This window comes from Pseudomonas sp. Pdm06, from assembly GCF_014851795.1.
GTDB lineage: Bacteria > Pseudomonadota > Gammaproteobacteria > Pseudomonadales > Pseudomonadaceae > Aquipseudomonas > Aquipseudomonas fluorescens_AA.
In genome coordinates, this window is record NZ_JACVAH010000019.1 from 1 (window position 1) to 55,301 (window position 55,301).

52 protein-coding genes, 1 tRNA gene, 3 pseudogenes and 1 riboswitch (1 of these 57 running past the window's edge) are annotated in these 55,301 nt (G+C 61.2%); of the genes and pseudogenes, 21 read left to right on the top strand and 35 right to left on the bottom strand.

The features are described 5' to 3' along the window. Positions 1 to 953: 953 nt before the first annotated feature. Positions 954 to 1,301 carry a DUF6124 family protein gene (locus IB266_RS25870; RefSeq protein WP_192263290.1) on the top strand — a complete coding sequence of 116 codons (348 nt, stop codon included), beginning with the start codon at positions 954 to 956 and terminating at the stop codon, positions 1,299 to 1,301. A 79-nt stretch (positions 1,302 to 1,380) separates the two neighbouring features. On the opposite strand, the gene adeC is transcribed toward IB266_RS25870, so the two are convergent. Genes adeC through IB266_RS25885 form a run of 3 tightly spaced genes read right to left on the bottom strand, consistent with a single transcriptional unit; the run spans position 1,381 to position 7,160 of the window. Next, the gene (gene adeC, locus IB266_RS25875; RefSeq protein ID WP_192263292.1) at positions 1,381 to 2,838 is read right to left on the bottom strand and encodes an AdeC/AdeK/OprM family multidrug efflux complex outer membrane factor; all 1,458 of its coding nucleotides are present in this window, start codon (positions 2,836 to 2,838) and stop codon (positions 1,381 to 1,383) included. Next, positions 2,835 to 5,999, bottom strand: coding sequence for an efflux RND transporter permease subunit EmhB (gene emhB, locus IB266_RS25880; protein WP_192263294.1), 3,165 nt, complete (start codon positions 5,997 to 5,999; stop codon positions 2,835 to 2,837). Before emhB ends, adeC begins: the two co-directional genes overlap by 4 nt. Positions 6,000 to 6,002: 3 nt before the next feature. Further along, the gene (locus tag IB266_RS25885) at positions 6,003 to 7,160 is read right to left on the bottom strand and encodes an efflux RND transporter periplasmic adaptor subunit (RefSeq protein WP_192263296.1); all 1,158 of its coding nucleotides are present in this window, start codon (positions 7,158 to 7,160) and stop codon (positions 6,003 to 6,005) included. A 266-nt stretch (positions 7,161 to 7,426) separates the two neighbouring features. Between IB266_RS25885 and IB266_RS25890 the strand changes: the two genes are divergently transcribed. Further along, complete coding sequence (locus tag IB266_RS25890; protein WP_060738814.1) at positions 7,427 to 8,059, top strand: TetR family transcriptional regulator; 633 nt, start codon at positions 7,427 to 7,429, stop codon at positions 8,057 to 8,059. 213 nt (positions 8,060 to 8,272) lie between these two features. Here the strand turns inward: IB266_RS25890 and IB266_RS25895 are convergent, their stop codons facing one another. From IB266_RS25895 to IB266_RS25910, 4 genes are all read right to left on the bottom strand, one after another. After that, positions 8,273 to 8,788, bottom strand: coding sequence for a hypothetical protein (locus tag IB266_RS25895; protein ID WP_192263298.1), 516 nt, complete (start codon positions 8,786 to 8,788; stop codon positions 8,273 to 8,275). 324 nt (positions 8,789 to 9,112) lie between these two features. Then, positions 9,113 to 10,162 (bottom strand): alkene reductase, encoded by a 1,050-nt coding sequence (locus IB266_RS25900; protein ID WP_192263299.1) that lies wholly within the window; start codon positions 10,160 to 10,162, stop codon positions 9,113 to 9,115. 38 nt (positions 10,163 to 10,200) lie between these two features. Beyond that, positions 10,201 to 11,367, bottom strand: a complete 1,167-nt coding sequence (locus tag IB266_RS25905; protein ID WP_192263300.1) for an MFS transporter — start codon at positions 11,365 to 11,367, stop codon at positions 10,201 to 10,203. 17 nt (positions 11,368 to 11,384) lie between these two features. After that, positions 11,385 to 11,687: an ArsR/SmtB family transcription factor gene (locus IB266_RS25910; RefSeq protein ID WP_003198672.1), complete on the bottom strand. Its 303-nt coding sequence runs from the start codon at positions 11,685 to 11,687 to the stop codon at positions 11,385 to 11,387. A gap of 157 nt (positions 11,688 to 11,844) precedes the next feature. On the opposite strand from IB266_RS25910, the gene IB266_RS25915 reads away from it, so the two are divergent. Next, the gene (locus tag IB266_RS25915) at positions 11,845 to 12,429 is read left to right on the top strand and encodes an ACP phosphodiesterase (RefSeq protein WP_192263301.1); all 585 of its coding nucleotides are present in this window, start codon (positions 11,845 to 11,847) and stop codon (positions 12,427 to 12,429) included. A gap of 114 nt (positions 12,430 to 12,543) precedes the next feature. Here the strand turns inward: IB266_RS25915 and IB266_RS25920 are convergent, their stop codons facing one another. Together IB266_RS25920 and olsB are read right to left on the bottom strand one after the other, a co-directional pair. After that, the gene (locus IB266_RS25920) at positions 12,544 to 13,338 is read right to left on the bottom strand and encodes a lysophospholipid acyltransferase family protein (RefSeq protein WP_192263302.1); all 795 of its coding nucleotides are present in this window, start codon (positions 13,336 to 13,338) and stop codon (positions 12,544 to 12,546) included. Next, entirely contained in the window at positions 13,338 to 14,093 is a 756-nt protein-coding gene (olsB, locus tag IB266_RS25925) for an L-ornithine N(alpha)-acyltransferase (RefSeq protein ID WP_092204386.1), read from the bottom strand. Before olsB ends, IB266_RS25920 begins: the two co-directional genes overlap by 1 nt. A gap of 145 nt (positions 14,094 to 14,238) precedes the next feature. Here olsB and IB266_RS25930 point away from each other — a divergent pair, with 145 nt between their 5' ends. The 5 genes from IB266_RS25930 (at position 14,239) to IB266_RS25950 (ending at position 18,680) form a co-directional block, all read left to right on the top strand. Further along, entirely contained in the window at positions 14,239 to 15,123 is an 885-nt protein-coding gene (locus IB266_RS25930; protein ID WP_192263303.1) for an acyl-CoA dehydrogenase, read from the top strand. A gap of 181 nt (positions 15,124 to 15,304) precedes the next feature. Further along, on the top strand, positions 15,305 to 16,399 hold the full coding sequence (locus IB266_RS25935; RefSeq protein ID WP_192263305.1) for a serine hydrolase domain-containing protein: 1,095 nt from the start codon (positions 15,305 to 15,307) through the stop codon (positions 16,397 to 16,399). Continuing rightward, positions 16,396 to 16,707 carry an amidase gene (locus IB266_RS25940; protein ID WP_192263307.1) on the top strand — a complete coding sequence of 104 codons (312 nt, stop codon included), beginning with the start codon at positions 16,396 to 16,398 and terminating at the stop codon, positions 16,705 to 16,707. The genes IB266_RS25935 and IB266_RS25940 overlap by 4 nt, the downstream gene beginning before the upstream one ends. Before the next feature lie 223 nt (positions 16,708 to 16,930). After that, on the top strand, positions 16,931 to 17,521 hold the full coding sequence (locus IB266_RS25945; protein ID WP_192263309.1) for a YceI family protein: 591 nt from the start codon (positions 16,931 to 16,933) through the stop codon (positions 17,519 to 17,521). Between the two features lies 1 nt (position 17,522). Then, complete coding sequence (locus IB266_RS25950; protein ID WP_192263311.1) at positions 17,523 to 18,680, top strand: phospholipase D-like domain-containing protein; 1,158 nt, start codon at positions 17,523 to 17,525, stop codon at positions 18,678 to 18,680. A 131-nt stretch (positions 18,681 to 18,811) separates the two neighbouring features. Here the strand turns inward: IB266_RS25950 and bglX are convergent, their stop codons facing one another. Further along, complete coding sequence (gene bglX, locus IB266_RS25955; protein WP_192263313.1) at positions 18,812 to 21,103, bottom strand: beta-glucosidase BglX; 2,292 nt, start codon at positions 21,101 to 21,103, stop codon at positions 18,812 to 18,814. 251 nt (positions 21,104 to 21,354) lie between these two features. Between bglX and IB266_RS25960 the strand changes: the two genes are divergently transcribed. The 6 genes from IB266_RS25960 (at position 21,355) to IB266_RS25985 (ending at position 26,153) form a co-directional block, all read left to right on the top strand. Then, positions 21,355 to 21,963 (top strand): LemA family protein, encoded by a 609-nt coding sequence (locus IB266_RS25960; protein WP_060738802.1) that lies wholly within the window; start codon positions 21,355 to 21,357, stop codon positions 21,961 to 21,963. Between the two features lie 136 nt (positions 21,964 to 22,099). Further along, a complete protein-coding gene (locus IB266_RS25965) occupies positions 22,100 to 22,855 on the top strand; it encodes a TPM domain-containing protein (RefSeq protein ID WP_192263315.1) in 756 nt (251 codons plus the stop codon). A gap of 28 nt (positions 22,856 to 22,883) precedes the next feature. Next, the gene (locus IB266_RS25970) at positions 22,884 to 23,501 is read left to right on the top strand and encodes a TPM domain-containing protein (RefSeq protein ID WP_192263317.1); all 618 of its coding nucleotides are present in this window, start codon (positions 22,884 to 22,886) and stop codon (positions 23,499 to 23,501) included. A gap of 212 nt (positions 23,502 to 23,713) precedes the next feature. After that, a complete protein-coding gene (locus IB266_RS25975) occupies positions 23,714 to 24,931 on the top strand; it encodes a class I SAM-dependent methyltransferase (protein WP_192263319.1) in 1,218 nt (405 codons plus the stop codon). A gap of 224 nt (positions 24,932 to 25,155) precedes the next feature. Continuing rightward, positions 25,156 to 25,737, top strand: a complete 582-nt coding sequence (locus tag IB266_RS25980) for a DJ-1/PfpI family protein (RefSeq protein ID WP_192263321.1) — start codon at positions 25,156 to 25,158, stop codon at positions 25,735 to 25,737. Positions 25,738 to 25,808: 71 nt separating this feature from the next. Next, entirely contained in the window at positions 25,809 to 26,153 is a 345-nt protein-coding gene (locus IB266_RS25985) for a YegP family protein (RefSeq protein WP_092172614.1), read from the top strand. Between the two features lie 169 nt (positions 26,154 to 26,322). Here IB266_RS25985 and IB266_RS25990 read toward each other — a convergent pair whose 3' ends face one another. Beyond that, positions 26,323 to 27,342, bottom strand: coding sequence for a DUF4917 family protein (locus IB266_RS25990; protein WP_192263323.1), 1,020 nt, complete (start codon positions 27,340 to 27,342; stop codon positions 26,323 to 26,325). Positions 27,343 to 27,482: 140 nt separating this feature from the next. On the opposite strand from IB266_RS25990, the gene yiaY reads away from it, so the two are divergent. Beyond that, positions 27,483 to 28,631, top strand: a complete 1,149-nt coding sequence (gene yiaY / locus IB266_RS25995) for an L-threonine dehydrogenase (protein WP_192263325.1) — start codon at positions 27,483 to 27,485, stop codon at positions 28,629 to 28,631. Here yiaY and IB266_RS26000 read toward each other — a convergent pair. Together IB266_RS26000 and IB266_RS26005 are read right to left on the bottom strand one after the other, a co-directional pair. Beyond that, positions 28,628 to 29,791: an MFS transporter gene (locus IB266_RS26000; protein ID WP_192263327.1), complete on the bottom strand. Its 1,164-nt coding sequence runs from the start codon at positions 29,789 to 29,791 to the stop codon at positions 28,628 to 28,630. The genes yiaY and IB266_RS26000 overlap by 4 nt on opposite strands. A 13-nt stretch (positions 29,792 to 29,804) precedes the next feature. After that, positions 29,805 to 31,040, bottom strand: coding sequence for an aminotransferase class I/II-fold pyridoxal phosphate-dependent enzyme (locus IB266_RS26005; RefSeq protein WP_192263329.1), 1,236 nt, complete (start codon positions 31,038 to 31,040; stop codon positions 29,805 to 29,807). A 257-nt stretch (positions 31,041 to 31,297) separates the two neighbouring features. Between IB266_RS26005 and IB266_RS31290 the strand changes: the two are divergent. The 3 genes and pseudogenes from IB266_RS31290 to IB266_RS26020 form a co-directional block, all read left to right on the top strand. After that, a pseudogene (locus IB266_RS31290) lies at positions 31,298 to 31,381 on the top strand (glutathione transferase); the annotation flags it as partial. Positions 31,382 to 31,612: 231 nt separating this feature from the next. Continuing rightward, the gene (locus IB266_RS26010) at positions 31,613 to 32,962 is read left to right on the top strand and encodes a GGDEF domain-containing protein (RefSeq protein WP_192263331.1); all 1,350 of its coding nucleotides are present in this window, start codon (positions 31,613 to 31,615) and stop codon (positions 32,960 to 32,962) included. 328 nt (positions 32,963 to 33,290) lie between these two features. Next, positions 33,291 to 33,794: a DUF4142 domain-containing protein gene (locus IB266_RS26020; protein ID WP_060738791.1), complete on the top strand. Its 504-nt coding sequence runs from the start codon at positions 33,291 to 33,293 to the stop codon at positions 33,792 to 33,794. A gap of 96 nt (positions 33,795 to 33,890) precedes the next feature. Here IB266_RS26020 and IB266_RS26025 read toward each other — a convergent pair whose 3' ends face one another. Next, complete coding sequence (locus IB266_RS26025) at positions 33,891 to 34,295, bottom strand: low affinity iron permease family protein (RefSeq protein WP_060738790.1); 405 nt, start codon at positions 34,293 to 34,295, stop codon at positions 33,891 to 33,893. Between the two features lie 176 nt (positions 34,296 to 34,471). Between IB266_RS26025 and IB266_RS26030 the strand changes: the two genes are divergently transcribed. Then, positions 34,472 to 34,618, top strand: a complete 147-nt coding sequence (locus IB266_RS26030) for a hypothetical protein (protein WP_192263336.1) — start codon at positions 34,472 to 34,474, stop codon at positions 34,616 to 34,618. 120 nt (positions 34,619 to 34,738) lie between these two features. On the opposite strand, the gene IB266_RS26035 is transcribed toward IB266_RS26030, so the two are convergent. From IB266_RS26035 to IB266_RS26055, 5 genes and pseudogenes are all read right to left on the bottom strand, one after another. Continuing rightward, positions 34,739 to 35,149 (bottom strand): type II toxin-antitoxin system HicB family antitoxin, encoded by a 411-nt coding sequence (locus IB266_RS26035; RefSeq protein ID WP_192263465.1) that lies wholly within the window; start codon positions 35,147 to 35,149, stop codon positions 34,739 to 34,741. Positions 35,150 to 35,189: 40 nt separating this feature from the next. Continuing rightward, a pseudogene (locus IB266_RS30805) lies at positions 35,190 to 35,366 on the bottom strand (type II toxin-antitoxin system HicA family toxin); the annotation flags it as partial. Positions 35,367 to 35,633: 267 nt separating this feature from the next. Continuing rightward, complete coding sequence (locus IB266_RS26045; RefSeq protein ID WP_092204408.1) at positions 35,634 to 35,993, bottom strand: helix-turn-helix domain-containing protein; 360 nt, start codon at positions 35,991 to 35,993, stop codon at positions 35,634 to 35,636. Further along, positions 35,993 to 36,295, bottom strand: a complete 303-nt coding sequence (locus tag IB266_RS26050; RefSeq protein ID WP_092332753.1) for a type II toxin-antitoxin system HigB family toxin — start codon at positions 36,293 to 36,295, stop codon at positions 35,993 to 35,995. Before IB266_RS26050 ends, IB266_RS26045 begins: the two co-directional genes overlap by 1 nt. A 299-nt stretch (positions 36,296 to 36,594) precedes the next feature. Next, entirely contained in the window at positions 36,595 to 37,224 is a 630-nt protein-coding gene (locus tag IB266_RS26055) for a LysE family translocator (RefSeq protein ID WP_192263340.1), read from the bottom strand. Positions 37,225 to 37,368: 144 nt separating this feature from the next. Between IB266_RS26055 and IB266_RS26060 the strand changes: the two genes are divergently transcribed. Continuing rightward, the gene (locus IB266_RS26060) at positions 37,369 to 37,851 is read left to right on the top strand and encodes an Lrp/AsnC family transcriptional regulator (protein WP_192263342.1); all 483 of its coding nucleotides are present in this window, start codon (positions 37,369 to 37,371) and stop codon (positions 37,849 to 37,851) included. Between the two features lie 115 nt (positions 37,852 to 37,966). Here IB266_RS26060 and IB266_RS26065 read toward each other — a convergent pair whose 3' ends face one another. The 15 genes and pseudogenes from IB266_RS26065 to IB266_RS26135 all read right to left on the bottom strand — a co-directional run bounded on the left by IB266_RS26065 (position 37,967) and on the right by IB266_RS26135 (position 53,324). Next, complete coding sequence (locus IB266_RS26065) at positions 37,967 to 38,266, bottom strand: DUF3077 domain-containing protein (RefSeq protein WP_092148664.1); 300 nt, start codon at positions 38,264 to 38,266, stop codon at positions 37,967 to 37,969. A gap of 790 nt (positions 38,267 to 39,056) precedes the next feature. Beyond that, the gene (locus IB266_RS26070) at positions 39,057 to 39,527 is read right to left on the bottom strand and encodes a PIN domain-containing protein (RefSeq protein WP_192263344.1); all 471 of its coding nucleotides are present in this window, start codon (positions 39,525 to 39,527) and stop codon (positions 39,057 to 39,059) included. Beyond that, positions 39,524 to 39,991 carry a helix-turn-helix domain-containing protein gene (locus IB266_RS26075; protein ID WP_192263346.1) on the bottom strand — a complete coding sequence of 156 codons (468 nt, stop codon included), beginning with the start codon at positions 39,989 to 39,991 and terminating at the stop codon, positions 39,524 to 39,526. The genes IB266_RS26070 and IB266_RS26075 overlap by 4 nt, the downstream gene beginning before the upstream one ends. Positions 39,992 to 40,223: 232 nt before the next feature. Continuing rightward, positions 40,224 to 40,297: transfer RNA gene (locus IB266_RS26080), tRNA-Gly, on the bottom strand. A gap of 159 nt (positions 40,298 to 40,456) precedes the next feature. Then, complete coding sequence (locus IB266_RS26085) at positions 40,457 to 41,341, bottom strand: alpha/beta fold hydrolase (RefSeq protein WP_092172582.1); 885 nt, start codon at positions 41,339 to 41,341, stop codon at positions 40,457 to 40,459. Positions 41,342 to 41,652: 311 nt separating this feature from the next. After that, on the bottom strand, positions 41,653 to 42,345 hold the full coding sequence (locus tag IB266_RS26090; protein ID WP_192263347.1) for a pseudouridine synthase: 693 nt from the start codon (positions 42,343 to 42,345) through the stop codon (positions 41,653 to 41,655). 35 nt (positions 42,346 to 42,380) lie between these two features. Continuing rightward, complete coding sequence (locus tag IB266_RS26095) at positions 42,381 to 42,599, bottom strand: cysteine-rich CWC family protein (RefSeq protein ID WP_192263348.1); 219 nt, start codon at positions 42,597 to 42,599, stop codon at positions 42,381 to 42,383. Further along, positions 42,592 to 43,209: pseudogene (locus IB266_RS26100) on the bottom strand (GGDEF domain-containing protein); the annotation flags it as partial. The pseudogene IB266_RS26100 and the gene IB266_RS26095, both read right to left, overlap by 8 nt. Before the next feature lie 310 nt (positions 43,210 to 43,519). Continuing rightward, positions 43,520 to 45,298, bottom strand: coding sequence for an allophanate hydrolase (gene atzF / locus IB266_RS26105; protein ID WP_192263350.1), 1,779 nt, complete (start codon positions 45,296 to 45,298; stop codon positions 43,520 to 43,522). Positions 45,299 to 45,320: 22 nt separating this feature from the next. Beyond that, positions 45,321 to 48,962 carry an urea carboxylase gene (gene uca / locus IB266_RS26110; RefSeq protein ID WP_192263351.1) on the bottom strand — a complete coding sequence of 1,214 codons (3,642 nt, stop codon included), beginning with the start codon at positions 48,960 to 48,962 and terminating at the stop codon, positions 45,321 to 45,323. A gap of 286 nt (positions 48,963 to 49,248) precedes the next feature. After that, positions 49,249 to 49,890: an urea amidolyase associated protein UAAP2 gene (locus IB266_RS26115; protein ID WP_042732480.1), complete on the bottom strand. Its 642-nt coding sequence runs from the start codon at positions 49,888 to 49,890 to the stop codon at positions 49,249 to 49,251. A gap of 11 nt (positions 49,891 to 49,901) precedes the next feature. Further along, a complete protein-coding gene (locus IB266_RS26120; protein ID WP_192263353.1) occupies positions 49,902 to 50,627 on the bottom strand; it encodes an urea amidolyase associated protein UAAP1 in 726 nt (241 codons plus the stop codon). Between the two features lie 13 nt (positions 50,628 to 50,640). Beyond that, complete coding sequence (locus IB266_RS26125) at positions 50,641 to 51,429, bottom strand: ABC transporter ATP-binding protein (RefSeq protein ID WP_192263355.1); 789 nt, start codon at positions 51,427 to 51,429, stop codon at positions 50,641 to 50,643. Next, entirely contained in the window at positions 51,426 to 52,241 is an 816-nt protein-coding gene (locus IB266_RS26130) for an ABC transporter permease (protein ID WP_192263357.1), read from the bottom strand. Before IB266_RS26130 ends, IB266_RS26125 begins: the two co-directional genes overlap by 4 nt. 15 nt (positions 52,242 to 52,256) lie before the next feature. Continuing rightward, on the bottom strand, positions 52,257 to 53,324 hold the full coding sequence (locus IB266_RS26135; protein ID WP_060738776.1) for a putative urea ABC transporter substrate-binding protein: 1,068 nt from the start codon (positions 53,322 to 53,324) through the stop codon (positions 52,257 to 52,259). 60 nt (positions 53,325 to 53,384) lie between these two features. After that, a riboswitch (guanidine-I (ykkC/yxkD leader) is annotated at positions 53,385 to 53,486 on the bottom strand. A gap of 304 nt (positions 53,487 to 53,790) precedes the next feature. Here IB266_RS26135 and IB266_RS26140 point away from each other — a divergent pair. After that, a complete protein-coding gene (locus tag IB266_RS26140) occupies positions 53,791 to 54,180 on the top strand; it encodes a hypothetical protein (protein ID WP_081015315.1) in 390 nt (129 codons plus the stop codon). Between the two features lie 181 nt (positions 54,181 to 54,361). Here IB266_RS26140 and IB266_RS26145 read toward each other — a convergent pair whose 3' ends face one another. After that, a protein-coding gene (locus IB266_RS26145) for an enoyl-CoA hydratase/isomerase family protein (RefSeq protein ID WP_192263359.1) crosses the window boundary here: on the bottom strand, positions 54,362 to 55,301 show its 3' portion. It continues 173 nt past the right edge of the window; 940 of the gene's 1,113 nt are visible here — the last part of the coding sequence; its start codon lies off the right edge, out of view — the gene reads right to left on this strand; it ends in the stop codon at positions 54,362 to 54,364.

Genomic DNA, 55,301 nt, shown 5'->3' on the forward strand with positions numbered 1-55,301 from the left:
CTAGGCTCGGTGTGCCCTCACTCCGGCATTGCTCCGTGGGCCCGCCGCGAAGGGCCATCCATGGCCCAGCGCGGCTATCCCGGCATCCATGCCGGGATGCCCACTCCACAATGCCTGCGTTCGGCCATCGTGGTTAACGGGGCGCCGAGATCAACGTCCACCGCGAGGCGGCCTTATAGCCGGCCTGACTCTTCCGGTCGTACACCCATCAGACCTGTGGGAGCAAAAGCTTGCTCGCGAAGGCGGCCTTACAGCCGACCTGATTCTGGCATCTGGACTCCGATCCAATGTGGGAGCGAGCTTGCTCGCGAAGACGATGGCACAGTCGTTGGAGATGTTGAATGCTCCGGCCTCTTCGCGAGCAAGCTCGCTCCCACAGGGAAAACGCGGTCCCACCAAGAACCAGGTCGGCTACTAGGCCGCCTCGCGGTGGACGTTGATCTCGGCGCCCCGTTAACCACGCTGGCTGAACGAGGGTATTGCGCAGTGGGCAACCCGGCATGGATGCCGGGTTAGCCGCGCTGGGCCATGGATGGCCCTTCGCGGCGGCCCACGGAGCAATGCCTTCGTTCAGGCATGCCGAGCCTAGGCGAGGCACCGAGTGGTGGGGCAGGAGCGCTTTGGTTACTTTCGCGCTTTTCGAAAGTGACTCGCCGTAAGGGCGAAACCATAAGTAGCCGTTACCACGAAAACGGATATGTACCCAGTCAACAAGAGCAAAGCCAGCTGACAGGCCGCCATCGCGAGCAAGCTCGCTCCCACAAGATTTGTGGCCGGTCTGACAGACGCGGCGATTTTTCCGACGAGGTTTTAAGGTTGCTGCTCGGAAGCGGAGTCTCTAGCTTGTTTGGGTCGCTGCCAATCCAGCGACCGGGACTGCAAGCCCGCCGAATTCGTTAGGCGCCAGCGTCCGGACCCACGTCTCGGGCTTCAATTGATGCAGGAGCGCCGTTATGAAAAAACACCATCCTTCTTCGCCATCAGAGAGCACTTTCCCCTACAACGACCCCGATCCAGAAAAGCTCCAAGAGGCCGCAGACCGAGCACTCGATTACCATCTGGGCACCCACCCTGATCCCAAACCCAAAACCTCAACACAAGTCTTCACCGTCATCGATACCATCGACACGGAGTGTCTCCTGGCCAATCTCAGCGAAACCCTGGCCTCGGCCAATGCCATGGTCAGTGACCTGGCGTTCGAGTTGGAGGGCTCGCGGCGACTCGCGCTCGGCGTGGCGCAGATGATCGAGCTGAGCGAGTTGTTGGCTAATCGTGCGCTGGATATCGTCGACCCACGTTAGCCAAGTCGGAGTTGAAGCAGGCACAAACAAAAAAGCCCACCTTTCGGTGGGCTTCGTGTTTCAGCATTCAAAGCGTCAATCAGAACAATTTCATCTTCGGTGCTTCTTCTTTCACCGGTTCGTTCTTGCCGGTCTCGGCATTCCAGCCCCCACCCAGTGCCTTGTACAGGTTGACCTCACTGGTCAATTGCGAGAGGCGGTCAGTGATCAGCGATTGTTGCGCGCTGAACAACTGGCGCTGGGCGTCGAGGAAGGTCAGGTTGCTGTCGACGCCGATGCGGTAGCGACGCTCGGCCAGGCGGTAGTAGTCCTGGTTGGCGGCGACGAAAGCGGTCTGGGCCTGCAACTGTTCATTGTAGGTCCGGCGTGCGGCCAGACCGTCGGAGACTTCCTGGAACGCGGTCTGAATCGACTTCTCGTAATTGGCGACGTTGATGTCTTTCTGGATCTTGGCGTAATCCAGGCTCGCCCGCAGGCTGCCGGCGTTGAAAATCGGCAGGTTGATTTGCGGGGCGAAGGTCCAGGTGCCCGAACCGCCCTTGAACAGGCCGGACAGGTCCGGGCTCAAAGTGCCGGCGTTGGCCGTCAGGCTGATGCTCGGGAAGAACGCGGCCCGCGCGGCGCCGATGTTGGCGTTGGCGGCCAGCAGGTTGCGTTCGGCCTGGAGGATGTCCGGACGACGTTGCAGCAGGTCCGACGGCAGCCCGGCCGGCACTTCGCTGAGCAGGTCATCGCTCAACGGTCGTGAGTTCAGGTTGGCCGGCAGGCCGGTGCCCAGCAGCAGGGTCAGGCTGTTTTCGTCCTGGGCGACCTGGCGAGTGTAGCGGGCCAGTTGCACACGGGCGTTTTCCACCGCGGTACGTGCCTGGCTCAGGTCCAGGGCCGAGGCCACGCCGACTTCGGCGCTGCGCGAGGTCAGCTTGAAGCTTTGCTCGTAGGCTCCGAGGGTTTCCTGGGTCAGCTTGAGCAGTTCCTTATCGGCCTGCCAGGTCAGGTAGGCATTGGCGACGTTGGCCACCAGGCTGATCTGGGTGCTGCGGCGGGCTTCTTCGGTGGCGAAGTAGCTTTGCAATGCTTGCTCGCTCAGGCTGCGAACCCGACCGAACAGGTCCAGTTCATAGGCGCTGATGCCCAGGGTGGCCGAGTAGGAACTGCTGATCGCCGCTTCGCCGGTTTGCGAAGCCCGTGCCGGTACCCGCTGACGGCTGCCGGAACCGGTGGCCGAGACCGCCGGGAACAGGTCAGCCCGCTGGATGCGGTATTGCGCGGCGTAGGCATCGATGTTCAGCGCCGCGACGCGCAGGTCGCGGTTGTTTTCCAGGGCGACCTGGATCAGCTGTTGCAGCGCCGGGTCATGGAAAAATTGCTTCCAGCCTTGCTCGGCGGCGGCCTGGCCGGGCGCCTTGGCTGCCTCGTAGGCCGGCCCTTGTGGGTATTGCGCCGCGACCGGTGCTTCGGGCCGCTGATAGTCGGGGATCAGCGAGCAACCGCTGAGCACGACGGCGGCGATGGTCAGGGAGAGGAGCGACTTGCTCATTGGCCAGCCTCTTTAGAAGTTTCAGGAGTATCGTCCTGGTCCGCATTTTTGCGGCGACCTATCGACGACACGGTCACGAAGAACAAGGGCACCCAGAAAATAGCCAGGATGGTAGCGGTCAACATGCCGCCGATCACACCGGTGCCAATGGCGTGCTGGCTGCCCGAGCCGGCGCCGGTGGAAATCGCCAGCGGGACCACGCCGAGGACGAACGCCAACGAGGTCATGATAATCGGCCGCAGACGCATCCTACAGGCTTCGATGGCGGCTTCCACCAGCGTTCGCCCTTGTTCGTGGAGTTCCTTGGCGAATTCCACGATCAGAATGGCGTTTTTCGCCGCCAGGCCGATGGTTGTCAACAGGCCCACCTGGAAGTACACATCGTTGGACAGGCCGCGCAAGCTGGTGGCCATCAAGGCACCGATGATCCCCAGTGGCACCACGAGCATGACCGCGATCGGAATCGACCAACTTTCATACAGCGCCGCCAGGCACAGGAACACCATCAGCAGCGACAAGGCGTACAACGCCGGCGCCTGGGAACCCGACAGGCGTTCCTCATAGGACAGGCCCGTCCAGGAAATACCGACACCGGCCGGCAGTTTCTTGGCGATGGCTTCGACTTCGGCCATGGCTTCACCAGTGGAGTAGCCCGGTGCCGGGGTACCGAGGATCTCCATCGCTTCCACGCCGTTGTAACGCGCCAGTTTCGGCGAGCCGTAGACCCACTCGCCCTTGGCGAACGCAGAGAACGGCACCATGGTCCCGGCGCTGTTGCGCACGTACCACTTCTGCAGGTCTTCGGGGCTCATGCGCGAGTTCGGTTGGCCCTGGACGTACACCCGCTTCACCCGACCACGGTCGATGAAGTCGTTCACATAGTTACTGCCCAGTGCAATCGACAGGGTGTTGTTGATCTCCGAGAGCGTGATGCCCAGCGCGCTGGCCTTCTCGTCATCGATTTCCAACTGGTACTGCGGCTCATCGTTCAGACCGTTCGGACGTACCTGGGCCAGCACCTTGCTCTGGGACGCCATGCCCAGGAACTGGTTACGGGCTTCCATCAGCTTGTCGTGGCCAATGCCGGCACGGTCCTGCAGGAACACGTCGAAACCGGTGGCGTTACCCAGTTCCATCACCGCTGGCGGGGCGAAGGCGAACACCATGGCGTCGCGGAAGGTGAAGAAGTGTTGCTGGGCACGGCCAGCGATCTTGAACACGGTGTTGTCAGCGTTACGCTCTTCCCACGGCTTGAGCATGATGAATGCCAGGCCCGAGCTTTGGCCACGACCGGCGAAGTTGAAGCCGGTCACGGTGAACACCGAGGCCACACCGTCGCCTTCGCCGCCGTCCTTGCTGGGGCGCAGCAGGAACTCGCGCATGTTGTCCACCACCACCTGGGTGCGCTCGGCACTGGAGCCGGCCGGTGTCTGTACCTGGGCAAACAGCACGCCCTGGTCTTCTTCCGGCAGGAACGCCGTCGGGATGCGGGTGAACAGCCAGACCATGCCGACCACGATGATCACGTAGACCAGCAGGTACGGGGCCTTGTGCTTGAGCATGTTGCCCACGCCACGTTCGTAGCTCCTGACGCCACGGTCGAAGCTGCGGTTGAACCAGCCGAAGAAGCCGCGTTTCGGCGTGCCGTGCTCGCCTTTCGGAATGGCCTTGAGCATGGTGGCGCACAGGGCAGGGGTGAAGATCAGTGCCACCAGTACCGACAGGGCCATGGCCGAGACGATGGTGATGGAGAACTGCTTGTAGATCACACCGGTGGAACCGCCGAAGAACGCCATCGGCAGCAGTACCGCCGAGAGCACCAGGGCGATACCCACCAGGGCCCCCTGGATCTGGCCCATGGATTTCTTGGTGGCTTCCTTGGGCGACAGGCCTTCTTCGCTCATCACCCGTTCGACGTTTTCCACCACGACGATGGCGTCGTCCACCAGCAAGCCGATGGCCAGCACCATGCCGAACATGGTCAGGGTGTTGATGCTGAAACCGAATGCCGCGAGGATCCCGAAGGTGCCCAGCAGTACCACCGGCACGGTCATCGTGGTGATGATGGTGGCGCGGAAATTCTGCAGGAACAGGAACATCACCAGGAACACCAGCACGACCGCTTCGACCAGGGTCTCGATCACGCCCTTGATCGACTCGCTCACCACCGGGGTGGTGTCGTACGGGAATACCACTTCCAGGCCTTGCGGGAAGAATGGCTTGAGGTCGTCGACGGTCTTGCGCAGGGCCTTGGCCGTGTCGAGGGCGTTGGCGCCGGTGGCGAGCCGCACCGCCAGGCCGGAAGCCGGGAGGCCGTTGAACTGGGCGTTGATGCTGTAGTTTTCACCGCCGAGGGCGACATCCGCCACATCGCCGACGCGCACTTGCGAGCCGTCCGGATTGACCTTGAGCAAGATGGCCTTGAACTGCTCGGCGGTCTGCAGGCGGGTCTTGCCGATGATGGTGGCGTTCAGTTGCTGGCCGGGCATGGCAGGCAGGCCGCCGAGCTGGCCGGAGGCGATCTGGACGTTCTGCGCGGAAATGGCCGTGCTCACATCCACCGGGGTCAGGTTGAAGTTGTTCAGCTTGGCCGGGTCGAGCCAGATCCGCATGGCGTACTGGGCACCGAAGACCTGGAAGTCACCGACACCAGCGGTGCGCGAGATCGGGTCCTGCATGTTGGACACGATGTAGTTCGACAGGTCTTCCCTGGTCATGCTGCCGTCACGCGACACCACGCCGATCACCATCAGGAAGTTTCGCACTGACTTGGTGACGCGGATGCCCTGTTGCTGCACTTCTTGCGGCAGCAATGGAGTGGCGAGGTTCAGCTTGTTCTGGACCTGGACCTGGGCGGTATCGGAGTTGGTGCCCTGCTCGAAGGTCGCGGTGATGGTCATGCTGCCGTCGGAGTTACTTTCCGAGGACACGTAACGCAGGTTGTCGATACCGTTGAGCTGCTGCTCGATGACCTGTACCACGGTGTCCTGCACGGTCTGCGCGGACGCACCCGGGTAGGTCACCTGGATCGCAATGGCCGGCGGCGCGATGCTCGGGTACTGGTTGATCGGCAATTTGAGGATCGATAGAGCCCCGACCAGCATGATCACCAGGGCGATCACCCAGGCGAAAATCGGACGGTCGATGAAAAATTTCGACATGGTTTACTCCCCTTTGCCGCCGGCGGCTTTATCAGCTGCCTGTGCGGGGGCCGGGTTCTTGGTGCCAACGTTGGTGGCTTCGGTGGCTTTGACTTCCACTCCTGGCCGTACGAACTGCAACCCTTCGGTGATCAGGCGATCGCCGGCCTTGAGCCCGTCTTCGATCAGCCACTGGCTGCCGACGGTGCGGCTGGCCTTGAGCTGGCGCAGCTCGACCTTGTTGTCCGCACCCACCACCAGCGCGGTTGGCGCGCCCTTGAGGTCACGGGTCACGCCTTGTTGCGGTGCCAGGATCGCCGCGCTGTTCACACCGGCCTGCAATTGGGCGTGGACGAACATGCCCGGCAGCAGGGTGTGGTCAGGGTTGGGGAACACGGCGCGCAAAGTCACGGAGCCGGTGGTCTGGTCAACCGACACTTCAGAGAACTCCAACTTGCCTTCGTGCGGATACTGGCTGCCGTCTTCCAGGGTCAGCTTGACCATGGCCGCGTTCTCGCCGGCCTTTTGCAAACGGCCGCTTTCCAGTTCGCGGCGCAGTTGCAGCAGCTCGACCGAGCTCTGCGTCACGTCGACATAGATCGGGTCCAGTTGCTGAATGGTTGCCAGGGCATCAGTCTGGCCGTTGCTCACCAGCGCACCCTCGGTGACCGAGGAGCGGCCGATGCGACCGGAAATCGGTGCGTAGACCTTGGTGTAGCGCACGTTGATCTGGGCAGTCTGCAGGTTGGCTTCCGATTCCAGGCGATTGGCCACGGCGGTATCGTATTCCTGACGGCTCACCGCCTGTTCATCCACCAGTTGCTTGTAGCGGTCGGCAATCGACTTGGTGGAGCGCAGGTTGGCCTCGGCGCTCTTGAGGGTCGCTTCGTAGACCGCAGGGTCGATCTGGTACAGCTGCTGGCCGGCCTTGACGTCGGCGCCCTCCTTGAACAGGCGCTTGAGAATGATGCCGTTGACCTGTGGCCGTACTTCGGCGACGCGGAACGCGCTGGTGCGACCCGGCAGTTCCGAGGTCAAGGTGAAGGGCTGGGTCTTGAGGGTTACGACGCCGACCTGAGGAGGGGGCGCTGCAGGTGCAGCCTCTTCCTTTTTGCATCCGCTGAGCAGCGATGCCAGGGCGATGGCGGTAACCAGAGCAGTAACAGCTGGCTTGAATTGCATGGAAATCCTCGGGTCCAGGCGCGCAAGGGGCGCACTCGAAGGTGGAAGGTAAAAAAGCAGCAGTAATTCAATTAGTAGGATGCTAAGAAATATACTTACGTACACGGTTGTTTGTAAACAGCCAAATTGCGTAATATCCGGATTTACAAAAGCCTGACAAAGGGCACGAGTAGATCGGGGACGCGCTTCAAGCGACGTCGCCTCATATTTTGCTCTGCTGATTCTTACGCATTGCTGACGCAATCCTGATTGAGGTGTTTACTGCCATGGTCCGTCGTACCAAAGAGGAAGCCCAGGAGACTCGCAGCCAGATAGTCGAAGCGGCCGAAAAGGCGTTCTTCGAGCGAGGTGTGGCCCGTACCACTCTGGCGGATATCGCGACGCTGGCCGGCGTGACGCGCGGTGCTATCTATTGGCATTTCAGCAACAAGGCGGACCTGCTCCAGGCCATGCTCGATACCTTGCATGAGCCGCTCGATGACCTGGCCCGTGCCAGTGAGAATGAAGAGGAGCTTGACCCGCTGGGTTGTACGCGCAAGCTGCTGGTGCAATTGTTTCAACAAGTTGCCCTGGACCCGAAGACCCGACGCATTAATGAGATTCTGTTCCATAAGTGTGAATTCACCGATGAAATGTGCGATCTGCGCCAGCAGCGGCGCCAGGTCAGTCTCGACTGTAATGTGCGTATTGCCTTGTCGTTGCGCAATGCGATGAATCGCGGCCAGCTACCGGCGGATCTGGAACCGGAAAGGGCGGCGATTGCCCTGCATGCCTATGTCGACGGTATTCTTTATCAGTGGCTGCTGGCCCCCGATAGCTTCCCCCTGGCCGGTGAGGCTGAGCGCTGGGTGGATATCGGGCTGGATATGCTGCGCCTGAGCCCTAGCCTGCGCAAATGAAACAAAATGCGTAATTGCTTCGGCTTGTTTCATGACAAGTGTTCGAAATAGCTTTTATAAACTGAATGCTGTCGTGGTTGAAAGGCAATCATGAACAAATTTTGTAGGGGATTTGTTTCGTGACCGGCAGCGACTCCGTCGGCTCCCGATCCCACGGAGTAAGCTTGCAGAAGAATCGCCGGCTCATGTCAACGTCTTGGCGGGGCCGCAGGCTCACCGACCTGGTTCGATAATGAGGCGAACGGTGTAGTTGAAGGGGGGCTCAAGCATCTTCCGGGAAATTTCCGAGCGGCACGTGTATTCGCCATTGCCGGTGTAAGTCGTCCTGCTCTTCCAAGTGGGCTTATAGCTGGGTTCCAAAGCGCCAGGCACGATGGAGACCTGCAAGCGGGTGTGCATTTGACATTCAAAGTTGAAATGGCTCATTTCATAATTAAGGACCAGTTCAACAGGTTTGACTTTTTTTAATGTCGGGCGCCAGCCGGCTCCAGGGTAGGTGTAATCCCTGAAGTGCTCGATATGGAATCTATAACTTGATTTTGGATCGATGTCGTGGACGCTCAAGGAAAAATCCTCGGCCTGGGGTGGGTCGGTCAACAGGTTGTTCATTTTCAATGTGCCGCGGGTGTTATTGGCAATCTCCACGGTCACTTCGGTATTGGCCTGGCTGTGGGCAACCATGGCGGGCCCCAGCAGGAGGGCGAGAATGAAGTTTTTCAGGATGTTCATGGTGAGGCATCTCTCATAAATACACGGCTCGCTGGCGTTCGCCTGCAAACTGATGGTGTTTGGGTTAGTGGGTGTTGCTGGAATGTTAAAGTTCTTAATGTGTGGTTGGGTGAGGTGTAAGTTTCAATCCTTTGTATCAGTGGTTGGTGCGTTCGAGCGTTATTATTAGCGCCGTTGCGTGATTGAATCCACGCCAGATGAAAGTTGCCTTGTTATTTAATGTTGCTGTTCGCGTTGATTGCGCGTGGCTGAAGTTTTACAGGTATAAAAAAAGCCCCGGCTCTTTCGAGTCGGGGCTTTTTTTATAAAGCGGCTGGTACGAGCTTACATCACGGGGTAATCAATGTACCCCACTGGGCCTTTCCCATAGAAAGTTTCAGGATGCGGCTCGTTCAACGGTGCATTGGCCTTCAGGCGTGCCGGCAAATCCGGGTTGGCAATGAACGGAACCCCGAACGCGACCGCATCAGCCTTGCCAGCCGCCAGCCAGGCGTTGGCGCTGTCCTTGGTGAAGCGCTCGTTGGCGATGTATGGGCCGCCAAAGGCTTGTTTGAGTTGCGGACCGATGCTGTCATCGCCTTCTTTCTCGCGGGAGCAGATGAAGGCGATGCCGCGCTTGCCCAGTTCACGGGCCACGTAGCTGAACGTCTCCAGACGGTTTTCGTCGCCCATGTCATGGGAGTCGGCCCGTGGCGCCAGGTGCACGCCCACTCGGCCGGCTCCCCAGACTTCAATGGCCGCATCGGTCACTTCCAGCAGCAGGCGGGCACGGTTTTCCAGGGAGCCGCCGTACTGGTCGGTGCGCTGGTTGGTGCTGCTTTGCAGGAACTGATCGAGCAGGTAGCCGTTGGCGCCATGGATTTCCACACCGTCGAAACCAGCAGCCTTGGCATTCTCGGCACCGACACGGTAGGCGTCGACAATGTCGGCGATTTCAGCGGTTTCCAGTGCGCGCGGCGTCGGGTAGTCGGCCAGGGGGCGGACCAGGCTCACGTGGCCCTTGGGCTGGATCGCGCTGGGCGCCACCGGGGTTTCGCCATTCAGGTACGACGGATGGGAGATCCGGCCCACGTGCCACAGTTGCAGGAAGATCTTGCCGCCGGCGCCGTGGATCGCCTTGGTGATGTTGGCCCAGCCGCGCACCTGGTCGTTGGACCAAATGCCCGGGGTGTCCGGGTAGCCCACGCCCATCGGCGTGACGGAAGTGGCTTCGCTGAGGATCAGGCCAGCGGAGGCGCGTTGCACGTAGTACTCGGCCATCAGCGCGTTGGGCACGCGGCCTGCGTCGGCACGGCAGCGGGTGAGCGGGGCCATGATGATGCGGTTCTTCAGCTCGATGTCGCCGAGTGTGATCGGATCAAAAATAGTCGTCATGAGTTACAGCCTCGTCAGAATCAGAGAGTGATTGAAAGTCAGTGAGTCGCCGGGGCCAGGTCGGCATTGCCGCCCTGGCGGAAAGTGATCAGGGTGACCAGCAGCGCCAGCACGGCCAGCGCGCCGGCGGCCAGGGGCACGGAGGTCAGGCCCAGGCCATGGTCGATGACGCTGCCGCCGACCCAGGCGCCCAGGGCGTTGCCGATGTTGAAGGCACCGATGTTCAGGGTGGACACCAGGTTGGGTGCATCTTTGCCGAAGGTCACCACGTTGACTTGCAGGGCCGGCACGGCAGCGAAGCAGGCGGTGGCCCAGAGGAACAGGGTGATTTCACTGGGGATCAGCGCCACGCTGGTCCAGCTCAGGACGGTGGACACCACGGCCATGGTGAGGAAGACGCCCATCAGGGTGTTCGCCAGGCTCTTGTCCGCCAGCTTGCCGCCGATGATGTTGCCCAGGGTCAGGCCCAGGCCGATCAGCACCAGGGTCCAGGTCACGCCACGGGGCGACACGCCGGTGACTTCACCCAGCAGCGGGGCGACGCAGGTGAACAGGGTGAACACCGACGCGGAGAACAGCGCGGTCATGCTCAGGGACAGCCACAGACCGGCGCCTTTGAGCGCTACCAGTTCCGAGCGCATGTCGAGTTTCTCTTCATCGCGCTTGGCTGGCAGGAAACGGATCAGGCCGATCAGCGCAATCACACCGATGACGGTCACCGCCCAGAAGGTCGAACGCCAGCCGGCCTCCTGGCCCAGTGCGGTGCCCAACGGCACGCCGAGCACGTTGGCCAGGGTCAGGCCGGTGAACATCAGGGCCACGGCCGAGGCGCGCTTGTTGGGCGCCACCAGGCCGGCGGCCACCACCGAACCGATGCCGAAGAACGCGCCGTGGCACAGGGCGGTGACGACCCGGGCGAACATCAGCACGTTGTAGTCGCTGGCGATGGCGCAGAGCAGGTTGCCGACGATGAAAATCCCCATCAACGCCACCAGGGCGGCCTTGCGCGGCAGCCGGGCGGTGGCCAGGGCCATGAACGGTGCGCCGATGGCCACGCCCAGGGCGTAGCCGGTCACCAGCCAGCCGGCGCCGGGAATCGACACGCCCAGGTCAGCCGCCACATCGGGTAACAGGCCCATGATGACGAACTCGGTGGTGCCGATGGCGAAGGCGCTCAGGGCCAGGATCAGGAGTGAGAGGGGCATGATGGGTCCTTGTCGGGTCAGAGCTCTTGGCTCATCTGCTTGAGGAACTGCTGGATCACTTCCTCGTTGCGTTTGAAGAAGTGCCATTGACCGACCTTCTGGCTGGTGATCAGCCCCGCCCGTTGCAACACCGCCAAGTGCGCAGACACCGTGGATTGCGACAGGCCGCAACGCTGGTCGATCTGCCCGGCGCAAATGCCGAACTCGTGGTTGTGCAACTGCTCGGGGAACTGGACCTTGGGGTCTTTGAGCCAGTTGAGGATGTCTCGCCGTACTGGGTGCGCCAGGGCTTTTATTATTTCGTCGAGGTCGAGGGTCATGGGTGGCAAGCTCAGGGTGAGTAAAACGCTATATCGCGATAGGGCGAACCTTAAATCGTTATTTCGCGATACACCAATATGGATTTGATCTGAATGCCGAACAAATCGCTATATCGGGTTATAACGATATTGGCGCGGGGGTGCTAAGCTGCGGGCCATGAACTATCTCGCGCACCTGCACCTCGGCGGCCCCGGCCGGGAACAACTGCTCGGCAGCCTCTACGGCGACTTCGTCAAAGGGCCGTTGCAAGGGCAATACGATCCGCAGATCGAAGCGGCGATTGCCCTGCATCGACGCATCGACATGTACACCGACCGCCATCCCTTGGTGGACATTGCCCTGTCGCGTTTTTCCACGGTGCGGCGGCGCTATGCCGGGATCGTGCTGGACGTGTTTTTCGATCACTGCCTGGCCCGGGACTGGGCGTTGTACGGCGAAGGGCCGCTGGTGGATTTCACGTCCCGTGTCTACCAGGTACTGCGCACCGAACCCCAGCTGCCAGGGCGCCTGGCGCAGATCGCGCCGTACATGGCGGCGGATGACTGGCTGGGGTCTTATCAGGAATTCGAAGTACTGGGGCAGGTACTGCGCGGCATTTCCCGCCGCCTGTCCCGCCCCGAGGAACTGGCCGGGGCGATGGCGGAGTTGATCGAGCTTTATGAGCCGCTGAGCGAGGATTTCCGGTTGTTCTACCCGCAGTTGCAGGATTTTGTGCTGAGTCAGGTCACGCCAAATAACTAAATGTGGGAGCGGGCTTGCTCGCGAAGGCGGTGGATCAGTCAACATCTGTGTTGAATGTACTGCCGTCTTCGCGAGCAAGCCCGCTCCCACAGGGGGGCCGCGCAGAAATCCGGATCAGGCCGCAATCGCAGCAGGCCGCATCGGCGCTTGCTGTTTCTCGGGAATCGTCCCGAACAACGCCTTGTGCACCGCCTGTTGCGCCTGGAACGCCAGGGCCGCGCGTTCCTGGCCGTGGCAGGCAATCGGTTCCAGCAGGTGAATGTGCACGTCGCCCCGATCATTGGCGAACAGGCGCATCAGGTGCGACAGCAAATCATCATCGCCAATGAACGGTGCCAGCGAATCCGGCTCATCGTTGCGCAGGTAACGGATCGCCACCGGCTGCAACGCCACATCGGCATCAATGGCGGCAGACAACAAGCGCCCATGGAAAGTGCGCAGGGATCGGCCATCGGTGGTGGTGCCTTCCGGGAACATCAGCAGCGGGTGGGCCTGTTCCAGGTGGCGGCTCATTTGTTTGCGGATCAGTTGGCTGTCACCCGACCCGCGCCGGATAAACAGGCTGCCGGCCTTGGCGGCCAGCCATCCGGCCACCGGCCAGGTACGCACTTCGGCCTTGGACAGGAATGACATCGGCGTGAGCATGCCCAGCAACGGGATGTCGGTCCAGGACACATGGTTACTGACCCAGAGCATCGGCCGTTGCGGCAGTTGACCGTGGACGGTGACTGAAAAGGGCAGGGCATGGCTCAGCCGCGCCATGAAGAACCGCGACCAGCGCTGGCGACGGACCATCGAGTTGGCGACCCCCAGGCGTTCGAACAGGCCGAACACGCTGGCCATGCTCAGGCCCAGGGTCACCACCAGCAAGACTCGCGCGATACGCGCGTACACCCGTAACCGGCTCATTACACGGCTGCCTTGAAGTGGCGGGCGTAGCGCGGGCAGAGTTCGTCGCGCTTGAGCAGGATGAACACGTCAGCCACCTGGAAATCCTCGTCCCAGCACGGCTCGCCGCAAATCTTCGCGCCCAGGCGCATGTAGGCCTTGAGCAGCGGTGGCATTTCGGCGATCACGTTGGACGGCACGTCCAGGGTCGGCAATGGTTTTTTCGGCACGGCTTGCAGGTGTTCGGTGCACAGGTAGCGTTCGCGCAGGCGCTGCATGATTGCCTGGGCCTGGATACCGCCATCTTGCATCGGAATGCTCGCGCAGCCCATCAGGTAGCTGTAGCCGCCTTCGTTCAGGACTTCGGCCAGTTCGCCCCAGAGCACCGCGATGGTGCCGCCGTTGCGGTAGGCCGGGTCGACGCAGGTACGGCCGATTTCCAGGATCGGGCCCTTGAGATGGACCAGGCCGTGAAGGCTGAATTCTTCTTCGCTGTAGAACCGGCCCAGGCTGCTGGCGGCCTGGTGGTCGAGCAGGCGCGTGGTCGCCACGAGGCGGCCGGTGTTCAGGTCGCGTACGCCGATGTGGGCGCAGTGAACATCATAGTCATCCATGTCCAGACCCACTTCCGCGCCTTTGAGCTTGGCGTTGAATTCGCCGCTGAAGACGTTGAAGCGCAGGGCCTGGGCTTCTTGCAAGGCGTGGGCGCCGATCAGGCGTTCGGCTTGCAGGCGGCGTTCATTGCCGGTGTCGCTGATGCGGGCGATCTGGGTCATAGCGAATCTCCGTGCGGGCTGTTCAGTTGCAGCCTGTCGACTTTCTTTATGCAGCCATGTTGTGCAAAGTCAGGCTATGTAGCCCCGGTGTCATCGCCATGAAGCTTTGGTGATGCTTATATGACAGCCTTCAAGGAGCCCACTCATGCCCTGGCACACCCTGATCGAACGTGGCGAGCGCCTGCCCACCTATCCGGACCTGGCTGAAGGTTATGCCGCGTTGTTGCAACGCCTGGGGCCGGTGACGCCGTTCGAGTTGGCCGTGGTCGGGGCCCGGTCGATGGCCACGCCGGGGCTGGCTTTCCTGGTGGGGTACCAGGCGGCGCTGCGGGTGCTTTGGCCGAGCGCGCCCCAGAGCCTTGGCGCCTTGTGTGCCACCGAACAACGCAGCTTGCGCCCGGTGGACATGCAAACCCGCCTCGACGATTTGCGCCTGAGCGGGCGCAAGGATTTCGTCACCGCTGGCGACGCCGCCGAGTGGCTGCTGATTGCCGCTCGCAGCGAAGCGCACGGCGAAACGCCACGACTGAACCTGGCAGTGGCCTATGCGGGCGAGCCCGGCGTGACCCTGGAAAAACTCCCCGCCATGGGCCTGATGCCGGACATCAGCCATGGCCGTGTGCTGCTCGACGGCGCGCTGTGCGAGTTGCTGGCCGGTGATGGCTGGGACGCTTACGTCAAACCGTTCCGCACCCTGGAAGACCTTTATGTACTTAGCGCGATGACGGCCTGGTTGTATGGCATCGGGCAGGAATGTGCCTGGCCCCAGGTGTTGCAACTGCGCCTGCTGGCGTTGCTTGCCGGTTGCGCGGAGGTGAGTCGCCACAACCCTTCCAGCCCTGCCGGGCATGTGCTGCTGGGTGGGTTGTTCGCCCAGTTCCAAGGGCTCGACGGCGAACTCGACGCTGCCCTGGCCACTGGGCCTGCGGCGTGGCGCGAGATGTGGACGCGGGATAAAGGTGTGATGGACCTTGCGGCGGGGGCGCGGGCCAGGCGGTTGGCCAAGGCGTTGGGAACTTCATTGGGTTGAAGGGCCTCATCGCGGGCAAGCCTTGCTCCCACAGGTTTTGAGTGGACCATGCTTGAGTGGTCAAGACAAAATCTGTGGGAGCAAGGCTTGCCCGCGATGGCGTCGGTACTGTCGACACAAGCCTCGAAACTGTCATCAAGTCTGCATAGGCTCTGAAGGTTAAAACCTGCGAGCCCCAAGCATGTCCAAAGGCTGGTTCCTGATCCCGCTGCTGATACTCAACCTGAGCGTCCAGGCCGAAGACTGGCCCGGCGAGCAATGGCCAAGCGGCCCGACTCCGAGCGGGCCGGCCATCGAAGCCTTGGAACAATACGCCTTCCCACCCCGGGACGATGCGAGCCGTGAGGGCATCCGCACCGATGCGCTGCTGGTGATCCAGGACGGTCGACTGGTCTATGAACGCTACGCCGGGCCGTCCACCGCCCAGACCCCGCACCTGACCTGGTCCATCAGCAAAAGTCTGTTGGCGACGGTGTTCGGCGTGGCCTACGGTGAACAGCGCTTTGCCCTGGACGATCCGGCAGCCAAGTACTACCCACCCCTGAACCGGCACCCGGGCCTGACCCTGGCCGATCTTTTCCACTGGGCGTCTGGCCTGGACTGGCAGGAGGACTACGAATACGCGCCGCTCAAGTCCTCGGTGGTGGCGATGCTCTATACCCGCGGGCGTCATGACATGGCGGCGTTTACCGCGCGGCACGAAAGCTTCAGCTCCCCGGGGCAGGCGTTTCGTTACTCCAGCGGTGACAGCAACCTGTTGGCGGCGGCCCTGAAAAACATCGTCGGTGCGGCACGTTATCCCGATTATCCCTGGACGGCCCTGTTCGAGCCCCTGGGCATCCGCCACGCGACTTGGGAAACCGACGCCAACGGCACCTTCGTGGGATCGTCCTATGCCTACCTCACGGCGCGGGACCTGGCGCGTGTCGGGTTGTTGATGCAACGGGGCGGCCGCTGGGGCGAACGGCAACTGATCCCCAAGGATTGGGTCGCGTTCAGCCGCGAACCGTTCGTGCACTTCCAGGCCGGCCAGGACGAAGCCGTGCCGGGCGGGCACTGGTGGCTCAACCGCGGCGCCGATCCGGGGCTCCACCCCTGGCCCGATGCGCCGACGGATACCTTCGCCGCGCTGGGCCATTGGGGCCAGGCGCTGTACATCATCCCCAGCGCCAGACTGGTGATCGTGCGCTACGGCGACGACCGCGACGGCAGCTATCGCCATAACGAACTGCTCAAGCGCGCCATGGCGGTGTTCGCCGGGCAGGTGCAGCCATGAAGCGCAAAATCCTGCTGACCTTGCTGTCGGTGCTACTCATTGCCCTGTTCAGTTGGGTCTGGCTGGAGCGGGTGGCATTGCAGGCTTTCCCCGACATCATCAGTGCCTACACCGCCAAGGAATACTGCTCATGCCGCTATGTGATGCAGCAACCGGCCGAGTATTGTCGGGGTTATGTGAAGCAGGCAGTGCCCACCCGCGATTTTCTCGAGACCGTTGAAGCCAAGCGCGTCACCGTCAGCGGGTTGGGGCGCAGCAACAGTGCGCAATGGTTGGGAGAGCGGCAGGGATGTCGGTTGGAGCCCTGAACTAACCTTTGGAAACATGGCCTCACGTCGATCCTATTGTGGGAGCAAGGCTTGCCCGCGATGGCGATGCTGAAAACGCCATCGCGGGCAAGCCTTGCTCCCACAGATAAACCTCTTGCCCCCAGGTTCTCTGTATTCCTGGGCGGTTGTTGAAACAGACAGTTTGCAAGCGCCCTCGGCCCGGTTAAGGTTCGCCACAGGTTTATCTGCCCCCCGAGTGTGTATGTTCAAGCGGTTTTTCCCTCACGCGGTCGTCAGCTTGCTGCTGGCCTGCGCAGCGTTGCCGGCCCAGGCCGACTGGTACCTGGACGGCGAGTCGTCGCGGCTGTCGTTTATCAGCAGCAAAAACGGCAACGTTTCCGAGGTCCAGCGTTTCCTGGTGCTGCACGGCCAAGTCCAGCCCGACGGCTTGGCGCGCCTGGAAGTGGAGCTGGAATCCATCAACAGCGGCATTCCCCTGCGGGACGAGCGCATGCGCGCCGAGTTATTCCAGATCAAGCAATTCGCCGAAGCCACCGTTACCGCCAGGATCGACCTGGCGCCGATCCAGGACCTGGCCAACGGCGCGCAGTTGGAGTTGCGCCTGCCGCTGACGGTGAACCTGCACGGCAAGCAGCATGAGTACCCCGTCGAACTGCTGGCGACGCGCCTGGATGAACGCCGCTTCCAAGTAGTGACCTTGGAGCCGGTGGTGCTCAACGCGGCGGATTTCGATCTGGCGCCGGGCCTGGAAAAGCTCCGCAACCTGGCCGGGTTGTCGGCCATCAGCCTGTCGGTGCCGGTGAATGCGGTGCTGATTTTCACGGCGCGCTGACATGAGCGGCCCGGTCTTTCCCTGGCGTGAAGGCAATCGCTTCGAGCTGTTGATCGACGGCCCACAGTTCTTCCCACGCATGCTGGTGGAAATCGCCCGTGCCCAGGAGCAGGTCGAGCTGGAGCTGTACCTGGTGGAGGCGGGGGCCTGCGCCGAGGCGATGGTCCAGGCACTGGTGCAGGCCGCCGAGCGGGGCGTTCGCGTGCGCTGCCTGTTCGATGACTATGGCAGCCTGGCGTTTACCCTGGCCCTGCGCAAGCGCCTGACCGAGGCTGGGGTGGAGTTGCGTTTCTACAATCGCCTGAGCTGGCGCCGCTGGATGCGCAACCTTTATCGGGATCACCGCAAGCTGCTCTTGGTGGACCAGCGCCTGGCCGTGGTCGGTGGCACCGGGGTGACCGATGAATTCTGGAACCCCCTCGACGACCGCAGTGAATGGCACGAAGTGATGGTGGAAATCGTCGGCCCGCTGGTGCTCGACTGGCAGTTGCTGTTCGACCGCCAGTGGCTTGCCAACCGTCATCGGCGGGCCTGGAAGCCAGCCTCCAATTTCGGCTTGCCGCGCCTGCCGCGCATCCCGCCGGTGGGCGAAGGCATGGGCCGGGTGGCGTATGCCGACGCCCGCCAGCATCGCGACATCCTGCAATCGCTGTCCCGGGCATTGAACAGCGGCCAGAAACGCATCTGGATGGCGACGCCGTATTTCCTGCCGACCTGGAACGTGCGCCGCTCCTTGCGCAAGGCCGCCGCCCGGGGCATCGACGTGCGCCTGCTGCTGACCGGCCCGCGCACCGATCACCCGTCCGTGCGCTACGCCGGGCACCGTTACTACCCGCGATTGCTCAGGGCCGGCGTGCAGATTTTCGAGTACCAGCCGTGTTTCCTGCACCTGAAGATGGTGTTGGTGGATGATTGGGTCAGCATAGGTTCTTGCAATTTCGATCACTGGAATCTGCGTTTCAATCTGGAAGCCAATCTGGAAGCCCTGGATTCCAGGCTCAGCAGCGCCGTGGCGGCCAGTTTCGAACGGGATTTCGCCCAGAGCCTGCAAGTCAGCCTCGACGCCTGGCAGCGCCGACCGCTGTGGAAGCGGTTCAAGCAGCGGGTATGGGGATTGGTGGATCGGGTGGTGGTGAATCTGTTGGATCGGCGTGGTTAGCTTGAGCACCCAGATACAACTGTGGGAGCGAGCTTGCTCGCGATGGCGGTCTGACAGTCAACATCTCAGTTGAATGTTAAGCCGCTATCGCGAGCAAGCTCGCTCCCACATGGGTTTGCGTGGCCTGGGAGTCAGAGCAACTCAAAACTCTGCTGCTTCACGTCCTGGGAATCCAGGCCGATCTGCACGTTGAACTTGCCCGGTTCCGCCCCGTACTTGAGCTGGGCATTGAAGAACTTCAGGTCGTCTTCGGTGATGGTGAAGTGGATGACTTTCTTCTCGCCGGCCTTGAGCATCACCTTGCGGAAGTTCTTCAGCTCTTTCACCGGGCGAATGATCGAGCCGGTCACGTCCTGGATGTACAACTGCACTACGGTTTCGCCGTCACGCTTGCCGGTGTTTTCCAGGGTCACGCTGGCATCGAGCTTGCCAGTCTTGTTCAGCGTGGTCGACGACAAGGCCATGTCCGACAGGCTGAATTCGGTGTAGCTCAGGCCGTAGCCGAACGGATAGAGCGGGCCGGTGGTGTCATCGAAATACTGCGAGGTGTAGTTGCCCGGCTTGCCTGGCGTGAACGGCCGGCCAATGCTCAGGTGGTTGTAGTAGGTCGGAATCTGCCCCACCGAGCGTGGGAAGGTGATCGGCAGCTTGCCCGACGGGTTGTAGTCGCCGAACAGCACGTCCGCGATGGCGTTGCCACCTTCGGTGCCGCTGAACCAGGTTTCCAGAATCGCATCGGCCTGCTGCTTTTCTTCCAGCAACGACAGCGGACGGCCATTCATCAGGACCAGCACCAGGGGCTTGCCGGTGGCCTTCAGGGCCTTGATCAGCTCGCGTTGGCTGGCCGGGATGTTCAGTTCGGTACGGCTCGACGACTCATGGGACATGCCACGGGACTCACCCACGGCGGCCACCACTACATCGGCATCCTTGGCGGCTTGCACCGCTTCGTCGATCAGCACCTGGGCCGAGCGCGGGTCGTCCACCACCTCTGGGGCATCGAAGTTGAGGAAATTCAGGTAGTCGAGCACCTTCTTGTCGCCGGTGATGTTGGCGCCACGGGCGTAGATCAGCTTCGACTCGGCGCCCAGGGCGCGGGTCATGCCATCGAACAGGGTGACCGATTGCGCAGGGCGCCCGGCCGCGGCCCAACTGCCCATCATGTCGATCGGTGCCTTGGCCAGCGGGCCGACCAGGGCGATCTTCGCGGTCTTCTTCAGGGGCAGGGTCTGGTTGCGGTTTTCCAGCAGGACCAGGCTGCGGCGTGCCACGTCACGGGCATCGGCGCGGTGCAGTCGGCTTTCGGCGTAGGTGTCGGCCGGGTCGTCCTCGGCCTTGCCGATGCGCAGGTACGGATCCTTGAACAGGCCCATGTCGTATTTGGCCGCGAGCACTTCGCGCACGGCGTTGTCGATGTCGCTCTGTTCGATCTCGCCGGCCTTGAGCAGCCCTGGCAGTTCCTTGCCGTAGAGCGAGTCGTTCATGCTCATGTCGATGCCGGCCTTGATCGCCAGCTTCGCCGCTTCGCGACCGTCCTTGGCGACGCCGTGCTTGATCAGTTCGAAGATGGCGCCGTGGTCACTGACCGCGAGGCCCTTGAAGCCCCATTCCTTGCGCAGCAGGTCGTTCATCAGCCAGGTGTTGGCGGTGGCCGGCACGCCGTTGATGGAGTTCAGCGCGACCATCACCCCGCCGGCTCCGGCGTCGATGGCGGCGCGGTAGGGCGGCAGGTAGTCCTGGTACATTTTCAGCGGACTCATGTCCACGGTGTTGTAGTCCCGACCGCCTTCCACTGCGCCGTAGAGGGCGAAGTGCTTGACGCTGGCCATGATGCTGTCGGCCGCGTTGGCGCCGTTGCCCTGGAATGCCTTGACCATCACCCCGGCGATGCGCGACACCAGGTAGGTGTCCTCGCCGAAACCTTCGGAGGTCCGGCCCCAACGTGGGTCGCGGGAAATGTCGACCATGGGCGCGAAGGTGATGTCCAGGCTGTCAGCCGCGGCTTCCTGGGCGGCGATGCGCCCGGAGTGGTAGATGGCGTCCATGTCCCAGCTCGAGGCCAGGGCCAGGGGGATCGGGAAAATCGTGCGGTGGCCGTGGATCACGTCATAGGCGAAGAACATCGGGATCTTCAACCGGCTGCGCATGGCCGCGTCCTGCATCGGACGGTTCTCATCGCGGGTGATGGAGTTGAACGTGCCGCCGATGTTGCCGGCGGCGATTTCCTTGCGGATCATCTCCCGGGGCATTTCCGGGCCGATGCTGATCAGGCGCAATTGGCCGATCTTCTCTTCGAGGGTCATTTGCTTCATCAGGTTGCTGATGAACGCGTCCTTGTTCTCTATGGGGGCGGGCAGGTTGTCGGCAAATACGGAGTGACTGGCCAGACTGACAAACAGGCCCAGCAAACACAGCTTCTTCATGAATAGTTTTCTCGCAAGCCTAAAGGGCGGTGATCAGGACACGCCGGTCAGCCAAAATGTGAGGAGCGGCTATTGTTGTTCGGCTAAATACAGCACACTTTCGAACCCATTGGGCTGAACTTAGTTTCGCACTGCGCATCTTTTAGCCCATCGACCCGATTCAATCCAGTGCGGCGGCAGATTATGCCCCAGACGCCAGTGAGATAGGTGGCCGGGTTTTTCCAATGTCATGCCAGGGAGCGCTTCATCCAATGAATCCACGACTGAACCACCTTCGCAGCCTGCCGATGCTGGCCTTGATGCTGCTCACCACGCTGCTGGCCGGTTGCGGCATCAATAACATCCCGACCCTGGACGAACAGGCCAAGGCCGCCTGGGGCCAGGTGCAGAACCAGTACCAGCGCCGTGCCGACCTGATTCCCAACCTGGTGGAAACCGTCAAGGGCTACGCCCAGCACGAGCAGGAAACCCTGACCGCGGTGATCGAGGCGCGGGCCAAGGCCACGTCGATCCAGGTGGACGCCAGCACCTTGGACAACCCGGAAAAGCTCAAGCAGTTCCAACAGGCCCAGGACCAGTTGACCGGCGCGTTGAGCCGGCTGATGGTGGTGTCCGAGCGTTATCCGGACCTCAAGGCCAACCAGAATTTCCTGGCGCTGCAATCGCAGCTCGAAGGCACCGAGAACCGCATCGCCGTGGCACGCCGCGACTTCATCCTGGCGGTGCAGAAGTACAACACCGAGATCCGCACGTTCCCGGGCCGCCTATGGCACAGCGTGATGTACAGCGACCTGCCGCTGCGCGAAACGTTCGAGGCCACCAGCTCCAATGCCGAAAAAGCCCCTGAAGTGAAGTTCTGAAGAAATTGTGGGAGCGAGCCTGTGGGAGCAAAGCTTGCTCGCGATGAACGATAACGCGGTCATTCGAAAGACCGAGGTGCCTTCATCGCGAGCAAGCTTTGCTCCCACAGCAGTTCGCTCCCACACAGGAGTTCCGATGCGAGTGTTGAAATTTGGCCTGGTGCTGTTGCTCTGGGTGTTTGCAGTCACGGCGCAGGCCGAATTGAAGTTTCCAGCGCTGACCGGGCGTGTGGTGGACACCGCCCAGATGCTCGACCCTTCGGTGCGCGCGCAACTGGAGACGCAGCTCAAGGCCCATGAACAGGCGACCGGCGAACAGCTGGTGGTCGTGACCCTGGCGGACCTGCAGGGCAGCAGCATCGAAGATTTCGGCTATCAACTGGGGCGTCACTGGGGCATCGGGCAGAAGGATAAAAACAACGGCGCGCTGCTGATCGTCGCCCGGGATGACCGTAAACTGCGCATCGAAGTGGGCTACGGCCTGGAGGATCGCCTGACCGACGCCCAGAGTTCGGTGATCATCAACCAGGTGATCACGCCGGCCTTCAAGACCGGCAACTTCAACAAAGGCATCAGCGACGGCGTCGCGGCGATGCTGGTGGTGCTGGGCGGCAGCCCGCTGGACGAGCCGGCGCCGGCATACAGTACGGATGGACAGCAGGAGCAGGGCGATTTTGTCGAGCGCCATCCCGGGCTGTTCATCTTCCTGGTGATACTGTTTATTTTGACGATATTGGTCTGCCAGATGCTCGGTATCCTGCCGGCCGGGCGCGGTGGCTCCAGCGGTTCGGGCAGCTCCGGTGGGGGCGGCTTCAGCGGTGGAGGCGGCGGTGGCGGCTTCAGCGGTGGCGGTGGCAGTTTCGGGGGCGGCGGTTCGTCGGGCGGCTGGTGACAATAATAATGAGCAGGCACTTTTAACCATGGCATTACTGACTGAACACGAACAACGCAAGGTCGCCGAGGCCATCGCCCGGGTCGAGCGGCATACCGACGCCGAACTGGTCACGGTGCTGGCCGCCCGCGCCGACGACTACGCTTACATCCCACTGCTATGGGCGAGCCTGCTGGCGCTGGTGGTGCCCGGCGCGGTCCATTACCTCACCGGTTGGTTGGCCCTGCACAGCCTGTTGCTGGTGCAGTGGGTCAGTTTCATCGTGTTGTGCCTGGTGTTTCGCATCCCAAGGATCACCACCCTCCTGATTCCCCGTTCCGTGCGTCACTGGCGGGCCTCCAACCTGGCACGCCGGCAATTTCTCGAGCAAAACCTGCACCACACCGTGGGCAGCACGGGCGTGCTGATCTTTGTCTGCGAGGCCGAGCGGTATGTGGAAATCCTCGTCGATGAAGGCATTTCCAAACACCTGGACAACACATGCTGGGACGCCATCGTCGCGACGTTCACCCAGCAGGTCCGCCAGGGGCAGACGCTGGAAGGCTTCGTGACTTGCATCGCGGCCTGTGGCGAATTGCTCAAGGAACATGTGCCGGTGACTCATGAGCGCAATGAGCTGCCGAATCGGTTGGTGGTGCTGGGCTGAAAGTTTCCTGTCGGCACAAGCCTGTGGGAGCAAAGCTTGCTCGCGATGAACGATGACTCGGTTTTGCCTGCCGAATCGCGGCGTATTCATCGCGGGCAAGCCTTGCTCCCACAGAGGCTACTGCTCGCCACACCAACTTTTCCGTGCCCTCGCTGCCCATCCCCCCTAAAATACCGGCATTCCCGATCCGCCCGCCCCGAGGCCGCTTGTCCATGTCCGCCACCGCAACTCCAGCCCGTCCCGCGCCGGATCATCACGCCCAGTTCATCGAACTGCTGCACACCAGCCTTGAACAAAACGCTTTCATCAAACTGGTGCTGGCCAAGTACGTCGGGGATGAGGCGGACCTCCAGCGGCTGATCATCAAGCAACTGACGGTCAAGGACCAGCTGTGCCTGTCCTTCGTCTACCGCTACAAGACTCGCGACATCACCAAGAATCTCCCGCTGGCCGAAGGCGTGGACACCATCGCCGCGCTGTTGCCAGCGTCGTTCAAAAATGCGCATTTGCTGGCGGTCACCGATGAGGCGCAGTTGGAGTACAGCAAAAAGGGCAAAAGCTCGCTGTTCAAGAGCAAGCCCCAGCAACTGCGAGAAGTGCCGTCTGCCGAGCACAACCGCGAGAAAAATCGCTTCCTCGACCTGAACCGGCCATTTTTGGCCGACCTGGGCGTGACCAACCACAAGCACGAGCTGATTCCGGCGATGTCGCGCAAGTGGAAGCAAATCAACAAGTTCATCGAGGTCTTCAGCCACGCGCTGACGTCTTCGCCACTGGCCCTGGACCAACCGGTGCGGGTCTCGGATTTCGGTTCGGGCAAGGGCTACCTGACCTTCGCCATCCACGATTATCTGCGCAACACCTTGCAGGCCGAAGGCGTGGTGACCGGTGTCGAACTGCGTGAAGACATGGTCAAGCTGTGCAACGAAGCTGCCGCGCGGCTGGAGCACCCGGGCCTGAGTTTCCAGCACGGTGACGTGCGCAGCGTGGCGCCGAGCGCGGTGGATGTGATGATTGCCTTGCATGCCTGCGACATCGCCACCGACTACGCGATCCACATGGGCATTCGCTCGGGGGCCTCGATCATCATGTGCTCGCCGTGCTGCCACAAGCAGATCCGCCTGCAGATCCAGAGCCCGGCCTTGCTCAAGCCGATGCTGCAATACGGTCTGCACCTGGGCCAGCAGGCGGAAATGGTCACCGACAGTCTGCGGGCGTTGTTCCTGGAAGCCTGCGGCTACGAGACCAAGGTCTTCGAGTTCATCTCCCTGGACCACACCAACAAGAACAAAATGATCCTGGCCGTCAAACGCGCCGAACCTGTGGATCCCACCGAGCTGCTGGCAAAGATCGAAGCACTCAAGGCCTTCTACCACATCACCGAGCATTGCCTGGAAACGCTACTGCGGGCGGATGGTTATCTCGCCTGAAGCAGCTACACCGAACCCTGTGGGAGCAAAGCTTGCTCGCGATGAGGGCGACACGGTTCAACTGCCAGCACCACGTCATCGCGAGCAAGCTTTGCTCCCACAGGAGAATTTGTATCTTTGGGTATGCATCCCGTCAGGTAATGAGCGGTTATCGCTCGCCTGCCAATACTCCGGTCTACCTTTAATGCGTTCACCCCTCACGCATTTCCAAAGGAGCCCAACCCATGGCCGCCAAGAAAATCCTGATGCTGGTCGGCGATTACGTCGAAGATTATGAAGTCATGGTGCCGTTCCAGGCGTTGCAGATGATCGGCCACACTGTGCACGCAGTGTGCCCGGACAAAACGGCCGGGCAGACCGTGCGCACGGCGATCCACGACTTTGAAGGCGACCAGACCTACAGCGAAAAACCGGGGCACCTGTTTGCCCTCAATCATGATTTCGCCGGTGTCGAAGCCGCCGACTACGACGCGTTATTGGTGCCGGGCGGTCGCGCGCCGGAATACCTGCGCCTGAATGAAAAAGTCCTGCAGTTGGTGCGCGATTTCGACCTGGCGGGCAAGCCGATTGCCGCGGTGTGCCACGGCGCGCAATTACTGGCGGCGGCGGGCATCCTGGAGGGCCGCGAATGCAGCGCCTACCCGGCGTGTGCCCCGGAAGTACGCCTGGCGGGCGGGACCTATATCGACATTCCGGTGACCGAAGGCCATGTCCAGGGCAACCTGGTGACCGCACCGGCCTGGCCTGCGCACCCGAACTGGCTGGCGGGGTTCCTGACCCTGCTGGGCACGGCCATCACTTTGTAATAACGCACTGGCAAGGCAAGCGCAGCGGGTCTTTACTCTCGGGACATGCCCTCATTGCCTGGAGAACAATCATGTCCGGATGGTACGAAATCAGCAAAAGCAGCAGTGGCCAGTTTCGGTTTGTACTCAAGGCGGCCAACGCCGAGACCATCTTGACCAGCGAGCTGTACACCACCCGCAGCGGCGTCGACGGCGGCATTGCTGCGGTGCAGAAAAACAGCCCGTTGGCCGAGCGCTATGAACTCAAGAACACCAAGGATGGCCATCCGTACTTCAACCTCAAGGCAGGCAACCATGAAGTGATTGGCAGCAGTGAGGCGTATTCATCGGACGCTGCCCGGGACAAAGGCATCGCCAGCGTCAAGGCTAACGGACCGACGACGGTCATCAAGGACAAGACCGTGGCTGCGCTCTGACGGGACAGCAATAAGGGCGCGTAGCCTATGGAGGGGCATCATGTGTGGGGGCAAAGCTTGCTCGCGATCCAGGCGCTGCGGTTGTGCAGGCTAAGTGAGCCATTGTTCATCGCGAGCAAGCTTTGCTCCCACAAATAGATCCCCTCGCTACACGTTTTTTACCCTGCCTTTAAACCTCCACCGGCACCGACAGCTTCGGATCGCCCAGTGGATGGCTCTTGGCATCGAAGAAGCGCAATTGCACCTCCAGCCCCTGGAACACCTTGGCGTAGTGCCGTTTCTGGTGCTGGATGAACGCCTGGCTGCGCGGGTAGATCGAAATCGCCACGGTTTTCGGTGCGGCCAGGCGCAGGGCGTGGACAATGTGCCGGTCCTGCTCGCCCAGGGCATGGCCGAACAGGCACAGGTTTTCGCCATGGCCCAGCAACTGGTCGTAGCAGAACGACAGGTAATCGCTGCTGCGGATGGTCTTGAGCTTGTCGGCACTGGGGCCTTCATTGACGAACAGCGGAACGTCGTCGAGGGTCTTGATCGTGTTGTTGATGGCGAAACTGCCCAGCAAGGTGCCTTCGGTGGACGTGAGCTTGCGCGCCGTGCCGTCCTGGTTGCGCACCAGGTGCAAGCCACCGTGCAGGTACAGCAAGCGCGGTTTGTCCGTGGTCACCTGGCTCAGGTCGAAACTGTGATCATCGCCGAAGAACAGGTCGCTGATGGTCTCGGCCCCATGCTGGATCGCCCAGTAGTTGAGCAGGTCGTAGTTGGTGGTGAACACCGTGCGGTAGCGGCTCAGCTCCTGGTTGAGCGTCGCCAGGGTCGACGGTTGCACCAGCCGCCACGGGATGTGCACTGCGTGCACGGTGTTGATCAGCGCTTCCTTGATCGCGTAATAGCGGTTACGCGGGGCGGCGGAGCTGACGGCCAGGGCCTTGTTGACCCGACTGGTGGTTTTCAGCGCCCCGAGCACCTGTTCGAAACTGCGGGTCTGCATCGCGTCGAACACGCTCAGTTCCGACGGGCTCAAGGGTTTCTCCTCGACGGTGCGGGCGTTTTCGAACAGCGAGTCATAGCCGAAATCGTCCCACACCGCGCGGCTGGCCCCATTGCCCACCAGCAGGCCGCTGAAGGCGGTATCGGCGCGCACGGCCTCCCAGTCTTCGAGCCGGGTGTCGTATTCCTGGAAATCGGTCATCGCAAGGATCATCTCAAAACGTGGCAAAGGCAGGCCGCGACTTTATCACGCCCCAGTCTTGAGCCAGATCAAGATGCGTCGTGACTACTGGGTCATTCTGTAGGTCCTGCCGATCCGGCCTCTACCAGGAGTGTGACCCCATGAGCAGTACTTTTTTCATTCCCGCCGTGAACATCATGGGGCTGGGTTGCCTGGATGAAGCGATGACCGCCATCCGCAACTACGGCTTTCGCAAGGCGCTGATCGTCACTGACGTGGGGCTGGCCAAGGCCGGCGTCGCCAGCAAGGTGGCCGAACTGCTGGCGCTGCAGGACATCGATTCGGTGATTTTTGACGGTGCCAAGCCCAACCCGAGCATTGCCAATGTCGAGCTCGGCCTGGGTTTGTTGATGGAGAACCGGTGCGATTTCGTGGTGTCCCTGGGCGGCGGCTCCCCTCACGATTGCGCCAAGGGCATCGCCCTGTGCGCTACCAATGGCGGGCAAATCCGTGACTATGAAGGCGTCGACCGTTCGAGCAAGCCGCAATTGCCGCTGATCGCCATCAACACCACGGCCGGCACCGCCAGCGAAATGACCCGCTTTTGCATCATCACCGACGAGACACGCCACGTGAAAATGGCCATCGTCGATCGCAACGTGACCCCGCTGATGTCGGTGAACGACCCGGCGCTGATGGTGGCGATGCCCAAGGGCCTGACGGCTGCCACCGGCATGGATGCGCTGACACATGCGATCGAGGCTTATGTGTCCACCGCCGCCAATCCGATTACCGATGCCTGCGCCCTGAAGGCCATGACCCTGATCAGCAATAACCTGCGCCTGGCCGTGCGCGACGGCAACGATCTGGTGGCGCGGGAAAACATGGCGTACGCGCAGTTTCTCGCGGGGATGGCGTTCAACAATGCGTCGTTGGGGTTCGTGCACGCCATGGCCCATCAACTGGGTGGTTTTTACGACTTGCCTCACGGCGTGTGCAACGCGGTGTTGTTGCCCCATGTACAGAGTTTCAACGCCTCGGTGTGCGCCGCTCGCCTGAGCGACGTGGCCCATGCCATGGGCGCCGATACACGTGGCTTCAGCCCGGAAGAGGGGGCCCGGGAAGCTATTGCGACGATCCGCAGCCTGGCCCATGACGTGGACATTCCGGCCGGTTTGCGTGACTTGGGCGTGCGCCTCAACGACGTACCGTTGCTGGCCGCCAACGCCTTGAAAGACGCGTGCGGCCTGACCAACCCACGGGCGGCGGACCAGCGGCAGATCGAAGAGATTTTCCGCAGCGCGTTCTAAGCGACCCGGGGCGGCACGAACCTCACACAGAGCATCGCCGCCGCCCCCAGCAGCGCGCACAACGCCGCCAACGGCCAGGCCTGTTGGCTCAACAACAGGCTGGCCATGGCGCCGATCACCGAGGCCATCAGTTGATGCAGGAACCCGCTCAACGCCATGGCATAAGCGCCGGCCACCGGTGAGCCTGCGTTGGCCAGGGACAGGCTGATGGGGTAGATCAACGATTGACCAAACACCGCGAAGCAATACGGCAGCCAGAAGAGCAACGCGATGCTGCTCAGGGTGAGGCTGCCTGCCAGCATGGTCATGCTGCCGCCCAGCACCAGCGCGATGCCCCAGCCCATCATTCGCCGTTGACCGGTGCGCAGCACAAACGCGTTCACCGCCAGCGCCCCGAACAGGTACGCCGCACTGATCGGCCAACCCAGCAGGCCGTATTCGATGGCCGACCAGTGGAAGCTTTCCTGCAGGATCAGCGGCGCGGCGGTATTGAAAGCGACGATCACGCCGTAACCCAGCCCACCGGCCAAGGCCGGCAGCAGGAACGCGCGTTGCCGGACTATCTGCCCGTAGATCCCCCACGCCGATTGCCCATTGCTGGCGTGCACCAACATCGGGAACCTGGCCCGGGACACCGCCGCTGCCATGGCCAGGCTGACGGCGCCCAAACCATGGAAAATCGCCTCCCAGCCGAAAGCGGCCTGGATCAGCGAGCCCAGGTACTGGCCGATACCGAGGGCAACCACAAAGGCGATCGATATCCAGGACAGGGCCTTGGCCAGCAGGTCGCCGCTGAAACTGTCGCGAATCAAGACCCGCGCCATCACCGAAATACCGCTGGCACCGATGCCCTGAATCAACCTGAACGTCAGGAACGCCTCCACGCTTGTGCCCAGCGGCAGGGCCAGGTTGCCCAGGCCATACAACCCCAGTGCCGCCAGCAAGACCGGCTTGCGCCCCAAGCGCTGGCTCAGGCTGCCCCACAGCAACATGGGCAGCGCCATGCCGATCAGGTACACCGACAGGCCCCAGGAAACCAGGGACGCATCGGCACCCAGGTCCCGGGCGATAGTGGGCAGGGCCGGCAAGTAGATGCTCATGCCCAGTTGTGCCAGGAAAACGGTGGTGCAGGTGAGGATCAGGGTTGTACGGTTCTTCATCGAGCGTCCTGTCTCAAGGGCGGAGGTCACGCCCGTGGGTCAGCAGCAGTTCGGTGATCGTTTCACAAAACGAGCGAATCACGTCCGGCTCCATGTCGGCGCGCAGGGTAATGCGGATGGCAGCCTTGCCTTGCGGCACCACGGGGAAAAATACCGCCGAGGTGAAATACCCCCGTTCGGCCAGTTCGACCGCCAGGCTGTTGGCCAGGGCCGCTTCACCGCAAGGCACCATACGGATCGCCATGGGTGTGCCGCGCTGTCCGGTCCGCACGAGGCTGTCGAAGAGGCGGATATTAGCCTGCAAACGCTCCTGCAAGGCACTGAATTCGCGGCTGCGGTGCAGGCGGATCGACGCCATGCCGGCACCAATGGCCGCCGCGTTCAGGCTCTGGGACCAATTGCTCGGCCCACCGTAGCGCTGCACCAGCGCCTTGTACTGTTCACAGCCAAACATGACCAGCCCGCCGCTGGCACCGAATGACTTGGCCAGCGAGGCAACGATCAGGGTGCGCTCGTCCACCGCCGGGATGCGCGAACGGACCAGGCCGGCACCGGATTCTCCGACGGCAGACAGGGCGTGGGAGTCGTCCAGGTAAAGAAACAAGCCATAGCGCTGCTTGAGATACATCAGGCTGTCCAGGTCCGCCATCCCGCCCATGCTGTAGGCGCCGTCGGCCACATACGCCACGTCGCGCTGGCGTTTGCACACGTCTTCGATGAAGTCCATGTCATTGTGCGGGCAGGTGATGACCTGGGTTTCGTCGGCGCAGGCGGCCTTGCTGTGGTTCATCGAATAATGGGCGTGTTTGTCGAACACCATGACGGGCGCGCGATGGTGGGTGAATGCGCCGCTGGCCAGCAACGGCAGGATCCCGGCGCTTGCCGCACTGCAAGACAGGGCACTGAGGCAACTGGCGCCGAACAGCTCCGACAATTGGCTTTCGTACTGGTCCAGGATCGCCAGCTTGCAGCGATTCCTTGAGTTGGCGACCCGCAGGGTCCCGGCTTCCCACAGGGCGGTCATGGCGCCGTCCAGCAGCGCGGGGTGATAGTCCAGGCCCAGGTAGGACGTGGTACAGAAGTGATGAAAGGTCCGACCGTATTGGTCGACCAGCACATTGGGTGTCTTGACCTCGACATTCAGCCCTGAGATTTTTCCGGCCTCGGTGCCCTGCCAATCCTGGTCAGCGAGGGAAATGAGCTTGCGGTAGTTGGTGAAGTAATGAGGTGGTTGAGCAGTCTGGTCCATGGTGCGATTACATTCCTTGGTTAATGGTGCTGTCCGTGGGGTGTTGCGATAGCGGTGTGTTTCCAGACTTTACAGATTGTTGTGCAGGGCTTTGAATCGGCTGTTTCCGGCGTGTTTGAGTGTCACTGGAGAGTTCAACGTAGGACTTTGCCTAGGACCCTGGCCGGGGAATCCATCGACGCTGTCGGAGCTCGGGAACACCACGGATTTGCCCCAAGCCTGCTGGGTGATCACTCTTTTCTGAAGATTGCTTGCTGATGCTCTCAGACCTTAATCATCTGACCCTTGCCGTCAGCGATCTGGATCGCAGTGTGGTTTTTATGGCGACCTGGCGTCGCGGCTGAAGGCCTGTCGACAAGCACTGTATGCCTGCATGGTGTTTTTTACGGAGCCGTGATGGGCTGGGTCGAGTCGAGTGGCAGCGCCTGCCAGGCGTTTCATCCCCTTAAGTCTGATCGCCTGCGCTATCCTCATCGGTATTGGGCGCGTCGGTCTCCCTCGCTGTACAGCGTCACGAACTGACCATCGCCCGCTTCGCTCACCGTTGCATTATCCGGATGACCTCCAGCCCCATGGACACTTCAAGTTCCGCGCCGCTGGCCAGCTACATCGACCTTCTGCTGGACGCCGTGTGTGCCGTCGACGGTCAAGGGCGCTTCGTGTTTGTCAGTGCCGCCTGCGAGCGCATTTTCGGCTACACGCCGCAGGAGCTGATCGGCCAGCCAATGATCGATCTGGTGCACCCTGCCGACCGCCAGCGGACCCTCGAGGCGGCGCGGGAGATCATGGAGGGCGAGCCCAAGCTCAATTTCGAGAATCGCTACCTGCGCAAGGACGGGCGGGTGGTACACATCCTGTGGTCGGCGCGCTGGTCGCCGGTGGACCAACTGCGCATTGCCGTGGCCCGGGACATCACTGAACGCAAGCAGGCCGAGTCCCGGCAGGCGGCGTTGTATGCGATTTCCGAGGCGGCCCATGCCGCGGCTGACTTGCTGGCGCTGTTCAAGCGCGTCCACCTGATTATCGGTGAGTGGCTGCCGGCGCTGAATTTCTCGGTGGCGCTGTATGACGAACAATGTTCGCAGTTGAACTTCCCCTATCACGTCGATGATCGGGAAGGGCAGCCTGAGTTGCCGGGCACGGTCACCGGGCGTTTGTGCGCCGAGGTGATTCGCAGCGGCCAGCCGATCCTGCTGACGCCCGGTGGCAGCTCGTTGCCAGCGGGGTTCGACGACCTGGTGGCGCAGCCGGACGCGCCGTGTTGGCTGGGTGTGCCGCTGAATTCGCAGAACGGCACGATTGGCGCATTGATCGTCAAGAGTGCGCCGGACAACGAGCGCTACACCGAACAGGACAAGGAACTGCTGCAATACGTCTGCGCACAGATCACCATTGCCATCGAGCGCAAGCAGTTGCACGCCCGGTTGCAGCACATGGCTCAGTACGATCAGTTGACCCAGGTGCCCAACCGCGAATTGCTCCGTGAACGTTTCAAGTGCGCACTGGCGACCGCCCGCGCCGCATCCGGGCGCATGGCTTTGCTGTATATCGACCTGGATCGTTTCAAACAGGTCAACGACACCTATGGCCACGGAGTGGGCGACATGCTGTTACAGGCGGTGGCCAGTCGTATCAAGGGCTGTATCCGCGACACCGACACCGTGGCGCGCATCGGCGGAGACGAGTTCGTGGTCCTGCTGCACAGCATCCAGGCCTTGGAGGATGCCCGCAGCGTGCAGGAAAAAATCCACCATGCACTGGTCCAGCCGCTGCGTCTGGACGGGCACTGCCTGAGCATCGAGCCGAGCATCGGCGTGGCCTGTTTCCCCGACCATGGCACTGAAGATATCGCGCTGTTCCGCCACGCCGACGAGGCGATGTACGCCGCCAAACGCCACAATCACCGGGCGTTTGGTATTTGATCGTGCGTCACCGTTCGTCGTGGCGCCAGCACCTTTCTCAAACCTTCAGCGTGTATCCCATTCGAATACAAGACGGGGCCTGCGTGCCCGGCATTAACGAATACGGAGGGCTGAACCATGCCTGGTTCAAGCAATGTTTATCCGACAAACATTGCTCATGATCGAACGAAGGTGTCTGAAGCAGGTCGCAAAGGTGGGAGAACCGCCATCACGACCGTCGATAGAAGCCCGTCGAAAGCTGGGTCGGACGTCTCGCTGAATATTCATGGCTGGTTCTGATTCAACGGTGGATAACCCACCAGAACTTTTATTAGAGGAGGGCGCGACCATGAGCCGTATGGCCAGCTTTTTTCGCACCACCAGTCTCGTCGTGCTGATGGGCCTGGGTGCCAACAGTGCCTGGGCCCAATCGCCTGCCGAATTCATCGACGATGCTTCCGCCAAGGGCATGGCCGACATCGAGACAAGTCGCATGGCCCACGCAAAAGCCGAATCCAGGGAGGTCAAGGACTACACCATTATGGTGATCAACGACCGCACCACCGCCAATCAACATCTGGCGAAGATCGCCAAGAAGCTCGACTTGCCTGTCGCCCCCCGGGAGGAAGTGGCCGACAAGGCCAAGGCCTTGATGCCACAGGTCACGGAAGGCGAGTCGTTCGAAGCCGCGTATGCCGCCAGCCAGGTCAAGGCTACCGAGGAGGCCATCGCGCAAATCCAGCAGCAGGCCCAGACCACCGAAGTACCAGAGATCAAGGCCTTCGCCGACGAAACCCTGCCCAAGTTGCAGACCCATCTCGAAATGGCCAGGGCGCTGCAGGCCAGCCGTTGATCTGCCGGATCTGCTTTTACATTCAGGACCGGGGCGCTAGCGTCCCGGTTGATCTTGCCCGCCGAAAAAAGGCCTGACAGCACGCGTGCACAGGCATCAGCACTGGTTCAGGTCGATTTTGTTTTTTTGTTCCAAGCCGTCAAGGCTCTTGGCCTCGTCTTTGCCCATGTCCTGGTAGTGCTTTCTCAGCGCTTCCAGTTGCTTGAGGTCCAGCGACTCGAGGCCGAGCATTGCGTTCTGTGCATCCTTGGTCGCCCGCAATAATTCGTCGACCTTGAGATGCAGGATGTCCGTATCGCGGTTCTGCGTATTCTGGATCAGGAACACCATGAGGAAGGTGATGATGGTGGTCGAGGTGTTGATGATCAATTGCCAGGTGTCGTTAAAACCGAAGAAAGGTCCGCTGGCTGCCCACAGTGCCAACAACACGATGGCCCCCAGGAATGTCTTGGGGCTCCCCGCCCAGAGGGCCAGTTTTTGAGCGATTTTTGCGAACGCCATTGCCGTGTTTCCTTATTGGATGCACCTGTCTGGTGTGACAGCAACGAGGCGGTGAAAATTCTACTTACATTCCAGTCGCCAGCATCCGTCGACGTTCATCGTCCGGCACGATGACCGTCGCAACCATTGCCGCTCTCGCAGGTCACTGCTCAAAGCCCTCGGCATCGGAGTCCAACATGAATCTCGCCCGCACTTTTTGCCTTGCCTGCTGCTTTTTCGCCCTGCAAGGCTGTTTCGACAACTCGGATAACGAGACCAAGGACAACACCGATGGCACCAAGTCTTCGGTGCAGATGCAAGAGTCCGGGGCGGAGAAAAAATAGCCGTCTGGCTGAGTCCTGTGGGAGCGAGCTTGCTCGCGATGGCGTCAGATCAGCAGCATCCATGTTGGCTGACAGGGCGCTATCGTGAGCAAGCTCGCTCCCACAGGTGGTGGCGGCTTCTCACCGGCCTTGTTGCAACACCTTCAGCGCTGCCGACGCCAGGAAGCCGGAGCGGCTCTTCTCTTCAGGATGGTGCAGCACGTATTCATCGATACGATTGAGCAGATAACCGGGCAACGTGATGTTGAGTTTCTGCGCCTTTCCCAGATATTTGGTCACATCAATGTCCACCAGTGCCCAGGTGCAGCCGGCATATTTCGGATTGGCGGCGTGCAAGGTAACGGTGTTGGCCGGCGGAATCGGCGAGCCGTCTTCAGCCAGAATTTCAAAATGTCCCTCAATGGCCTCACGCGCCATCGCCATGGCCTCGTCGAGGTCGTCGCCTGCGGAAAAACACCCTGGGATATCCGGCACTTCAACCCCCCAGGCGTGCTTTTCATCGCCCATGGAAATCGCAATCGGGTAAAGCATATTCATCGTCCTCCGGGAACGTCGCGCAATGGGCCGTCTGAAGCAGCGCCTGTTGCAAAATACTGATGGCCGTTTTCTTGAGCAGATCCTTCTTCGGATGAGGAACCGTGACCAACCCCGGTTTGGTCGGGTGCTTGACGTGATGATGACTGCCCCGAACCCGCACCAGATACCAACCGTCTGCAATGATCTGGCTTATCAAAAATCGGCTATTCACAACACCTCCGTGTGGTGTGCTTGGTGGGTACTATACCTACTGAAATTTAATGATCAATACTATAACCACCAGGGGCGACACTGGCGGGTGGGTGAGTGGGTTGTTCCGAAGTGTAGAAGCCGCGCCTGGTAAGGACTGCGGGAGACGTAGTGAGTTATTTCAGGATGTGATGAGGGTGGTGATGACTAAAACGAGGACATGAAAAACCGGTCACGATGGACCGGTTCTATTTGAGATGTTGATAGGATTGGTCGATGCCGTCACGTATTAGGCAACGTCCGCCAAAAGGCTCTCGTAAGGGATTCTCAATCCATCGTGAAGGCGTTTAATCATCGCCAGACTCAGTTTGCGTTTGCGGTTCAGCACTTCAGATACACGCCCGCTCGAACCGAGGAACGGTTCCAAGTCGCGCGCGGTCAAGCCTTGCTGGTCCATCCGAAATTTGATGGCCTCAATTGGGTCGGAAGGCGGCATTGGGTAGTGCTCGTCCTCATATTTTTCGATTAGCAAGGCAAGGATTTCCAGCTCATCACCTTCAGCCGAACCGACGTCAGCACCCCAGAGTTGCTCGATGCGCGCAAAGGCTGCATTCAAGTCGTCTTGGCTGCGAATGGGTTTGATGTTCATCATACGGTCTCCGCATTAATTTGGTCGTACTGGGCATGGGTTCCGACGAACCGGACAAAACCGAGCTGGCGCTGATAGTCGATCGCCAGAATGATTCGGTATTTGTTACCGCCAATGTTGAATACAACCCTGCTGCTTTTGAGAATGCTGGCTGTTCCGAGTTCTGCCTTAATCTCTTGAGGCGTGTGATAGGTTGCTTTCTCCATGTGTCGATACCATTCAACCAGTGGAATCTGAGAGTCGGCATAAGCCGGATTACTTTCCCAAAATTCCCGCAAGGTACCTCTCGCAATAATCCGCACCCATTATCTCCCGTTTTGGGAGGAGTCTAGTCTGAGCATCCCACCATTGCAAATGGTGCTTAATGGGAATGGAGTTGAGGGGGCTGAAAGGTCCGCTCGACCCCTAGCACCCCATGCTAGTGCGCTATTCCCGATGGTGAAGAAGTACATCAGAAGACGCCTGGTTCGATTTACTGACATTTGGAATGTGATGACGACAGATGATGCCACGTGGCGAGGGAGCTTGCTCCCGCTGGGCTGCGTAGCAGCCCCCGGTTTGCTTCGCTCCAGATCCCGTCCGATCAGCTTATCCACAGGCACTAGGCCTGCTGCACAAACGTCAGCCGCACCGCAAACCCAATCAAAAGACTCCCAAACAACCATTGCTGAACACGCTGGGCCGAAGGGGAGCGTTGAAGCCAGCGCCCAAGCGCGACACCTACCAGCGCGTAGGCGCTATCAAACAACAAACCCACGCTGACCAATACCACCCCCAGGGACGCAAACTGCCCCAACACCGGTCCGCCCTGTGGATCGATGAACTGCGGCAACAACACCGAGCAAAACAGCAATGCCTTCGGGTTGAGCAAATTGGTCAGCAGCCCACGCCGAATCGCCTGATACCAACGCCGCTTTCCGGCCTCGATACCGGCTCCTTCAAAACTTGGCAGCAACGTGGTCCGCAGGCATTGAAAACCGATCCATAAGAGGTAGGCAGCCCCGGCCAGGCGTACCGCATCAAAGGTCCAGGGCGCGGTCTTGAACAATGCCGAAAGCCCCAATGCGGCCAGCGCGACATGACATCCCCGGGCGACGCCCAGGCCCACCGCCGTCGCCAGCGCCGCGCCCTTGCCCTGACGGGCACCGGTTTGCAGCAGCAGGATCATGTCCGGCCCAGGCAGCACATACACCACCATCAAGGCCATCAGGAACAACCAGAGCTCTGCCATGCCACACCCCCTTCATCGACGATTTGGTTGTGCCAGTCTAGGGCCGAAGGGCAGGGCAGGTGGTTGCGAAGTCAGCTTCTAAAGCTTCATTAATTGGCATAATCTGCCAGCTAATCGCACTATTCCATCGGAAACTGCCAACTCATGAAACTGGATGCCTTCGACCGCAAAATCCTCGCCGCGCTGCAGCGCGATGGTCGCTTGAGCAACGTGCAACTGGCCGAAGAAATCGGCCTGTCCCCGTCACCCTGCCTGCGCCGTGTGCGGATGCTCGAAGAAGCCGGTGTCATTCGCGGTTACCAAGCCATCCTGGATCGCGACGAAGTGGGCCTCGGGCTGACGATCTTTGTTGGCGTGAAGGTCGAACGACACAACGACGAACAAGCCGAAGCGTTTCGCCAGGCGGTCACGGCATTGCCGGAGGTGATCTCGGCGTTCCTGGTCTCAGGGGAATCGGATTTCCTGTTGCAAGTGGTGGTGCCGGATCTACGAGCCTACGACCGGTTCCTCACCGGGCGGCTGCTGAAGTTGCCGGGGGTGAGTGACATCCGGAGCAATTTTGCGATTCATACGGTGAAGACGCCGGGAGCGTTGCCGTTGGGGCATTTGCCGGGGGCTGAGCAATGAACGACACAAGTAGGCAGCCAAGACACAAAAAGCCCCGTTGCGAAAAACGCCGAGGCTTTTTGTTTTGTCGTTAGGTGGGGGGCTTGCGGCTCCCATTCTCAAACGTACGGTCTATCTATTGTTTCTCGGCTTTTTTTCTAACTTCAACTTCCGATCTAGGCGTAATGACTTTCACAACGTCATCGATCACCGCCTTGCTCATCTCCAACAAAAAATGCGCAGCCCAGGCGTAGCGGTCGGTGCTCTTCTCAAACGCCGCGTCTTCGGCGAGCCGGTGAGCCAGATGCAAAAGGTCCGATGCCCGTTCCAATGCCTCTTGGATGGGGACGCCGCCGTTGACACGGAACAGTGCTCGATCAGCGGAATAGTTGAAGGGGGTGTAGCCGATGGTTTTTAGCTCAGTGTTTTCGTTCATGGCCTGCCTCCGTTGATCGGAAGGTCGTTGGCTCGAAGCCGAAGCCGAAGCTTGGTTTGGTAAGCGCGGAAAAAGGATGGAATTACGTTTCGCATAGTTTCACTCCTTGACTTGAGAAACCGCCGCCATCCTTTCCTAGATTCGGGTGGCGGCCGTACGTGGGCTAGGAACCGGGAATCAAGGCACCCGGCACACCCGAGGGTGTCCCACGCACAGCCGCCATAAAACATCATCGCAAACACAAAAAGCGCCTGCAATTTTCATGGGGCGCTGTGCGCCTTGAATTCAACGGGTTCCTAGGCCCGGTCGCTGAATTTGCAGCGACGTCTGGGAGAGTAGCCATCGAAGGGCAAGGGCAACAAGGCGAAAACTCGCCGAAAAGTAAAGTAAGCGCACCCCCTACGCAATTTTCGGATTCTGCCTACAAATCTCCCGGGGGCATGCGATATGTGGCGAGGGAGCTTGCTCCCGCTGGGCTGCGTAGCAGCCCCCTCTCGTGAGCGCTTCGCACTCAAGCGGGAGCAAGCTCCCTCGCCACGGGACTCATTTTTCTCATTACAGCGTATTTGTCGTCGTCGCTTTTGTCGCTAAGCACGTTTGATGCTCTATCGCTGAGATACCTTTTTTCGGCGATGCCGTGGCGGTAGCCGGCTCGAGGCGTATTCGGGCTTGCAGTAGGGCGCTTTCTCGATGACGTCGAGGGTGTGGGGCGAATCATCGTTTCGTTGCTTGGAATGAAGCGAGGGAGAAATTTTCAGCTCAGTGACTTTTTCTCGAATACAGCGACCGGCTAAAGCACATACTCAAAATGGCTGAGCAGTTTCACTGTCTCGGGTAGCTTCTGTTGCAAAAGCTTGTCGAGATATTCCCGGACAGTATGTGGCGGATTCTTTAAGGACGCGCGTTGCCGTTGCGCCGCCTCAACAACGGCTGCCTGATCCAGGTCCCACAGGTCGACGATGAATTCGTCCGGGTGTAAAGCCTCGATTCCCCAAGAGTCCAAAGCAGCTTGAGGAAAATCCTTGAGGTTGAAGGGGGCATCCGGGATGGCCCGATCCATGAGCGCTGAAGTGCGGTTTACTTGATCGACCGTGAGATCTGGCCGCTTCATCAATAGATTGCGCTTCCATTCATCGTGGATCTGCGCTGACCAGCGCGCGCGATACGCACCGGTCAGTGCAAGACGCATCAAAAAATCACGCAAGGGTGCAGGGTAGAGAACATTCGCGTCATAAACTGCCGTGTAAGGTGAATGCCTCATTCGTACCCCATCCCCAGCTCCTGCGCCTGAGCGGCTAGCTCATCCAGAATCGCGTGACTGTCCTGTTCACGTCGGTTTTTGTATTCCATCAAGTCAGCAAACTTGATTCGACGATGACGGCCCGTTTTGGTGTGCGGCATCACTCCCTCATCAAGCAGCTTGACCAGGTGAGGCCTCGAAACGTTGAGCAGATCGGCCCCTTCCTGGGTGGTCAGCTCTGCATGAATTGGAACAACTTTGACGGTGTTGCCCAACGCAAGCTCGCTGAGAATTTCACCGAGTAGGCGAATTGCATACGTGGGTAGCTCTACGACTTGCCGTTGTTGATCTCCGTCAACCAATTCAATTCGTTGGGTTTCCTGCTTGGCTGAGAGGAAGGCGGCTATCTGACGGCTTGACTCCACGGCCGCAGCAATCTCCCTTTCATCAGGTAGTACGGCGCGGGTGAGGTCGGCGGTAGTCATGGCTATCTCCATAAATCGTTTATTTGCTTTAGGTGCGGCTGCGCATGGGTAACCGCATGCATGCTTTTTATTCGAAATAAACGAAAAACGCAATAAACGAAATGGCTTTGAGGTTATGACATGCTTGGAGGCGTTTTTTAAGTCAAATCCCGGACATAAAAAAACCGGCCATCAAGGCCGGTTTTTCTTTTCCTGCATCCCCCGTCGATACCAACGTGGGAAAAAATTCGATTGGAGCGGGTGAAGGGAATCGAACCCTCGTTATCAGCTTGGGAAGCTGGAGTAATGCCATTATACGACACCCGCTCAGAGCGGCTGACTTTGTACCAGATGTGGCCACGAATTTGAAGTTTTTCTTTACGTGCGGCGAGGTTACTCGTCTACGCAAGGCTCAAACCAGAGCGGTCGTTGGCGGGCAAGCCCCTGTGCTGATGGGGGAAGGGGCTTGCTCGCCAGGACTCGGTTTCAGATAGCCAGTGCATGGTAGTCCTGCACGTAGCTGTAGCGCGGTCGGCTTTCGTGGTGTTCCGGTGTGAGGAAACCCAACAAGGCGTTGCGGCTGTCGCGGCAGGCGGCTTTGTGTTCCATGTCCAGGAAGTGCCCGGTGGCTTGCAGCGTGCTGAAGGTGCTGTGCTCGACGTGGTTGGCGAACAGCCTGGCGTCGACGGCCGAGGTGTATTCGTCCCATTCGCCGTTCAGGAACAGTACCGGCACGTTGATTTTCCTGGCCGCGTTGACGTAGCACTGCTGGTCGCTGTGGAGCACGTCGGTGATGTGGAAGTGCATCTGCCCGTACTCATGCTCGGCCAGGCTGCTGACGTGGCGATAGTTGAAGCGCTTGAACAACGGCGGCAGATGCTTGCCGATGGTGCTGTTGACCAAGTGCCCGACACGGTCGCCGTCCAGGCTGCCCAGGTAATCCACGCCGCGTTCCAGGTAGTCGCGCATCGGCGCGTTGAGCACCGGTGAGAACGAGCTGATCACCGCTTTTTCGATGCGCCTTGGTCGATGGGCCAGGGCGCTCAGCGTGGCGGCGCCGCCCCAGGAAAACGACAGCACGTGCTCGGCGGCGAAGTGATCGATCAGCTCCAGGAGGATCTGCCCTTCGATCTCCTTCGTCAGCATTTTCTCGTGGCGATTGTGAGCCTTGGACTTGCCCGCGTAGGGTTGGTCGTACAGCACGACATTGAATTGCGGGTAGAGGTTTTTGGCGGTCTGTGCAAACGACGCAGTGGTGGCCATTGAGCCGTTGACCAGGATGATGGTCTTTTGTGCGGCGTCTGCGCGATAGAACTCCGTGTAAACCCGATACTGACCCTGTATATCCAGCACAGCGATTTCTGGCCTCATGTCATAAGACTCCTGGCAAGCGGGTATGCGCGCAATGAGATTGCACGGGCAATGTGACAGGTAGGCATACGCCTGGAAGATAAGGCCCATGTCGATCCAAGGAAGACGGTCGACGGGTGTTGTTATAGGCGGGCAGTTTGCCGGACGGACAAGGCGGAACCTGAGGGTTCCCGCCGGCAAAAAGTTTCTTGGAAGTATGTGGTGACTCATCGGTCACATTTCGGCCGACGGTTTGATTCAAGCAGGGGGGCGACCGTTGCGCAAGTACCTGTCGGAAAATTGTTCGACACTTCTGCCGAGCGGTAGCGGGATCAGATGAGCTGGACTTCCTCAGGGCTCAAGGCGCGGTATTGGCCCGGTTCGAGATGGCCGTCCAACGTCAGTGGGCCCATGCGCTCGCGGTGCAGGCGCAGCACCTTGTTGTTGAAGTGGCCGAACATGCGTTTGACCTGGTGGTAGCGCCCTTCAACGATGCTTAAGCGCGCCGATTTTTCCCCCAGCAGCGTCAGTTCTGCCGGCTGGGTGGTGAGGTCTTCGAAGGCGAAATACAGGCCTCGGGCGAAGGTGTCGGCGTATTCGGCGGTGATGGTTCGCTCGGTTTCGACGTAGTAGACCTTGGGCAGCTTGGTCTGCGGTTGGGTCAGGCGCCGCGACCAGCTGCCGTCATTGGTGATCAACATCAGCCCGGTGGTGTTGAAATCCAGGCGCCCGGCGATGTGCAGGTCGTCCTTGTCCGGTTCGTCCAGCCAGTCGAGGACGGTGGGGTGTTGCGGATCGCGAGTGGCACTGACGCAGCCGGCCGGCTTGTGCAGCATGAAGTAGCGCGCCGGTCGGCCGGCTTGCAGCACTTCGTCGTCGACTTCGACGCGACTGAATTCTCGTACCGGTGCATGGGGATCGTTGACGGTCTGGCCGTCGATTCGCACCCGGCGCTCCACCAGCAACAGGCGCACTTGTTGGCGATTGAATCGCGGCAGATTGCTGAGGAAACGGTCGACGCGCATGGGCAGTTCAGGCAGGGCAGCGGAGGGTGGGCATCTTACGCGATCGGCTGGGGTTTGGCGCCCAACTGGGCTTGAACCTGGGCGCAGCGTGGGCACAGGCAGGACTGATCGCGCAGTTCGGCCGGCAATGCTTCAAGCACCGCCGGGTCGATGCTCACGCCATAACACCAGCAGGCCCGGTCGGCGGTTCGTGGATCGGCCAGGGTGCAGTCGTTGGTGCCGCCGCAGGCCGGGCAAAGGTCGGGTTTATTCATAACTGGAGTGAGGCATGTCCACGCAGGTTCGGTTGCACCCGGTCTGCCGGGCGCGTTGCAACGCATGATCGGTCCGCGACAGCAAGCTGTGCAAGGTGTCTTCGTCCTGCAAGGTGGTGAGGCCGAGGCTGACGGTGACCAGCAATTGTTTACCACTGCAGAAATAGCGCTGCTTTTCGATGTGCTGACGAATTTTCTCCGCGATTTTCAGACCGGTCTGTCCGTCGGTGTCCTTGAGCAGGACGACAAAGGCTTCGGCGCTCCAGCGACAGACGATGTCCGAATGCCGCAGGCTTTCAGTCAGGCTGCGGGCAAACCCGGTCAACAGTTGATCGGTGGCGATATGACCGTGAGTGGTGTCCAGCCGCTTGAAGTCGTCCAGTTCCACCAGCAGTGCCGTCAAGGGTCTGGGCTCGCGCTGGGCTTCGTGCAGGGCTTGCACGGCCAGCAGGTCGAAGCCACGGCGGTTTGGCAATTCGGTCAGGCCGTCGAGGGTGGCCTGGGCGTCGATGCGTTGCTGGTAGTCGTTGATCAGCCGATAAAGAATGGCCAGGACGGCCAGCGTCACGAGTACGCCGACCAGCAGGTTCAGGTACAGCGTTTTGAGAATGTGATCGCGTATCGAGGTATGGGCTGCGTAATAGCCCAACAATGAAATGATCAGGAAGCTTGTACCAAGCAACGCCACCACGACCAGCAGCGGCTTGCGCTGGGAATACAACGGCGAACGAAGCGACATGGCGATTCCCTTGGCTAGGACCCAATGGAGTCAGTTTAGTGGCCTTGTGGGAAAAGACAGTCGAATTTGCAGGTTTGTAGGAGCGTGGCGAGGGAGCTTGCTCCCGCTGGGCCGAGAAGCGGCCCCGAAAGCGTCTGCTTCGCAGCCGAGCGGGAGCAAGCTCCCTCGCCACCCATCAACGCTATTTCAGACTCTGTAAATAAGCCCGCCATCCCCCCAGGTGGCTGATGTCCTGAGCGCCCTCCAAACCATACGAATCACAGATGAATCCGCTCTCCCAGCGCCCATCGGCCAGTTGCACCTTGCCCAGCCCCAACGGTGCGGGAATGCCCGTCAGGAACGAGCCCAGTTCACTGCTCGGCAGCTCCCAGACTTCGACCTCGATCGCCACACCGCCGTCACGAACCCGAACCATGCCGGGTCGCAAGGGTGGGCCGCCGGCCAAGGCATGGAGGCGGTAGTCCGGCGAGCTTTGGGTGGCCTCGATCAGCCGGGCACCGCGTTGCTTGAGCTGCCAGTTCAGCGCCAACCCGTCCAGATGTGCGCCGCACACGACCAGCCGCGCCCGGTCGTGGCGCGCCGGGTGGGCGGGCACGGGCAAGGTCTTGTCCTGTTGACGCTGCAAGGCATCGGCCAGGCTCAAGAGGTATTGATCGGTGAAGGCTCGACCGAACAGCGTCACACCCCAGGGCAAGCCGTTGGTCATGAACGCGCTGGGCACAGCGACTGCGGCGTAGTCCAGCAGGTTCATGAAATTGGTGTAGTAACCCAGTTCCGAGTTGCGTAGCACCGGTTCGGCGGCCAGTTCGGCGAGGGTCACTGGCCGGCCAATGGTCGGTGTGAGTACGCAATCAAGCGCGTCCATGGCCCGGTCGCATTGGGCTTTGAGCGCTTGCAAACGGTAGCGGGCGCGGAAGGTTTGTACGCCATCTACAGTAGGCGCTTTCGCCAATACGGCACGGATGACGGGCAGTACGGCGTCGGGCTCGCGCTCCATCAATGGGCCGGCAACGCTGTAGCGTTCGGCCACCCACGGGCCTTCATAAAGTAGCCGTGCGGCTTCCAGGAACGGCGACAGGTCCAGTTCCACGGCTTCGCCGCCCAGACGTTCGAGTCGCTCGATGGCATCCAGAAACAGTTGCGGACCTTCAGGACAGCCGAAAAACGCCAGGTCTTGCTGGCGCGGCACACCGAAACGAAAGCGCCGAGGCGCGCCGAACGCAGAGCCGTCGTTCCATTGCGGGTTGTGGCGGCTGTAGTCGTCACGAGGGTCTGGACGGGCCGTCAGCGCCAATAGCTGGCTGGCTTCCTTGGCCGTCGCCGTGAAGGTCGTGACGCAGTCCAGCGTGCGACAGGCCGGGACCACGCCCGCCGTGGAGATCAATCCCAGGGTGGCTTTCAATCCCACCAGGTTGTTCAGCGCGGCGGGCACCCGACCGGAGCCGGCGGTATCGGTGCCCAAGGCAAAACTTGCCACGCCCAGGGCCACGGCCAGCGACGAGCCGGCGCTCGAACCGCCTGCCGGATAGTCGGGCAACACGCTGTTGCGGCAGGCGCCGTAGGGCGAGCGGGTGCCATTGAGCCCGGTGGCGAACTGGTCGAGGTTGGTCTTGCCCAGGGGGATCGCGCCCAGTGCCAGCAACTGCTCGACAATGGTCGCCGAGCGAGGCGGCACATAGGCAAACGCCGGGCAGGCTGCCGTGGTCGGAATGCCGGCCAGGTCGATGTTGTCCTTGATGGCAAAAGGTACGCCATACAGCGGCAGGCTCTCCAGGTCGCGGCCTTCCAATGCGGCCAGGTAGGGCTCCAGTTCCTCGACCGTCAGCAGGTGGATAAACAGGTGATAGTCCGGGTTCAGCGCCGCGGCTTTTTCCCGTAGGTCCCACAGCAATTTCCGAGGCGTCAGTTCGCCGCTGCGATAGGCATTGCGCAGGTCGTCCAAGCGAAGCGAAAGGTTCATGGTGTTAATCCTTTGATTGAGTTCAGTCACGTTCCAGCACCACGACGCGCTGTCCGGCGCGCACCGCCGAACCGGCCTGGACGCGCACCTCGCGCACCACGCCGGCCGAGGGCGCAAGCAGCGGGATTTCCATCTTCATCGACTCCAGGATGACCAGCACATCACCCGCGGCCACCCGCGTGCCCACGTCGACCTGCACTTGCCAGAGGTTGCCAGCGATGTGGCTGTCGACGCTCAGTTGACCGTCAGTCAGTTGCGCATCTTCACTTGGCGCGATGGCCGGTTCTTCACTGTCGAAGTGTGCCTGGCCACTGGCGATCCAACGCTCGCGCTCGGCATCGAAGGCACCTTGTTGCTGTTGTCGGAACGCGGCGATGCTGTCGGCTTCCTGTGCCAGGAAACGCTGGTAGTCGGCGAGGTTGAGCTGGCTGTGCTCGATCTTCAGGTCGAAGCGGCCCAGGGGGAATTCGCGGCGGATGTGCAGCAACTCATCGGCGCTGACCGGGTAGAAACGGATCTGATCGAAGAACCGCAGCAACCAGGATTTGCCGTCGAATGCGGCGACCTCCCGATAACGATTCCACATCTGCAATGTGCGCCCGACGAACTGATAGCCGCCAGGCCCTTCCATGCCATACACGCACATGTAGGCGCCGCCGATGCCCACCGAGTTTTCCGCGGTCCAGGTCCGGGCCGGGTTGTATTTGGTGGTCACCAGTCGATGGCGTGGGTCCAGTGGCGTGGCGACCGGTGCGCCGAGGTAGACGTCTCCCAGGCCCATCACCAGGTAGCTGGCGTCAAACACCGTGCGTTGCACCTCGTCGAGGTTGGGCAGGTCGTTGATGCGTCGAATGAACTCCAGGTTGCTCGGGCACCAGGGCGCGTCCTTGCGCACCGTGGTCATGTATTTTTCGATGGCCAGCTGACAGGCCGGATCATCCCAGGACAGCGGCAGGTGGACGATGCGCGACGGCACTTGCAGATCCTGCGCGGCGCACACGGCGTCCCACTCACCAGCGACGATGCTCAGTAGATCGGCCAAGGGCAGTTGTTCGGGTTGATAGTGCACTTGCAGCGAGCGAATGCCTGGCGTCAGGTCGATCACACCGTGCAATTGTTTGTGTTCCAAAGCCTGCATCAAGGCGTGGGCGCGAAAGCGCAGCACCAGGTCCAGTTCGGGGGCGCCGATTTCCAGCAGCAGATGAGTGTCGCCGGCCAGGCGAGCAACCAGGCGGGTATCGTCATGCCCGATATCCAACACCACAGGCGACTCCATCCCCTGTGGGAGCGAGCTTGCTCGCGAAAGCGATGGCACATTCAGCATTGATGTATCAGGCAGACCGCTTTCGCGAGCAAGCCCGCTCCCACAGGTAGCGTATTCCAAGGCAAGTGAGCGGGCGGTCTTCAGGTCCACCGGCACGAATCGCACCTTGTCCCCGGCCTTGAGCTGCCCCAACTGCCAGAGATCCGCTTCGATCACCGTCACCGGACAGACAAAACCGCCCAGGCTCGGTCCGTCGGGGCCGAGGATGACGGGCATGTCGCCGGTGAAGTCCACGGCGCCGATGGCGTAGGGGTTGTCATGGATGTTGGAAGGATGCAGCCCGGCCTCGCCACCGTCGGCGCGTACCCATTCAGGTTTCGGCCCGATCAGTCGGACGCCGGTGCGGCTGGAGTTGAAGTGCACTTCCCAGGCGGTGTCGAAGAATGTCTGAATATAGCGCTCGGTGAAATATTCGGGCGCACCGTGAGGGCCGTAGATCACGCGGATCTGGCGCACGCTCGGCAGTTCCAGAATCGGCGCGCTCGTTGGCGGCAGCGTCGTGTGCTCATCCAGTGGCCTCAGGTGCAACACGTCGCCGGTGCACAACGCTCGTCCGCCATGGCCGCCGAACTGACCGAGGGTGAAGGTGCTTTTGCTGCCCAGGTAATCCGGCACTTGTACGCCACCCTGCAGGCACAGGTAGCTGCGCGCCCCGGCACCGGAAATGTTGCCGATGGCGAGAGTGGCGCCGGCAGCGATCGACAACGGCGTGTTCATCGGCACGGTTTCACCGTCGAGCGTGAGGGCAATCACCGCACCGGTCACCGCCACCCGGGCATCGCAGTTGAAACGCAGCAGCGGCCCGTTCATGGTGATTTCCAATGCCGCCGCACCTTCTTCATTGCCCAGCAGGCGATTGCCCAGGCGCAACGAACGGCTGTCCATCGGTCCTGACGGCGGCACCCCCACCGCCCAGTAACCGAGGCGGCCGGGATAGTCCTGGACGCTGGTCTGGGTGCCGGGGCTGAGTACTTCAACGGTGTGGGCGCGATAGACCAACGCGTCCAGGCAGCGGGTCCAGGGCTGGCCGTTGGCAAACGGTGCATCGAGGAGAATCTGTTGCAGGTAGGCGCGGTTGGTTTCGACGCCGTACAGCAGGCTTTCGTCCAGCGCTTGGTGCAAGCCCAGGCGGGCCTGCTCGCGGGTTGGCGCCCAGCGAATGACCTTGGCGATCATCGGGTCGAAATAGGGCGGGATCTGGCACCCGGCCTCGACCCAGGTGTCGATGCGCAACTGTTTGCCGTCGGCCTCGGGGAATTTCACGGCGGTCAGCAGCCCCGGGCTTGGCTGGAAGTCCCGGCCTGGATCCTCGGCATACAAGCGAGCCTGGATCGCGTGGCCCTCGGCTTTTAAACCCTCGCTCAACTCGTTCAGTGGTGGCAGGTCTCCGGCAGCCAGTTGCACCATCCAGCGCACCAGATCCACGCCCCACACCTGTTCGGTGACACCGTGCTCCACTTGCAGGCGGGTGTTCACTTCCAGGAAATAGAAGCGCCCGGCGTCGCTGTCGAACACGAATTCCACGGTGCCGGCGCTGCGGTAGTTCACGGCCTGGGCCAGTTGGATCGCCGCTGCGCAGAGTGCGTCGGCCATGCCCTCGGGCAGGTTGGGGGCCGGGGTTTCCTCGAGGACTTTCTGGTTGCGCCGTTGCACCGAGCAATCGCGCACGCCCAGGGCGATCACCTGGCCCTGGCCGTCGCCGAACACCTGCACTTCCAGGTGCCGGGCCTTCTCGATGTATTTCTCGATGAATACCCCGGCGTCGCTGAAGTTGTTCTGGCCCAGGCGCTTGACCGCTTCGAAGGATTCGCTCAGCTCGGCGGCGCTGCGACACACGCGCATGCCGATGCCGCCGCCGCCAGCCGTGCTTTTGAGCATCACCGGATAGCCAATCCGGGTGCCGGCCAACAGTGCGGCGTCGAGACTGTCGAGCAGTTCGGTGCCTTCGAGCAGGGGCACGCCGTGTTGCCGCGCCAGGTCGCGGGCGGTGTGCTTGAGACCGAACACGCGCAGTTGTTGTGGCGTCGGACCAATGAAGGCGACACCGGCCGCTTCGCAGGCTTCGGCGAAGGCTGCGTTTTCCGAGAGAAAGCCGTAGCCGGGATGAATCGCCGTCGCGCCGCTGCTTTTGGCAATCGCCAGGAGCTTGTCCACCGCCAGATACGTATTGGCCGCCGCGCCTTCGCCCAGGCTGTGGGCTTCGTTGGCCTGCAAGATATGCAGGCTGGCGGCATCGGCTTGGGAATACACCGCCACGCCGTGGACCTTCAGCTCGCCCAGGGTCCGCAGGATGCGGCAAGCGATGGCGCCACGGTTGGCAATCAGGATTTTTTCGAACATAGCATTGCCCCCTCAGGCATGAGCGCTGCCTGAACTGGGATGCGGGCCGTCCCGCAGTTGTCGATGGCCACCGGGGTCGTCCCAGGTGGCAAACCTTCAAACATCACTGCGCCCCTTGTGGGAGCGAGCTTGCTCGCGATAGCGGTGGTACATCCAACATCAATGTGACTGACAGATCGCTATCGCGAGCAAGCTCGCTCCCACAGGGGATCAGGGCGTTATTTGATGCACTGCCCCGATCGGCTCTGGCACAACGTGAACAGCCAGCGACGCAGGCGGGTGAGTTTCAGTTCCATATCAAAAGCTCCGCTGGCGTGGGGTTGTAGGCGTTGCAGGGGTTATTCAGTTGCGGGCAGTTGGAGATCAACACGATCACGTCCATCTCGGCCCGCAGGTCGACGTATTTGCCTGGCGCCGAGATCCCGTCTTCGAAGGTCAGGCCGCCGTCGGCGGTGACCGGCACGTTCATGAAGAAGTTGATGTTCGGCCCGATATCGCCCTTGCCCAGGCGACCATCGTGGGCGCAGGCCCGCAGGTAGTTGTCACGGCAGCTGTGCATGTAGCGTTTTTCCAGGGCGTAGCGCACGGTGTTGCTTTCCTGGGCGCAGGCGCCGCCGAGGGTGTCGTGGCGCCCGCAAGTGTCTTCGACGATGGTCAGCATCGGGTGGCCGAGGTTCGAATAGAGCACGCTGCCGGTGCTCAAATAAACGCTGTTTTGCCGGCGCAGGGTGCGTTGCACGTCGTAGCGTTCCTTGGGGTTGGCCAGGCTGTAGAACAGCGTATCGACCGCCTGGTTGCCTTCGAGGTCGAGGATGCGCAGGGTCTGGCCCGCCTTGACCTCCACCAGCCAGGGTTCCCCGGCGGGAATCGTGGCACGGTAGACAGCGGTGTCGGGTTGCTTGTGTGCGGTGGCGATGGCGAGTGACATGGCAGCGATCCTCAGGCGAACAGGCGGTCGGTGTTGATGAAGCCGCGCTGGTTTTCCGGGCGCGAAAGACGGCAGTGCTCGGCGATGCTGGCGTCGGCATTCATCCAGCTGAGCTTGAGCGGTTGCGGGGCGTATTGCGGGTTCGGGTCCATCGGATGTTGCAGTGCGGTCAGCACCACCAGGGTGTCCATTGGCGCGTACAGCTCGATGTAGTCGCCAGTCAGGGAGTTGCCCTCGACGAAGTGAAAATTTCCCGCCTCATCGACATCGACCCGGCTGAACAGGTTGAGGGTCATCAGCAGGTCGGACAGGCCCAGGCCCCATTTGCCCAGTTCCACCAACAGGTTGTCGGTGCCGTTGCGAAAGAAGCCGTTGCGCAGTTCCTGGTAGCGACCCTGACCGTATTTTTGTGCGACTTCCTCGGCGCAGAGCACGCCGCCCAGGCTGTCGCTCCAGCCGCAGGTGTCGGCGGTGATGGCGGCGAGTACCCGGCCCATGTCCGAGTACAGGCAATGGCCGGCGGTGATTTTGGCGGTGTGTTGGCATTTGAGGCTGTCGGGCAGGTTCAGGCGTTCGGTTTTCTCGTTGGCATTGAGCAGCGTGAGGCTCACGTTGGCCCCGCCGCGCAGGTCGGTCAGGCGCAGCAGTTGGCCGCGCTTGAGTACGAAAGAACGGTGGCCGCCACCGGGCAGCAGTTCTTCGGCGAAGGGGGTAAACAAGCGGGTCGAGTCGGGCATGGAAAAACTCCTTTCAAGCGATACGCAATGTGCCGGCCAGTTCGGCGGGCAGGGCGTCGACGGCGGCACGGGCGGTGCGGCGGTCGCTGTTCAATGGAATGTCGTAGGTGATGCGGGCGCCGTAGGCGCCAGGGGCGTGGGGATCGACACGGACTTTGTCGAACACCAGCAGGCGCGTGCCGAGGCTGAAACCTTCGGACAGGTCATGGGTGACCATGAACACGGTCAGCCGGGTTTCGCGCCACAACTCCAGCAACAAGGCGTGCATGTCTTTGCGAATGCCCGGGTCGAGGGCGCCGAAGGGTTCGTCCAGCAACAGGACCCGGGGCTTCATGATCAGTGCCTGGGCGATGGCCAGTCGCTGCTGCATGCCCCCGGACAGTTGCGCCGGGTATTTATCCTGCGCATGGCCGAGTCCGACCTTGTCCAGCAAGTGTGCGGCTTCTTCCCGGGCCTGGCGTTTGGCGCTGCCGAACAGACGGCCCAGCAGCGGCGAGCGCGGCAACTCCAGGCCCAGGGCGACGTTGTCCAGCACGGTCAGGTGCGGGAACACCGAGTAATGCTGGAACACCACGCCCCGGCTGGCATCCGGTTCGCCGGCCAAGGGCTCGCCATCCAGGAGAATCTGTCCACGACTGGCGCGCTCCTGGCCCAGCAGCAAGCGCAGGAAGGTCGACTTGCCGCAACCCGACGCCCCCACCAAGGTGCAGAACTCGCCCTCGGCGACGCTCAGGTTCAAGCGCTCGAGCACCACCTGGTCGCCGTACTGTTGCCAGACATTGTTCACGGTAATGAAACTCATGCCTTCGCCCCCTCATACCAGGGGAACGCTTGCCGGGTCAGGCGCTTGAGGCCCCAGTCCATCAGCCAGGCGAGCAGGGTGATCCACACCACGTACGGCAAGATCACGTCCATCGCCAGGTAACGGCGTACCAGGAAAATCCGATAGCCCAGCCCATCGGTGGAGGCGATGGCTTCGGCGGCGATCAGAAACAGCCAGGCCGAACCGAGCATCAGTCGCAGGGAAATCAACAAGCGCGGCAGCAATTGCGGCAGCACCACCCGCAGCATCAGGGTCCAGGTCGAAGCGCCGAGGGTCTGGGCCTTGATTAGCAGCTCGGGCGGAATTTCCCGGGCGCGCTGTTCCAGGTCCCGGGCCAGGCACGGTGTGATGCCGATGACGATCAGCATCACTTTCGACAATTCTCCCAGGCCGAAGACGATGAACAGGATCGGCAGGATAGCCAGCGGCGGCACCATCGACACCACGGTGAGCAGCGGCGATAACGGCGCGCCCAACAGCGGCAACGTGCCAGCGGCGATGCCCAGGCACAGCCCGGCCAGGGCACTGATGCCCAGGCCGATGGCCAACCGGCGCAGGCTTGAGGCGGTGTCTTGCCAGAGCAGGTACTCGCCGCTGCGGGCGTCAGCGGTGAAGGCCAGGCGCTTGACCGCATCGGTCATTTGCACGGCGCTGGGCAGCAGTTTGTCGTTGGGGTTGTCCGTCAACCGTTCGGCCGAGCCCATGAAGTAGGCGAACAACACCAGCGCGAAGGGCAGGATCACCAGCAACAAGCGGCTGGGACGATCCGGGTAGCGGTTGATCAGGCGCATGCCAGGTCCTCCGGGTTACAGCTTGGCGTCGGCGGCCAGCTGTACGTAGGTCGGGTCAAAGCGCAGCTTGAGGTTGGCCTTGTCGCCGCGGGTCACGCCATTGGCGAACGCCATGCCCACCGCGTTCGTGTCCTTGGCGCCTTCGCCCAACAAACCGTGCTGGAACGAGAACTCGGCGACCTTGCCCATGGTGGCGGGCAGTTGTTCGCTGGTGGCGAAGTTGAGCGCTTCTGTGGGCGTGGCGAACAACTTGGTGGTGTCCAGTTGCGCCTGGAAACCTTTGAGGTCGGTGCCCGAGGCTTTGGCCATGTGTTCCAACGCTGCCTGGCTGGCTGGGTTTTTCGCATTCATCAGCGCCACCACTTCAAACCAGGCGCCGGTCAACGCTTTGCCCAGGGCCGGGTTGTCCTGCAAGGTCTGGGTGTTGACCACCATCATGTCCATGATCTCGCCGGGAACCTGGCTGGAATTGAACACTTCGCTTACGCCGGGCTGGGCCTTGATGTCCGAGAGCATCGGGTTCCAGGTGGTGACGGCCTTGACCTGATCGGTGTTGAACGCGGCGGAGATGTCGGCGTCGGAGGTGTTGACGACTTTCAGGTCTTTTTCGGCGAGGCCGACGGAATCCAGGGCGCGGGCCAGCAGGTAATGGGACACCGACAGTTCCACCAGGTTGACGTCCATGCCCTTGAGGTCGGCCACTTTCTTGCCCTCGCCCTTGAGGACGATGCCGTCGTTGCCGTTAGAGAAATCGCTGACGATCAGCGCGGTGCTGTCCACGCCACCGGCAGCGGGAATGGTCAGGGCGTCCATGTTGGTCATGGTGCAGCCATCGAACTGACCGGCGGTGTACTGGTTGATGGATTCGACGTAATCGTTGAGCTGCACGACATCGATCTTGATGCCGTATTTTTTCGCCCATTTGTCGACGATGCCCTGGCTGCCGGCGTATTCCCAGGGCATCCAGCCGGCGTAAATGGTCCAGCAGACGCTGAAGTGGTCTTTTTGTGCGGCGGCGGATGAAAAGCTCACGAGGGCCGAGAGGGCGGCGAGGAGCAGGGCGGACAGACGAAGCTTGAGCATGGTGGTTCTCCAGTTGATCAAGGGCGGACAGGAGCAACGCGGCACCGCGAACGGTGGCTTGTCTCCCGGGCTTTTGTCCCGCCGTGTAACCTCAACTGGAGGTCGCCAACTCTCGGACCAGCCACTCGCCAGAAGCGAGCCGGAACCCTAGTCAGCCATTGCAAATTGTGGTGCCGCGAACCTGTGATGACTCCTGCACGGAGTTTGTTAAAGCGAGAGCCGTGCCAACTCCGGCAAAGCCCCGGGCCAGAGAGGGCAGGTGTTGGGGAAGGAGGATCGAGGGCGGATTTGTGCTTGCTTGTGGTGCTCTCGCGCACCGGAAAAGAGCGACGAGGGACATGTTTCCAGTTGTTGCCAGGTCGCACCAGATTCCGATTTTGCTGTCTGAGTAGTTGTCAGTCACACCCTGTTGACTGCCGCCCATCAGCGTCGCTGATGTGGCCCATCCGCGGTCCAGGAGGCCGCCATGTATCGACGACTGCTGCTCATTGCGTTTCTCGGTTTGACTCTTTCGGCCTGCGTGCCTTATTACGACGGAGACTCGAGCTATTACCGTTCCGAGGTCTACACCTCACCGGCGCCGGTCTATTACGGTGGCGGGAGTTATTATTCGGCCCCGCGTGGCTATTACGCCCCGCGGTATTACCAACCGGCGCCGCGCTATTACTCGGCACCGCGTTACTACCAACAAGGCCCACGCTACTACTCGCCACCGCGAGCGGCGTACCGGTCTTATCCGAATCGGGGCGGCTGGGACGGCCGTGACCGGGGCGGTTGGAATGACGACCGAGGCGGTCGAGGCGGGCGTGATCATCGGGGACGCGGTGGTCATGACGGAAGGGGCGGTCATCGCTGATCCCGGGGCAACAGAAAGCGGCGCATATAGCGCCGCTTTTTTGTACCTGTCATAAAACCGATGGGATAGCTCTTGTGGGAGCGAGCTTGCTCGCGATGGCGTCGGGTCAGCCAGCATTGATGTGTCTGATATGCCGCTATCGCGAGCAAGCTCGCTCCCACAGGGAGTTGTCCCTGGCTCGTTACTCGTTGGACAAATCCGCCAGCGGATGCCGCCCTTCCCACGCCTTGTGGAAATGCGCCTCGACCGCCGCTGCGGGCACATGATTGATATCCGGCCAGTGCCAGCGCGGCTTGTGGTCCTTGTCGATCAATCGTGCCCGCACGCCTTCGCTGAATTCCGGATGACGACAGCAATTGAGGCTCAGGGTGTATTCCATCCGGAACACGCCGGCCAGGGACAAATGCCGAGCCCGAGCGATCTGCTCCCAGACCAGATGAGCGGTCAATGGCGAGCCTTCGCTCATGGTCTTGGCAGCCCTGGCGATCAGTGGATCGGGGTGGTCCACCAACAGGCTGAGGGCTTTCCAGGCGCAGCGCACATCGCTGACATCCAGCCACTCATCGATTTTCGGCCGCCGCGGCAGCCATTGGGCTTCGGGCAGTTGGGCGACGGCTTCCTGCTGCAAGGCCTTGAGCAGGCTGTTGAGTTGCATCTCGGTCTGCTCCTGCCAATTGAGTTGCAGCAGGCCTTCGATCAGGTCGTCCTGTTGTTCATCCAGCAAGAAGCGGTCGGCCAGGCCCAGGTCGATGGCGTCCCGGGCATTCATGTGAGCGCCGGTCAGGCCGAGAAACAGCCCGAGCTTGCCGGGCAGGCGTGACAAGAACCAACTGGCGCCGACATCCGGGTACAGGCCGATGCTGATTTCCGGCATGGCCAGGCGGCTGCTTGGCGTGACGATGCGGGTACTGGCGCCTTGCAGCAGCCCCATGCCGCCGCCCAGGACATAACCGTGGCCCCAGCACAGCAAGGGTTTGGGGTAGGTGTGCAGGTTGAAGTCCAAGCGGTATTCCGCCGCGAAGAATTGTGCCGCCAACGGCGGTACTTCGCCGGGATGAGCGCGGCAGGCCTCCACCAGGCTGCGCACTTCACCGCCGGCGCAGAAGGCCTTGGCGCCATTG

Excerpts from the sequence above, each read along its gene's own strand:
- IB266_RS25950 (WP_192263311.1), top strand. The coding sequence starts at position 17,523 with ATGAGCGGCCCGGTCTTTCCCTGGCGTGAAGGCAATCGCTTCGAGCTG.
- IB266_RS25975 (WP_192263319.1), top strand. The coding sequence starts at position 23,714 with ATGTCCGCCACCGCAACTCCAGCCCGTCCCGCGCCGGATCATCACGCC.
- IB266_RS26000 (WP_192263327.1), bottom strand. The coding sequence starts at position 29,791 with ATGAAGAACCGTACAACCCTGATCCTCACCTGCACCACCGTTTTCCTG.
- adeC (WP_192263292.1), bottom strand. The coding sequence starts at position 2,838 with ATGAGCAAGTCGCTCCTCTCCCTGACCATCGCCGCCGTCGTGCTCAGC.
- IB266_RS25885 (WP_192263296.1), bottom strand. The coding sequence starts at position 7,160 with ATGCAATTCAAGCCAGCTGTTACTGCTCTGGTTACCGCCATCGCCCTG.
- IB266_RS26085 (WP_092172582.1), bottom strand. The coding sequence starts at position 41,341 with ATGAGGCCAGAAATCGCTGTGCTGGATATACAGGGTCAGTATCGGGTT.
- IB266_RS25965 (WP_192263315.1), top strand. The coding sequence starts at position 22,100 with ATGCGAGTGTTGAAATTTGGCCTGGTGCTGTTGCTCTGGGTGTTTGCA.
- olsB (WP_092204386.1), bottom strand. The coding sequence starts at position 14,093 with ATGACCCAGATCGCCCGCATCAGCGACACCGGCAATGAACGCCGCCTG.
- IB266_RS26020 (WP_060738791.1), top strand. The coding sequence starts at position 33,291 with ATGAGCCGTATGGCCAGCTTTTTTCGCACCACCAGTCTCGTCGTGCTG.
- IB266_RS25870 (WP_192263290.1), top strand. The coding sequence starts at position 954 with ATGAAAAAACACCATCCTTCTTCGCCATCAGAGAGCACTTTCCCCTAC.
- IB266_RS26090 (WP_192263347.1), bottom strand. The coding sequence starts at position 42,345 with ATGCGCGTCGACCGTTTCCTCAGCAATCTGCCGCGATTCAATCGCCAA.
- IB266_RS25935 (WP_192263305.1), top strand. The coding sequence starts at position 15,305 with ATGTCCAAAGGCTGGTTCCTGATCCCGCTGCTGATACTCAACCTGAGC.
- IB266_RS26125 (WP_192263355.1), bottom strand. The coding sequence starts at position 51,429 with ATGAGTTTCATTACCGTGAACAATGTCTGGCAACAGTACGGCGACCAG.
- IB266_RS26010 (WP_192263331.1), top strand. The coding sequence starts at position 31,613 with ATGGACACTTCAAGTTCCGCGCCGCTGGCCAGCTACATCGACCTTCTG.
- IB266_RS26005 (WP_192263329.1), bottom strand. The coding sequence starts at position 31,040 with ATGGACCAGACTGCTCAACCACCTCATTACTTCACCAACTACCGCAAG.
- IB266_RS25990 (WP_192263323.1), bottom strand. The coding sequence starts at position 27,342 with ATGACCGATTTCCAGGAATACGACACCCGGCTCGAAGACTGGGAGGCC.
- IB266_RS25895 (WP_192263298.1), bottom strand. The coding sequence starts at position 8,788 with ATGAACATCCTGAAAAACTTCATTCTCGCCCTCCTGCTGGGGCCCGCC.
- IB266_RS26135 (WP_060738776.1), bottom strand. The coding sequence starts at position 53,324 with ATGCTCAAGCTTCGTCTGTCCGCCCTGCTCCTCGCCGCCCTCTCGGCC.
- IB266_RS26120 (WP_192263353.1), bottom strand. The coding sequence starts at position 50,627 with ATGCCCGACTCGACCCGCTTGTTTACCCCCTTCGCCGAAGAACTGCTG.
- IB266_RS25980 (WP_192263321.1), top strand. The coding sequence starts at position 25,156 with ATGGCCGCCAAGAAAATCCTGATGCTGGTCGGCGATTACGTCGAAGAT.
- IB266_RS26140 (WP_081015315.1), top strand. The coding sequence starts at position 53,791 with ATGTATCGACGACTGCTGCTCATTGCGTTTCTCGGTTTGACTCTTTCG.
- IB266_RS25900 (WP_192263299.1), bottom strand. The coding sequence starts at position 10,162 with ATGACGACTATTTTTGATCCGATCACACTCGGCGACATCGAGCTGAAG.
- IB266_RS25905 (WP_192263300.1), bottom strand. The coding sequence starts at position 11,367 with ATGCCCCTCTCACTCCTGATCCTGGCCCTGAGCGCCTTCGCCATCGGC.
- IB266_RS26045 (WP_092204408.1), bottom strand. The coding sequence starts at position 35,993 with ATGAACATCAAACCCATTCGCAGCCAAGACGACTTGAATGCAGCCTTT.
- IB266_RS26065 (WP_092148664.1), bottom strand. The coding sequence starts at position 38,266 with ATGAACGAAAACACTGAGCTAAAAACCATCGGCTACACCCCCTTCAAC.
- emhB (WP_192263294.1), bottom strand. The coding sequence starts at position 5,999 with ATGTCGAAATTTTTCATCGACCGTCCGATTTTCGCCTGGGTGATCGCC.
- IB266_RS25940 (WP_192263307.1), top strand. The coding sequence starts at position 16,396 with ATGAAGCGCAAAATCCTGCTGACCTTGCTGTCGGTGCTACTCATTGCC.
- IB266_RS25945 (WP_192263309.1), top strand. The coding sequence starts at position 16,931 with ATGTTCAAGCGGTTTTTCCCTCACGCGGTCGTCAGCTTGCTGCTGGCC.
- uca (WP_192263351.1), bottom strand. The coding sequence starts at position 48,962 with ATGTTCGAAAAAATCCTGATTGCCAACCGTGGCGCCATCGCTTGCCGC.
- IB266_RS25970 (WP_192263317.1), top strand. The coding sequence starts at position 22,884 with ATGGCATTACTGACTGAACACGAACAACGCAAGGTCGCCGAGGCCATC.
- IB266_RS25960 (WP_060738802.1), top strand. The coding sequence starts at position 21,355 with ATGAATCCACGACTGAACCACCTTCGCAGCCTGCCGATGCTGGCCTTG.
- IB266_RS26025 (WP_060738790.1), bottom strand. The coding sequence starts at position 34,295 with ATGGCGTTCGCAAAAATCGCTCAAAAACTGGCCCTCTGGGCGGGGAGC.
- IB266_RS25985 (WP_092172614.1), top strand. The coding sequence starts at position 25,809 with ATGTCCGGATGGTACGAAATCAGCAAAAGCAGCAGTGGCCAGTTTCGG.
- yiaY (WP_192263325.1), top strand. The coding sequence starts at position 27,483 with ATGAGCAGTACTTTTTTCATTCCCGCCGTGAACATCATGGGGCTGGGT.
- IB266_RS26075 (WP_192263346.1), bottom strand. The coding sequence starts at position 39,991 with ATGACTACCGCCGACCTCACCCGCGCCGTACTACCTGATGAAAGGGAG.
- IB266_RS26055 (WP_192263340.1), bottom strand. The coding sequence starts at position 37,224 with ATGGCAGAGCTCTGGTTGTTCCTGATGGCCTTGATGGTGGTGTATGTG.
- IB266_RS25930 (WP_192263303.1), top strand. The coding sequence starts at position 14,239 with ATGCCCTGGCACACCCTGATCGAACGTGGCGAGCGCCTGCCCACCTAT.
- IB266_RS25890 (WP_060738814.1), top strand. The coding sequence starts at position 7,427 with ATGGTCCGTCGTACCAAAGAGGAAGCCCAGGAGACTCGCAGCCAGATA.
- IB266_RS25915 (WP_192263301.1), top strand. The coding sequence starts at position 11,845 with ATGAACTATCTCGCGCACCTGCACCTCGGCGGCCCCGGCCGGGAACAA.
- IB266_RS25910 (WP_003198672.1), bottom strand. The coding sequence starts at position 11,687 with ATGACCCTCGACCTCGACGAAATAATAAAAGCCCTGGCGCACCCAGTA.
- IB266_RS26070 (WP_192263344.1), bottom strand. The coding sequence starts at position 39,527 with ATGAGGCATTCACCTTACACGGCAGTTTATGACGCGAATGTTCTCTAC.
- IB266_RS26095 (WP_192263348.1), bottom strand. The coding sequence starts at position 42,599 with ATGAATAAACCCGACCTTTGCCCGGCCTGCGGCGGCACCAACGACTGC.
- IB266_RS26060 (WP_192263342.1), top strand. The coding sequence starts at position 37,369 with ATGAAACTGGATGCCTTCGACCGCAAAATCCTCGCCGCGCTGCAGCGC.
- IB266_RS26130 (WP_192263357.1), bottom strand. The coding sequence starts at position 52,241 with ATGCGCCTGATCAACCGCTACCCGGATCGTCCCAGCCGCTTGTTGCTG.
- IB266_RS26035 (WP_192263465.1), bottom strand. The coding sequence starts at position 35,149 with ATGCTTTACCCGATTGCGATTTCCATGGGCGATGAAAAGCACGCCTGG.
- IB266_RS26030 (WP_192263336.1), top strand. The coding sequence starts at position 34,472 with ATGAATCTCGCCCGCACTTTTTGCCTTGCCTGCTGCTTTTTCGCCCTG.
- atzF (WP_192263350.1), bottom strand. The coding sequence starts at position 45,298 with ATGAACCTTTCGCTTCGCTTGGACGACCTGCGCAATGCCTATCGCAGC.
- bglX (WP_192263313.1), bottom strand. The coding sequence starts at position 21,103 with ATGAAGAAGCTGTGTTTGCTGGGCCTGTTTGTCAGTCTGGCCAGTCAC.
- IB266_RS26115 (WP_042732480.1), bottom strand. The coding sequence starts at position 49,890 with ATGTCACTCGCCATCGCCACCGCACACAAGCAACCCGACACCGCTGTC.
- IB266_RS25920 (WP_192263302.1), bottom strand. The coding sequence starts at position 13,338 with ATGAGCCGGTTACGGGTGTACGCGCGTATCGCGCGAGTCTTGCTGGTG.